This is a genomic window from uncultured Sphingomonas sp. (assembly GCF_964250165.1).
Taxonomy (GTDB): Bacteria; Pseudomonadota; Alphaproteobacteria; order Sphingomonadales; family Sphingomonadaceae; genus Sphingomonas.
The window spans coordinates 1-43256 of record NZ_CAXUEK010000001.1 but is presented as its reverse complement, the minus strand read 5'-3'; the positions used below and the strand labels follow the sequence as shown (position 1 = coordinate 43256).

General features: G+C 70.1%; 40 protein-coding genes and 2 pseudogenes (1 of these 42 running past the window's edge). 22 read left to right on the top strand and 20 right to left on the bottom strand.

Annotation, left to right across the window (positions count from 1 at the left end):
• The 7 genes and pseudogenes from ACFE64_RS00210 to mazG form a co-directional block, all read left to right on the top strand.
• Positions 1 to 308 (top strand): annotated as a pseudogene (locus ACFE64_RS00210) (D-alanyl-D-alanine carboxypeptidase family protein); it begins 861 nt to the left of the window's first position.
• A 19-nt stretch (positions 309 to 327) separates the two neighbouring features.
• On the top strand, positions 328 to 1305 hold the full coding sequence (locus tag ACFE64_RS00205) for a DNA polymerase III subunit delta' (protein ID WP_375390424.1): 978 nt from the start codon (positions 328 to 330) through the stop codon (positions 1303 to 1305).
• A gap of 42 nt (positions 1306 to 1347) precedes the next feature.
• Positions 1348 to 2898 (top strand): methionine--tRNA ligase, encoded by a 1551-nt coding sequence (gene metG, locus ACFE64_RS00200; RefSeq protein ID WP_375390423.1) that lies wholly within the window; start codon positions 1348 to 1350, stop codon positions 2896 to 2898.
• A complete protein-coding gene (locus ACFE64_RS00195; protein WP_375390422.1) occupies positions 2898 to 3674 on the top strand; it encodes a TatD family hydrolase in 777 nt (258 codons plus the stop codon). The genes metG and ACFE64_RS00195 overlap by 1 nt, the downstream gene beginning before the upstream one ends.
• On the top strand, positions 3671 to 4435 hold the full coding sequence (locus tag ACFE64_RS00190) for an MBL fold metallo-hydrolase (RefSeq protein ID WP_375390421.1): 765 nt from the start codon (positions 3671 to 3673) through the stop codon (positions 4433 to 4435). Before ACFE64_RS00195 ends, ACFE64_RS00190 begins: the two co-directional genes overlap by 4 nt.
• Entirely contained in the window at positions 4432 to 5046 is a 615-nt protein-coding gene (locus tag ACFE64_RS00185; RefSeq protein ID WP_375390420.1) for a TIGR02281 family clan AA aspartic protease, read from the top strand. Before ACFE64_RS00190 ends, ACFE64_RS00185 begins: the two co-directional genes overlap by 4 nt.
• A 21-nt stretch (positions 5047 to 5067) precedes the next feature.
• Positions 5068 to 5841 (top strand): nucleoside triphosphate pyrophosphohydrolase, encoded by a 774-nt coding sequence (gene mazG / locus ACFE64_RS00180; RefSeq protein WP_375390419.1) that lies wholly within the window; start codon positions 5068 to 5070, stop codon positions 5839 to 5841.
• Between the two features lie 57 nt (positions 5842 to 5898).
• On the opposite strand, the gene hflX is transcribed toward mazG, so the two are convergent.
• The 5 genes and pseudogenes from hflX to dusB all read right to left on the bottom strand — a co-directional run bounded on the left by hflX (position 5899) and on the right by dusB (position 12460).
• On the bottom strand, positions 5899 to 7224 hold the full coding sequence (gene hflX, locus ACFE64_RS00175; protein WP_375390418.1) for a GTPase HflX: 1326 nt from the start codon (positions 7222 to 7224) through the stop codon (positions 5899 to 5901).
• Positions 7221 to 7724, bottom strand: a pseudogene (gene hfq, locus ACFE64_RS00170) (RNA chaperone Hfq); the annotation flags it as partial. The gene hflX and the pseudogene hfq, both read right to left, overlap by 4 nt.
• Before the next feature lie 62 nt (positions 7725 to 7786).
• Positions 7787 to 9157, bottom strand: a complete 1371-nt coding sequence (locus ACFE64_RS00165; protein ID WP_375390417.1) for a sigma-54-dependent transcriptional regulator — start codon at positions 9155 to 9157, stop codon at positions 7787 to 7789.
• A gap of 4 nt (positions 9158 to 9161) precedes the next feature.
• Positions 9162 to 11366 (bottom strand): ATP-binding protein, encoded by a 2205-nt coding sequence (locus tag ACFE64_RS00160; protein ID WP_375390416.1) that lies wholly within the window; start codon positions 11364 to 11366, stop codon positions 9162 to 9164.
• A gap of 80 nt (positions 11367 to 11446) precedes the next feature.
• Positions 11447 to 12460 (bottom strand): tRNA dihydrouridine synthase DusB, encoded by a 1014-nt coding sequence (dusB, locus tag ACFE64_RS00155; RefSeq protein WP_375390415.1) that lies wholly within the window; start codon positions 12458 to 12460, stop codon positions 11447 to 11449.
• Positions 12461 to 12538: 78 nt separating this feature from the next.
• Here dusB and ACFE64_RS00150 point away from each other — a divergent pair, with 78 nt between their 5' ends.
• From ACFE64_RS00150 to ACFE64_RS00140, 3 genes are read left to right on the top strand one after another with little or no spacing between them, the layout of a single operon-like run.
• Complete coding sequence (locus ACFE64_RS00150; protein WP_375390414.1) at positions 12539 to 13672, top strand: bifunctional 2-C-methyl-D-erythritol 4-phosphate cytidylyltransferase/2-C-methyl-D-erythritol 2,4-cyclodiphosphate synthase; 1134 nt, start codon at positions 12539 to 12541, stop codon at positions 13670 to 13672.
• Complete coding sequence (locus tag ACFE64_RS00145; RefSeq protein ID WP_375390413.1) at positions 13669 to 14187, top strand: hypothetical protein; 519 nt, start codon at positions 13669 to 13671, stop codon at positions 14185 to 14187. Before ACFE64_RS00150 ends, ACFE64_RS00145 begins: the two co-directional genes overlap by 4 nt.
• The gene (locus ACFE64_RS00140) at positions 14187 to 14687 is read left to right on the top strand and encodes a CinA family protein (RefSeq protein WP_375390412.1); all 501 of its coding nucleotides are present in this window, start codon (positions 14187 to 14189) and stop codon (positions 14685 to 14687) included. The genes ACFE64_RS00145 and ACFE64_RS00140 overlap by 1 nt, the downstream gene beginning before the upstream one ends.
• Here ACFE64_RS00140 and ACFE64_RS00135 read toward each other — a convergent pair.
• Together ACFE64_RS00135 and lipA are read right to left on the bottom strand one after the other, a co-directional pair.
• Positions 14648 to 15106 (bottom strand): type II toxin-antitoxin system RatA family toxin, encoded by a 459-nt coding sequence (locus ACFE64_RS00135; RefSeq protein ID WP_375390411.1) that lies wholly within the window; start codon positions 15104 to 15106, stop codon positions 14648 to 14650. The genes ACFE64_RS00140 and ACFE64_RS00135 overlap by 40 nt on opposite strands.
• Before the next feature lie 154 nt (positions 15107 to 15260).
• Positions 15261 to 16178, bottom strand: a complete 918-nt coding sequence (gene lipA, locus ACFE64_RS00130) for a lipoyl synthase (RefSeq protein WP_375390410.1) — start codon at positions 16176 to 16178, stop codon at positions 15261 to 15263.
• Positions 16179 to 16228: 50 nt separating this feature from the next.
• Here lipA and ACFE64_RS00125 point away from each other — a divergent pair, with 50 nt between their 5' ends.
• Positions 16229 to 16858: a carbonic anhydrase gene (locus tag ACFE64_RS00125; protein WP_375390409.1), complete on the top strand. Its 630-nt coding sequence runs from the start codon at positions 16229 to 16231 to the stop codon at positions 16856 to 16858.
• Between the two features lie 3 nt (positions 16859 to 16861).
• On the opposite strand, the gene ACFE64_RS00120 is transcribed toward ACFE64_RS00125, so the two are convergent.
• Positions 16862 to 18235 (bottom strand): APC family permease, encoded by a 1374-nt coding sequence (locus ACFE64_RS00120; protein WP_375390408.1) that lies wholly within the window; start codon positions 18233 to 18235, stop codon positions 16862 to 16864.
• Positions 18236 to 18356: 121 nt separating this feature from the next.
• Entirely contained in the window at positions 18357 to 19082 is a 726-nt protein-coding gene (locus ACFE64_RS00115) for a PEPxxWA-CTERM sorting domain-containing protein (protein ID WP_375390407.1), read from the bottom strand.
• A gap of 234 nt (positions 19083 to 19316) precedes the next feature.
• Here ACFE64_RS00115 and ACFE64_RS00110 point away from each other — a divergent pair, with 234 nt between their 5' ends.
• Entirely contained in the window at positions 19317 to 20627 is a 1311-nt protein-coding gene (locus ACFE64_RS00110) for a tetratricopeptide repeat protein (RefSeq protein WP_375390406.1), read from the top strand.
• A 29-nt stretch (positions 20628 to 20656) separates the two neighbouring features.
• On the opposite strand, the gene aspS is transcribed toward ACFE64_RS00110, so the two are convergent.
• The 3 genes from aspS to ACFE64_RS00095 all read right to left on the bottom strand — a co-directional run bounded on the left by aspS (position 20657) and on the right by ACFE64_RS00095 (position 24559).
• The gene (aspS, locus tag ACFE64_RS00105; RefSeq protein ID WP_375390405.1) at positions 20657 to 22480 is read right to left on the bottom strand and encodes an aspartate--tRNA ligase; all 1824 of its coding nucleotides are present in this window, start codon (positions 22478 to 22480) and stop codon (positions 20657 to 20659) included.
• 324 nt (positions 22481 to 22804) lie between these two features.
• Positions 22805 to 23338 (bottom strand): FxDxF family PEP-CTERM protein, encoded by a 534-nt coding sequence (locus ACFE64_RS00100; RefSeq protein ID WP_375390404.1) that lies wholly within the window; start codon positions 23336 to 23338, stop codon positions 22805 to 22807.
• Between the two features lie 558 nt (positions 23339 to 23896).
• Complete coding sequence (locus ACFE64_RS00095; protein ID WP_375390403.1) at positions 23897 to 24559, bottom strand: PEPxxWA-CTERM sorting domain-containing protein; 663 nt, start codon at positions 24557 to 24559, stop codon at positions 23897 to 23899.
• Between the two features lie 292 nt (positions 24560 to 24851).
• On the opposite strand from ACFE64_RS00095, the gene rnd reads away from it, so the two are divergent.
• Both rnd and ACFE64_RS00085 read left to right on the top strand, forming a co-directional pair.
• Complete coding sequence (rnd, locus tag ACFE64_RS00090) at positions 24852 to 26039, top strand: ribonuclease D (RefSeq protein WP_375390402.1); 1188 nt, start codon at positions 24852 to 24854, stop codon at positions 26037 to 26039.
• Positions 26039 to 26293, top strand: a complete 255-nt coding sequence (locus ACFE64_RS00085; RefSeq protein ID WP_375390401.1) for an I78 family peptidase inhibitor — start codon at positions 26039 to 26041, stop codon at positions 26291 to 26293. The genes rnd and ACFE64_RS00085 overlap by 1 nt, the downstream gene beginning before the upstream one ends.
• 3 nt (positions 26294 to 26296) lie before the next feature.
• On the opposite strand, the gene ACFE64_RS00080 is transcribed toward ACFE64_RS00085, so the two are convergent.
• From ACFE64_RS00080 to ACFE64_RS00065, 4 genes are all read right to left on the bottom strand, one after another.
• Positions 26297 to 27802, bottom strand: coding sequence for a Ppx/GppA family phosphatase (locus ACFE64_RS00080; RefSeq protein WP_375390400.1), 1506 nt, complete (start codon positions 27800 to 27802; stop codon positions 26297 to 26299).
• 123 nt (positions 27803 to 27925) lie between these two features.
• Positions 27926 to 30091, bottom strand: coding sequence for an RNA degradosome polyphosphate kinase (locus tag ACFE64_RS00075; protein WP_375390399.1), 2166 nt, complete (start codon positions 30089 to 30091; stop codon positions 27926 to 27928).
• A complete protein-coding gene (locus ACFE64_RS00070; protein ID WP_375390398.1) occupies positions 30088 to 30714 on the bottom strand; it encodes a chromosomal replication initiator DnaA in 627 nt (208 codons plus the stop codon). The genes ACFE64_RS00075 and ACFE64_RS00070 overlap by 4 nt, the downstream gene beginning before the upstream one ends.
• A complete protein-coding gene (locus tag ACFE64_RS00065) occupies positions 30711 to 31943 on the bottom strand; it encodes a heavy-metal-associated domain-containing protein (protein WP_375390397.1) in 1233 nt (410 codons plus the stop codon). Before ACFE64_RS00065 ends, ACFE64_RS00070 begins: the two co-directional genes overlap by 4 nt.
• A gap of 61 nt (positions 31944 to 32004) precedes the next feature.
• On the opposite strand from ACFE64_RS00065, the gene purM reads away from it, so the two are divergent.
• Genes purM through ACFE64_RS00040 form a run of 5 tightly spaced genes read left to right on the top strand, consistent with a single transcriptional unit; the run spans position 32005 to position 35341 of the window.
• The gene (gene purM / locus ACFE64_RS00060; protein ID WP_375390396.1) at positions 32005 to 33096 is read left to right on the top strand and encodes a phosphoribosylformylglycinamidine cyclo-ligase; all 1092 of its coding nucleotides are present in this window, start codon (positions 32005 to 32007) and stop codon (positions 33094 to 33096) included.
• Positions 33086 to 33820 (top strand): hypothetical protein, encoded by a 735-nt coding sequence (locus ACFE64_RS00055; RefSeq protein ID WP_375390395.1) that lies wholly within the window; start codon positions 33086 to 33088, stop codon positions 33818 to 33820. Before purM ends, ACFE64_RS00055 begins: the two co-directional genes overlap by 11 nt.
• Positions 33821 to 33876: 56 nt before the next feature.
• The gene (purN, locus tag ACFE64_RS00050; protein WP_375390475.1) at positions 33877 to 34398 is read left to right on the top strand and encodes a phosphoribosylglycinamide formyltransferase; all 522 of its coding nucleotides are present in this window, start codon (positions 33877 to 33879) and stop codon (positions 34396 to 34398) included.
• Positions 34383 to 34760, top strand: coding sequence for an MmcQ/YjbR family DNA-binding protein (locus ACFE64_RS00045; protein WP_375390394.1), 378 nt, complete (start codon positions 34383 to 34385; stop codon positions 34758 to 34760). Before purN ends, ACFE64_RS00045 begins: the two co-directional genes overlap by 16 nt.
• Positions 34757 to 35341: a hypothetical protein gene (locus ACFE64_RS00040; RefSeq protein ID WP_375390393.1), complete on the top strand. Its 585-nt coding sequence runs from the start codon at positions 34757 to 34759 to the stop codon at positions 35339 to 35341. Before ACFE64_RS00045 ends, ACFE64_RS00040 begins: the two co-directional genes overlap by 4 nt.
• On the opposite strand, the gene ACFE64_RS00035 is transcribed toward ACFE64_RS00040, so the two are convergent.
• From ACFE64_RS00035 to ACFE64_RS00020, 4 genes are all read right to left on the bottom strand, one after another.
• On the bottom strand, positions 35342 to 35815 hold the full coding sequence (locus ACFE64_RS00035) for a GNAT family N-acetyltransferase (protein ID WP_375390392.1): 474 nt from the start codon (positions 35813 to 35815) through the stop codon (positions 35342 to 35344).
• Between the two features lie 44 nt (positions 35816 to 35859).
• On the bottom strand, positions 35860 to 36282 hold the full coding sequence (gene ndk, locus ACFE64_RS00030) for a nucleoside-diphosphate kinase (protein WP_375390474.1): 423 nt from the start codon (positions 36280 to 36282) through the stop codon (positions 35860 to 35862).
• 75 nt (positions 36283 to 36357) lie between these two features.
• Complete coding sequence (locus ACFE64_RS00025) at positions 36358 to 36798, bottom strand: DNA polymerase III subunit chi (protein WP_375390391.1); 441 nt, start codon at positions 36796 to 36798, stop codon at positions 36358 to 36360.
• A gap of 97 nt (positions 36799 to 36895) precedes the next feature.
• Positions 36896 to 38359 (bottom strand): leucyl aminopeptidase, encoded by a 1464-nt coding sequence (locus ACFE64_RS00020; protein ID WP_375390473.1) that lies wholly within the window; start codon positions 38357 to 38359, stop codon positions 36896 to 36898.
• Positions 38360 to 38497: 138 nt separating this feature from the next.
• On the opposite strand from ACFE64_RS00020, the gene ACFE64_RS00015 reads away from it, so the two are divergent.
• The 3 genes from ACFE64_RS00015 (at position 38498) to pdxA (ending at position 43189) form a co-directional block, all read left to right on the top strand.
• Positions 38498 to 40747 carry an LPS-assembly protein LptD gene (locus tag ACFE64_RS00015; RefSeq protein ID WP_375390390.1) on the top strand — a complete coding sequence of 750 codons (2250 nt, stop codon included), beginning with the start codon at positions 38498 to 38500 and terminating at the stop codon, positions 40745 to 40747.
• Positions 40748 to 40827: 80 nt separating this feature from the next.
• Positions 40828 to 42186 carry a peptidylprolyl isomerase gene (locus ACFE64_RS00010; protein ID WP_375390389.1) on the top strand — a complete coding sequence of 453 codons (1359 nt, stop codon included), beginning with the start codon at positions 40828 to 40830 and terminating at the stop codon, positions 42184 to 42186.
• Between the two features lie 34 nt (positions 42187 to 42220).
• Positions 42221 to 43189, top strand: coding sequence for a 4-hydroxythreonine-4-phosphate dehydrogenase PdxA (gene pdxA / locus ACFE64_RS00005; RefSeq protein WP_375390472.1), 969 nt, complete (start codon positions 42221 to 42223; stop codon positions 43187 to 43189).
• Positions 43190 to 43256: the final 67 nt, after the last annotated feature.

Below are 43256 nucleotides of genomic sequence, written 5' to 3'. Positions count from 1 at the left end.
CGGTGGTCGCTGCCGGCCGCCATGTCGCCGACGCCGAGGTGCAGCTGGGCGACGCGGGCAAGGTGGGGCTGACGACCGACAAGCCGCTGGCCGTTACGCTTCCCGCCGGCGCGGTGCCGGAGATGCACGCCAAGGTGGTGTATGACGGGCCGCTCAAGGCGCCGATCGCCAAAGGGCAGCATGTCGCCGACCTGGTGATCACCAGCCCCGATCTCCCCGAGCAGCACCTGCCGCTCGTCGCCGATCGGGCGGTCGGCAAGGCGGGGTTCTTCGGCCGCGCCTGGGCGGGGCTGACGGGGCTGCTGTGATGTCGACCGCTGCGGCGCCATGACGTCACTGGTCGGCAATGTTGCCGCGCGGGAGGCGTTCGCGGCGGCGCTGACGGGCGGCGCGTTGCATCATGCGTGGCTGCTGGCCGGTCCCGGGGGCGTCGGGAAGGCGACGTTCGCCCGCGCCGTCGCGCTGCGCCTGCTCGCGGAATCGCACCGGCGGGACGGGCTGCCGCCCGGCCTCGCGGTGCCCGACGCGCATCCTGCCGTGGCGCTGTTCGCGGCCGGCTCGCACCCCGACTTCCGGCTGCTCGCCCGCCTGCCGCGCGACGCCGACAAGCCCGAAGCAGGGCTGGCGCGCAGCATCAAGGTCGATCAGGTCCGCGCACTGCAGCCGTTCCTGGGGCTCGCCACCTCGCTGGGGCCTCGGCGCGTGATCCTGATCGACGCGATCGACGATCTGGAGCGGGAAGGCGCCAACGCGCTGCTCAAGAACCTGGAGGAGCCGCCGCCCGGCACGGTGTTCCTGCTCGTCAGCCACGCGCCCGGCCGGCTGCTGCCGACGATCCGCTCGCGCTGCCGGCTGCTGCGCTTCGCCGCGCTGCCTGACGACGGCATGGGTGAGGTGATCCGCCGCGCCGATCCGACGCTGTCGGCCGACGAGATCGCGGCGCTGGTCCGGGCGGGGGAGGGCTCGCCTGGACGCGCGCTCGGCTATGCGGGGCTGGACGTGGCGGGGCTCGACCGCGCGATCCGCGCCATCGCCGCCGATGGCGACGCCGACAATGCGCAGCGCGCCGCGCTCGGCCGGGCGCTCGCGCCCAAGGCAGCGCAGCCGCGTTACGAGGCTTTTCTGGAGCGCGCGCCCGCCTTCCTGGCGGAAGCGGCGAAGGTCTGCACCGGGCCGCCGCTCGCCGACGCGCTCGACCTTCACGCCCGCGCGCGCGACCTCGCCGGCGCAGCGCTCGGCCTGTCGCTCGATCCGCAGGCGACGGTGTGGGAAATGGCCGGGCTGGTGGCCTCGCTCGCGCGCTGAAAGCGGTTCAGCCGCGCGCGGCGACCTGTTAGGGCGGGGCGCATGGCCGAGCCCTTCTACATCACTACGGCAATCCACTATCCCAATGGCCGCCCGCATATCGGCCACGCCTATGAGATGATCGCCGCCGACGCGGTCGCGCGCTTCCAGCGACAGGCGGGGCGCGACGTGCGCTTCCAGACCGGCACCGACGAGCATGGCCTGAAGATGGTGCAGGCCGCGCGCGCCGCGGGGCAGGAGGTCGCGCCGTTCGCGGACGCGATGGCCGCGCACTTCAGCGACATGGCCGATCGGCTCGGCATCTCCTACGATCGCTTCTTCCGTACCACCGCGCCCGAGCACTATGCGGCGACACAGGAATTGTGGCGCCGGATGGCGGCGAATGGCGACCTGTATCTGGATCGCTACGAGGGCTGGTATTCGGTGCGCGACGAGGCCTTCTACGATGAGAAGGAGCTCACCGGGGAGGGCGACGACCGGCTCTCGCCGCAGGGCACGCCGGTCGAGTGGACCGCGGAGGAAACCTGGTTCTTTCGCCTGTCGCGCTACCAGCAGCCGTTGCTCGACCTGTATGCGGCCAATCCCGACTTCGTCCGGCCGGACAGCCGGCGCAACGAGGTGGTGCGGTTCGTCGAGGGTGGCCTGGCCGACCTGTCGGTCTCGCGCACCAGCTTCGACTGGGGAGTGCCGGTGCCGGACAGCCCGGGGCACGTGATGTATGTCTGGGTCGACGCGCTGACCAATTACCTGTCCGGCACCGGCTGGCCTGGCGAGACGGCGGAAGGCCGTTTCTGGCCCGCCGACCTGCACCTGATCGGCAAGGACATCGTCCGCTTCCACGCGGTCTACTGGCCCGCCTTCCTGCTGTCGGCGGGCATCGCCCTGCCGCGCAGTGTCTTCGGCCACGGCTTCCTGCTCCATCGCGGCGAGAAGATGTCCAAGTCGGTCGGGAACGTCGTCGACCCGATCCAGCTGGCGGATCTGTTCGGCGTCGATGCGCTGCGCTATTTCCTGCTGCGCGAGGTCAGCTTCGGGCAGGACGGCAGCTACTCGGCCGACGCGATCGTCACCCGCGTCAATGCCGAGCTGGCGAACAGCTTCGGCAACCTCGTCCAGCGCACCTTGTCGTTCATCGCCAAGAACCTCGACGGCGTCTTTCCCGACGCGGGCAAGATCGCTGACGCCGATGGCGTGCTGATCGAGGAAGTCGTGGTGGCCTGCGCCGGCTTTCGCACCGCGTTCGCCGATCTGATGCTGTCGCAGGGCGTCGAGGCGTGGCTGCGTGGGGTATTCGCCTGCAACGCCTATATCGATGCGGAGGCACCCTGGGCGCTGCGCAAGAGCGATCCCGAACGCATGCACGCCGTGCTCGGCACGCTGGTGCGCGCGATCCGGATGCTCGCCATCACCATCCTGCCGATCGTGCCCGAGGCGGCGGGGAGGGTGCTCGACCAGATCGGGGCGGCGGCGCGCGACCATGCGGCGGCGGACGACGACGGCTGGTACGCGCGGCAGGCGGCGAGCGGCTTCCGCATCGCCGCGCCGAGCCCCATCTTTCCCAGAATGGAGCTGACGGCGGAGGCGGCGGCCTGATGCTCGCGGACAGCCATTGCCACCTGAACTACAAGGGATTGGTCGAGGATCAGCAGGCCGTGCTGGAACGCGCCCGCGCCCGCGGCGTCACCGCCATGCTCAACATCGCGACGCGCGAGAGCGAGTGGGACGCGGTGCTCGCGACCGCCGAGTGCGAGCCGGACGTCTGGGCGACGGTGGGCATCCATCCGCACGAAGCCGACCAGCACCCGGACGTCGATACTGCGAGGCTGGTCGAGCGGGCGCGGCACCCGCGCGTCGCCGGGATCGGCGAGAGCGGGCTCGATTACCATTACGATCACAGCGACCGTGGGCGGCAACAGGCGAGCTTCCGCGCTCACATCGCCGCGGCGCGCGAGGCGGGCGTGCCGCTGGTGGTGCACACCCGCGACGCCGAGGACGACACCGCCGCGATCCTGGCGGACGAGATGGGGAAGGGCGACTATGCCGGCGTGATCCACTGCTTCACCGCCTCGGGAGCGTTCGCGGACAAGGCGTTGGAACTGGGCTTCTTCATCTCCATCTCGGGTATCGTGACCTTCAAGAATGCGCGTGACTTGCAGACGACCGCCGCCCGCATCCCGGCCGATCGCCTGCTGATCGAAACCGATGCGCCGTTCCTCGCGCCCGTGCCGCACCGGGGCAGGACCGGCGAGCCGGCGTTCGTCGCCGACACGGCGGCGTTCCTGGCGACGCTGCGCGGTGAGGATGTGCACGAGCTTCAGCACTATACGGCCGCGAACTTCCACCGGCTGTTCGCCAAGACGGCGGCGTGAAGCTGCGCATTCTGGGATCGGGAACGTCGTCGGGCGTGCCGCGGATCGGCCCGGACTGGGGCGCGTGCGATCCAGCCGAGCCGCGCAACCGACGCACCCGGGCGAGCATCCTGGTGGAGCACGACGGCGCCCGCGTGTTGATCGACACCAGCCCGGACCTGCGCGAGCAATTGCTGACGGCAGCGGTGGCGACGGTAGACGCGGTGATCTGGACGCACGATCATGCCGATCATTGTCACGGCATCGATGATCTTCGGCAGGTCTTCCACGCGCTCGGTCGGCCCGTGATCGGTTTTGCACGGCCGGACGTGCTCGCCGCGTTGCAGGCGCGATTCGCTTATATCTTTCAGGGTCGGCAAGATTATCCGGCGGTGGTGGACATCCGACCCCTACCGGAAACGCTGATGATCGGCGGGCTGGCGATCGCGACGGTGGATCAGCCGCACGGTCGGATCACCTCGGTCGGCCTGCGCTTCGAGGCCGGTGGCAAGGCGGCGGGCTATGCTACAGATTTCCATGAGCTTACGCCCGCCATGCGTCGGCTCTACACGGGGCTGGACGTATGGGTGCTCGATGCCCTGCGGCATGCGCCGCACCCGAGCCACCCCACGGTGAAGACGGCGCTGGGCTGGATCGAGGAGCTGCGCCCGACCCGGGCAGCGTTCATTCACATGGACCATTCGCTCGATTATCGGTGGCTCGCCCGGTCGCTCCCCGCCGGAGTCGAACCGGGTTTCGACGGGTTGGAGTTTGCGCTGTGACGTTCGCCCATGGCGACCTTCTGATCTATGCGCTGCTGCTGGTGCTGCCGATCTCGGCGCTCATCGCCCGGCGGGTGCCGCTGCTGCGCATCCTCACGATGCTGGTCAGCTGGGCCGGGCTGATGGCGCTGCTGCTGGTCATCATCGCGCAGCGTGGCAGGTTCGATCCGTACATGGCGCGGATCGCCAGCGCGCTGAAGCTCAACGATCAGCAGGTCGTCGGCCGCGAGGTGCGGATAGCGATGGATGCGGACGGACATTTCTGGGCCAAGGTCAGCATTGCCGGCGTCGAGCGGCGGATGTTGATCGACAGCGGCGCGACGATCACCGCGGTCTCGACCGAGACCGCGGCGGCCGCCGGGCTCAAGGTCGACAAGCCGATCTTTCCGCTGTTGATCCAGACCGCCAACGGGCAGATTTCCGCCGACACCTCGACCGTACCGGAGCTGCGGCTGGGCAACGTCGCCGCGCGCGATCTGCCGGTGCTGGTGTCGCCGGCCTTCGGCGACACCGACGTGCTCGGCATGAACTTCCTGTCGCGGCTGAAGAGCTGGCGGGTGGAGGGGCGGACGCTGGTGTTGACACCACACCATCCGCAGAGTTTTACATAATGCTTATTATCGGTCTGAGACATGGCTGACGGGGCGGGCTCCCCCACCGCGGCCATCGAGCGACTGGTCGAAATCATGGCGCGGTTGCGCGATCCCGAGCACGGTTGCGCATGGGACGTGGCGCAGACCTGGGCGACGATCGCGCCCTATACGATCGAGGAGGCCTATGAGGTCGCCGACGCGATCGCACGCGACGATCCGGTGGACCTCAAGGACGAACTCGGCGATCTGCTCCTGCAGGTCGTCTTCCACAGCCGCATCGCCGAGGAAGCGGGCGCCTTTGCGCTGGCTGACGTGGCCGCCGCGATCGGCGACAAGATGGAGCGGCGACACCCGCACATCTTCGCCGATCCCGGCATCGGCCACGCGGATTGGGAACGCGTCAAGGCGGAGGAACGCCGCGCCCGGGGTGTGACCGGCGCGCTGGACGGGGTGGCGATCGGCCTGCCCGCCCTGCAGCGCGCGGAGAAACTGCAGCGCCGGGCTGCGCGGATCGGTTTCGACTGGCCCGACGCGAGCGGGCCGCGCGCGAAGATCGATGAGGAATTACAAGAAGTCGCCGGCGCTCCAGAGGATGCCGTGCAAGAAGAGATTGGCGATCTCCTGTTCGCGGTCGTCAACTGGGCGCGACACCTGGGCGTGGATGCGGAAACCGCCCTGCGGGATGCGAGCGCCAAGTTCGAACGACGCTTCCGCGCCATGGAGGCTCAGGCCGGCGACGCGTTCGCTTCGCTCGATCTGGACGGCAAGGAGACCCTCTGGTCAGCGGTTAAGCGAAGCGAGCAGGCGCGGTAGAACGGCACGCGGGTGGCCATGTCGTGGCGGCTCTACCTCGAAGATGCTGACTGGAGGTTAACCCTCATCGTCAGGCGTTGCCGCCTGCTGGCGGAAGCGGGCGAAATCGCGTTCGGCGAGCCGCACCCGATAGACGAGCCGCCCTTCCTCCTCGTGCTGGTCCAGCACTTCGCCGTGTTCGTGAAGCCAGGCGGCGCCCGCGCCATCACCTGGATCGAGCGCGATGGTATAGCTGCGATGATCCGCCGTAAGCCGGGCGGCGATCTCCGCCATCAGGGCCGCGACACCCTCCCCCGTCAGCGCCGACATCGCGGCCACGTCCGGACGGCGCGCCGCCTCGGCCAGCATGTCCGTGCGTGCCTCAGGCTCCAGCAGGTCGAGCTTGTTCCAGGCCTCGATCCGCGGCGTTTCCGGCGCGACGCCGATCTCGGTCAGCACCGTCTCCACATCCGATCGCTGCGCATCCGAATCCGGGTGCGCGATGTCGCGGATGTGCAGCAGCAGGTCGGCCGAAACGACCTCCTCCAGCGTCGCCTTGAACGCGGCCACGAGCTGCGTGGGCAGGTCGGAGACGAAGCCGACCGTGTCGGACAGGATCGCCTTCTCGATGCCGGGCAGCGCGATCTGCCGCAAGGTCGGATCGAGCGTCGCGAAAAGCAGGTCCTCGGCCATGACGTCGGCCCCGGTCAGCCGGTTGAACAGCGTCGACTTGCCGGCATTGGTGTAGCCGACCAGCGCGATTACCGGCCAGGGCGCGCGCTGACGGCGGTCGCGATGCAGGCCGCGGGTGCGGCTGACCTGGTCGAGCTCGCGACGCAGCCGGGCCATGCGGTCGCGGATCAGGCGGCGGTCGGCCTCGATCTGCGTCTCGCCCGGACCGCCCAGGAAGCCGAAGCCGCCGCGCTGCCGCTCCAGGTGCGTCCAGCTGCGCACCAGCCGACCGGCCTGATAGTCGAGGTGCGCCAGCTCCACCTGCAGCCGCCCCTCGGCGGTGGCGGCGCGCTCGCCGAAGATTTCGAGGATCAGGCCGGTGCGGTCGATTACCTTGGCCGCGAGCCCGGTCTCCAGGTTGCGCTGCTGCACAGGCGTGAGGCCGGCGTCGAAAATGACCAGCGTCGCGTTCTCCTGCCGCACCCGATCGGCCAGCTGCTGCATCTGGCCGGTGCCGATCAGCGTCGCCGGACGCGGCGCGCGGACGCGCAGCGCGATCCGCTCGGCGACCACCAGCCCGATCGCATCGGCAAGCCCCGCCGTCTCCGCCAGCCGCGCTTCCGCATCGCGCCGGGTGTCGCCACGATCCGGCAGCACGACCAGCGCCCGCGCACCGCGGGCGAACTCGCCCCGATCCCGCTCGAAACCGCCGCGTTCGAGGCCCTGGCTCAAACCTCCTCCACCTCGTCCGGCTCGTCGGCGAGGCTGAGCGGCCGCGCCGGCTGGATGGTGGACACCGCGTGTTTATAGACCAGCTGCGCCATGCCGTCGCGGGTGAGCAGCATGCAGAACAGGTCGAAGCCGGCGATGTAGCCCTGGAGCATGACCCCGTTGATGAGGAACATCGTCACGCTGTCATCAGAGCGGAGCACCGCATTCAGGAAGATGTCCTGCAGCAGCGGCTTGCGCGTCGTTTCGGGGAGCGTGCCGGTCACGGCGTCGGCGTCGAACGTGCCGGCGGGCATGATGGTGGAGATCGCGTGCTTGTAGATCAGCTGCGATTGGCCATCGCGGCGCAGCAGCACCGAAAAATTGTCGAACCAGGTGACGATCCCCTGAAGCTTGACGCCCTTGACCAGAAACATGGTGATGGGGGTCTTGGACTTGCGCACGTGGTTCAGGAACAGGTCCTGCAGCGAGGTCTGCTTGTCGGCCATGGATTGCCCTTCTTGTTGGCGGGTCGTGCCCCGCGATGCGCCGGTTCCCGGCGTCGGATGGTTCCCAGCGGGAACGGCTAGTCGTCCCTACTATCGGCGATACCGAGCAGCTTCAATTTGCGATGCAGCGCCGAACGTTCCATGCCGATGAAACTCGCCGTGCGGGAAATGTTGCCGGAAAAGCGACGGATCTGGACGCGGAGATACTCGCGCTCGAAGCTCTCGCGCGCCTCGCGCAACGGCGCCCCCATGATCGCGCCGGCACCGCCCACATGGCCCTGCCCGCCCAGCACCTCGGCAGGCAGCAGATCCAGGTCGATGCGGCCGATGCGGTCGCCGGGCGCGAGGATGATGGTGCGCTCGACGACGTTGCGCAGCTGGCGGACGTTGCCGGGCCAGTCGTAGGACTGCAGCGCGACCATCGCGTCGGGCGCGATCTCCGGCGTCGGCACGCGGCGCTCGGAGGCATAATGGGCGGTGAAGTGCTGGACGAGCGCGGGGATGTCGTCCCGCCGATCAGCAAGCGATGGCACCGCCACGGGGACGACGTTGAGGCGATAATACAGGTCCTCCCGGAAGCGGCCCGCGGCGATCTCCGCCATGAGATCCCGCGACGTGGCGGAGACGACGCGGACGTCGACCTTGACGACGCGGGCGCCGCCGATGCGGGTGAAGCTCTGGTCGGTCAGCACGCGCAGGATGCGGGCCTGGGTGGCGATCGGCATGTCGGCGATCTCGTCCAGGAACAAGGTGCCGCCATGGGCCTGTTCGAGCAGGCCGGGGCGGACGAGATCGCCTGCCTCTTCCAGCCCGAACAGCTCCTCCTCGACGCGCTCGGGTGTCATTCGCGCCGCCGAAACGATGGTGAACGGGGCATCGGTGCGCTGGCTCCAGCCGTGTAGCAGGCGGGCGGCGACCTCCTTGCCGACGCCGGCCGGGCCAGTGACGAGCACGCGGCTGCCGGTGGCGGCGACCCGCTTCAGCGTCGCGCGCACGGCATTGATCGCCGCCGAGCTGCCGGTCAGATCGACATCGCGCCCCGCCGAGACGCGCAGTGACGCCACTTCGCGTCGCAGCCGCTCGGTCTCGGTCGCGCGCGCGACCATCAGCAGCAGGCGCTCGGCCTCGAACGGCTTCTCGATGAAGTCCGCGGCCCCGCGGCGGATCGCGGCGACGGCGGTGTCGAGGTTGCCGTGGCCGGAGATCACCAGCACCGGCAGCGACGGATCGCGCCGCTTGATCTCGTCGAGCAGCTCAAGCCCGTCGAGACGCGAGCCGGCGAGCCACACGTCGAGCAGCACCAGGCTGGGACGGCGGGCGGCAATGGCGTCGAGCGCGCCGTCGCTGTCGGCGGCGTCGCGGGTCTGATAACCCTCGTCCTCCAGCACACCGGCGACGAGCTCGCGGATGTCCTGCTCGTCGTCGACCACGAGGATGTCGAGCGCCATGCGGTCAGCTCCGGCTGCGGGCAAGCTGGGCGACCGCGCCCTCGCCTGCGTCGTCGTGATCTTCGCCGATCTCCAGCGTCGCGAGCGCGGCGACATCGAACGCCAGGGTCACCACCGCGCCACCACCCGGCCGATCGGAAAACGTCATCATGCCATGGTGTTCCTCGACGATCTTCTTGACGATGGCGAGCCCCAGACCGGTGCCGCGCGGGCGATGGGTAACATAGGGTTCGACGATGCGCTCGCGGTCGGCGGGTAGTCCAACGCCGGTGTCGCTGATCGCGATCACCATGCGGGCGCCTTGCCGCTCGACGGTGACGGCGACCTCGCCCTCCCCGCCCTTGGCCTCGATCGCCTCCACGGCGTTCTTGACGACGTTGCCCAGCGCCTGGCCGAGCAGGCGGCGATCGCAGACGAGGTGCACGGCGGGATCGGGCACGTCGAGCGTGAAGCGCACGCCCGGATGCGCGACTTCGAGCAGGAACAGCGTCTGGCGGACGATATCGACCAGCAGCTCGTCACGGAACATGGGTTTGGGCATCCGCGCGAAGGAGGAGAACTCGTCGACCATGCGACGAATGTCGCCAACCTGGCGTACGATCGTCTCGGTCAGCCGCGCGAAGGTGACGTCCCCCGCCTCCACCTTCGCCCCATAGCGGCGCTGGAGGCGCTCGGCGGCGAGCTGGATGGGGGTGAGCGGGTTCTTGATCTCGTGCGCGATGCGCCGGGCCACGTCCGCCCAGGCCGCGCGGCGCTGATCGAGCTGTTGCTGCGTGATGTCGTCGAAGGTCAGGATCGCGCCCGCCGCGGTGCGCTGGAGCCGGACCGCGAGCGTGCGGGTCTCGCCCTCCTGCCCCACCTCGACGATCGCCTCGCGGCTGTTCTCCAGCACCAGCCGGTCGAGCTCGGGCGCGACGTCGGCGAGCGCGCGGCCGACCGGCTCCGCGGACGCGAGCAGCCGCGCGGCGGGCGCGTTGGCGAGCGAGATGACCCGATCGGCGCTGGTGGCGACGACGCCGGCCGACACGCCGCCCACCACCGCCTCGATCAGCGCGCGGCGCTGCTCCAGCGCCTCCGTCTGGCCCTGCAGGCGACCGGTCATCTGGTTGAAGGTGCGCGACAGGGTTCCGACCTCGTCGCGCGCGCGGGTGTCCGGTACCCGCGCGGTCAGGTCGCCGCCCTCCACCCGCCGGGCGGCGCCGACCAGCTCCGCGACCGGCCGCACGAGGCGGTCAGCGACGGTGAGCGCGATCCACACCGCCAGCCCGACGATCAGCAGCGACAGCAGCAGCAGCGCGGCGTTGAAGCGCAGCTGGATGGAACGGCCCTTCGCCAGCAGGTTGCGATAGCTGTCCTGGATCGCCTGCCCGCGCCGGAGCTGATCGGTCACCGTCTGCATGTCGACGTCGGTGGCGGTGAACAGGTAAGTGTCGGTGAAACCGGGCAGCGCGGCGAGCGCGGTGATCTGGTTGCGCTTGACCGTGACGATGGTGGTCCGCCGCGTCCGCAGCCGCGCGAGGCGGGCCGGCGTCAGCTCGTGCGCGACATCGATCCCGTCGGGGTTGACCATCAGGTGCGTGCGTACGAGCCCCGCCGGCGAGACCGTGAACAGGATGCCGTCCGACAGGCCGCGGTAATAAACCTGCTGCTGCCCGAAGAACTGCAGCAGTCTCGGATCGTCGAGGTTGGTGCGGCGCAAGGCCTCGGCCATGTCGCCCGCCGCCAACGTCGCGGTCTCTCCCCAATGCGACACGGTACGTTGATAATTGTCGCGCGCGAGTGACGCGGCGCCGTCGAGCATGGCGCGCGACTGGTCCGAATACCAGAATTGTACGCCGTATTGGAACAGCAGCGACGCGACGATGCTGACCAGCAGCATCGGCACTGCCGCCATCACCGAAAACAGCAGCACCAGCCGGACGTGCAGCTGCCCCCCGCTCCCCACCGTCCGCGCTGCGCGCCGCCGCGCCAGCCAGCGGCCGACCAGCACCAGCAACGCCGAGCCGGCAAGCAGGTTCGCGACCAGCATCAGCGCGATCAGGAGCGGGTTGTAGAGGCTGGGTGTCGCGCTCTGCCGGCTGATGAGGATATAACTGCCGGTCGCGATCGCGACGATCACCGTCACCGCCAGCGCGCGTCCGACAGGTGTTAGCGCCAGCCGGGAGGCGTGCTCCTCCGGGCGGGCTTCCGCGAACGACACCGACGTCATTCCCGTCCCGCTACAGCGTCACCTGTTGCAGGGAAAGCACATAATGGTGGGCAGAGGGCAACGCGTTAACGATTGGCCGATCAGGCGGCGGCACGCTGTCGCCAGGGTGCGTAGAACTCCGCGAGCATCGCCTGCACACGGCGGTGATCCGGCTCCTGGTTGACCGCGTTGCGGAACTCGGCCGAGCCGGGCAGCCCCTTGGTGTACCAGCCGATATGCTTGCGCGCCATGTTGACGCCGGTCACCGTCCCATAATGCGACAGCATGGCATCATAATGGGCGGCGATCGTGCGATACTGCTCGTCCAGGCTCGGGTCCGGCACGCGGCGGCCGCTGCGGAACCACTCCATCACCTGGCCGAGCAGCCAGGGCCGGCCATAGCTGCCGCGGCCGATCATCACGCCGTCCGCGCCCGACTGGGCCAGCGCCGCCTCCGCGTCCTCGATCGAACAGATGTCGCCGTTGGCGATGACGGGAATGGCCACCGCCTCCTTCACCCGGCGGATAAAACCCCAGTCGGCCGAGCCCTTGTACATCTGGTTGCGGGTGCGGCCGTGGACGGTGACCATCGTCACGCCCAGACCCTCCGCCGCCCGGGCGAGCTCGGGCGCGTTGAGGCTGTCATGGCACCAGCCCTTCCGCATCTTGAGCGTGACGGGAACACGGACCGCCTTCACCACCGCGTCGACAATCCCGCCGGCGAGCGTCAGGTCGCGCATCAGCGCCGAGCCGGCGTCGCCGTTCGTCACCTTGCGGACCGGGCAGCCCATGTTGATGTCGACGATCGCCGCGCCGCGATCCTCCGCCAGGCGCGCCGCCTCGCCCATCTCGTAGGGCGTGCAGCCGACCAGCTGCATCGACACCGGCTCCTCGCTCGGGTCCCAGGCCAACTTCTGGAGCGACTGGCGCGTCTCGCGGAGCGCGGCCTGGCTGGCGATCATCTCCGTCACGTTCAGCCCGGAGCCGTAACGGCGGACCAGCCGGCGGAACGGCAGGTCCGTGACGCCCGTCATCGGCGCCAGGATCACCGGCGTCTCGATCCGGACGCCCTTGGCGCCGGCCGGGCCGATCTGGAGAGGGGCAAGCGTGGACATGACCGACGCGGCCTGTATCCACGCCTCGCCCGGGCAGCAAGGCTGGCGGCCAGGGCGGCGAGCGGGTAGCGGGCGCGGGTGAGCGTTGCCGCCATCATCGTCGCCGCCGGCTCGGGCAGCCGTGCGGGCGGAGCCGTGCCCAAGCAGTTCGCGCCGATTGCCGGGCTGCCGATGGTCGCGCACAGCTGGCGCGCATTCGCCGCGCATCCGGCGGTGGACGAGGTGGTGGTCGTCGTCGCTTCCGGCCAGGAGAAACGGGCGCGGGACGCGTGCGGGCCGGTGCGGCTGGCCACCGGCGGCGCGACGCGGCGCGAGTCGGTCGCGAACGGCCTCGCGGCGATCTCGGCCGAGCGCGTGCTGGTCCATGACGCAGCGCGGCCGTTCGTACCGGCGGCCGTGATCGACCGCGTGCTGGCAGCGCTGGATAGGGCGGCGGGCGTCACCCCCGCCCTGCCGCTCGCCGATACGCTGGTTCGCGGCGATGCGACGCTGGGCGAGATGGTGCGACGCGACGGGCTCTGGCGCGTTCAGACGCCGCAAGGCTTCGATGCCGCCGTCCTGCGCCGCGCTCACGCGGCCTGGGACGCGGCCGAGGAGGCGACCGACGACGCGCAGATGGTGCGCCGGCTTGGCGAGGTGGTGGCGTTGGTGCAGGGCGATCCGGTGCTGGAGAAGGTGACCAACCCCGCGGACTTCGCGGCTGCCGAAGCGCGCGCCGGCTGGGAGTGGCGCAGCGCCACGGGCTTCGACGTCCACCGGCTGGAGGCGGGCGAGGAGCTGTGGCTCGGCGGCGTGCTGATCCCGCACGATCGCGGGCTGTCCGGCCATTCCGACGCCGACGTAGCGCTCCATGCGCTCACCGACGCGCTGCTCGGCACCATCGCGGCGGGCGACATCGGGACGCATTTCCCGCCGAGCGACATGCAGTGGAAGGGCGCGGCCTCGCACCAGTTCCTCACTCATGCCGCCGGGCTGATCGCCGAACGCGGCGGCCGGATCGCCTTCGTCGACCTCACGCTGATCTGCGAGGCGCCCAAGATCGGGCCGCACCGCGCGGCGATGCAGGCGCGGATCGCGGCGCTGCTCGACCTCTCGCCCGACCGGGTCAGCATCAAGGCGACGACCACCGAGCGGCTCGGCTTCACCGGCCGCGGCGAAGGCATCGCCTGTCAGGCGTCGGCGACGGTGCGCCTGCCGGGAGCCTGGACGTGAGGACGCTGCTGCTCGCCGCCGCGCTGGCCTCCCCCGCCCAGCCGCCGCGGCCCTGCCTGACAGCGTCCGAGGCGGAGGCCGTGACGCTGGTCGCGCTGCCGGAGGTGCTGCGCCAGGCCGGCGTCGCGTGCGCGGCGGCGCTGCCCGCGACGGCGCTGCTCCGCCAAACCGCCGGGCCGCTGCTCGGGCGCTACGACGCCGAAGCCGATCGCGCCTGGCCGGCGGCGCGGGCGGCGATCGTCAAGCTGAGCGATCCGCAGGCGGATGCGCTGCTGGGCTCCGCCTTCGCGCGGCCGCTGCTGACCTCGCTGGTCGCGCCGCTGATCGTCGGGCGGATCGCGACCAAGGACTGCCCGACCGTCGACCGGCTGGTGACGCTCCTCGCGCCGCTGCCGCCGCGCAACACGGCAGGCGTGATCGTCACCACGCTCGGCTACCTCGCCGCGCAGCAGCCCGCGCCCGGCGGCAAGGGCCCGATCGCCGGCCTGCCGCTCTGCCCCGCGGAGGCGCCGTGATGGACACGATCCTGCCGTCCGAGCTGGTCGAGGCCGCGCGCCGCACCCTGGCGGCGAACCGCGCCGCGGGCCGCCGCATCGCGGTGGCGGAGAGCTGCACGGGCGGGCTGGTCTCGGCGGCGCTGACCGAATTGCCGGGCTCGTCGGACGTGTTCGAGGCGGGGTTCGTCACTTATTCGGACGAGGCGAAGGCGGGGATGCTGAAGGTCAGCTCCGACGTCATCGAGACGTTCGGCGCAGTCTCGATCGCAACCGCCTGGAGCATGGCGCAGCAGACGCTCGCCAAGACCAACGCCGACGTGGTGGTGGCGATCACCGGCGTCGCCGGGCCGGGCGGCGGCAGCGAGCGCAAGCCGGTCGGCACGGTCGTCTTCGCGAGAGCGGTCCGTAGCGGCGACCCGGCGGACGTGCATGCCGATCGCAAGGACTTCGGCGACCTGGGCCGCGGCGGCGTGCGGCTTCAGGCGGCGCTGTGCGCGCTGGAACTGCTGCTGCCGTAAAGCTGCGCGGCGCGCGTCTCGAACGCGCCGATCATCCGGCGCAACGCCTGGCCGAAGACCTGGCCGGCGAGCAGCTCGAACACCCGGTTCTTGAACGCGAAGTCGACGGTGAAATCGACTGCGCACCCTGCCCCTTCCGGCCGGAACCGCCAATCGTTGCGCAGGTGCCTGAGCGGGCCGTCGACATAATCGACATGGACGCTGCCGGGACGCGCCTTGGCGACGCGGCTGGTGAACGTCTCGCGCAACCCCTTGAAGCCGACGATCATGTCGGCCAGCGTTTCCGTCGGCCCATCCTGGCGGACGCGCATCGCGATCACCCAGGGCAGGAACTCGGGGTAGCGACGCACATCGGCGACGAGGTCGAACATCTGCTCCGCCGTATAGGGCAGATGCCGCGTTTCGCTGTGCTGGGGCACTAGCCCGCCCGCCCCATGCAATCCTCCCCGGCACGGCGAGGGGGACCATGCGAAGCATGGTGGAGCGGGGCCCGTGCCGGGTGATCCGCTCTCTCCGGAGCCCCCTCCACCACTCGCCGTCTGCGAGCGGTCCCCCTCCCCGTCCCGGGGAGGATCATAAGGCCAGCTGCGCCTCGCGCGCGGCCTTCATCCGGGCGAAATCGTCGCCGGCATGGTAGCTGGACCGGGTCAGCGGCGAGGCGGCCACGAGCAGGAACCCCTTGGCGCGCGCGATCGCGGCATAGGCGTCGAACGCCTTGGGGCTGACGAACTCGGCGACCTTCGCGTGGCGCGGCGTCGGCTGAAGATACTGGCCCATGGTGAGGAAATCGATGTCGGCCGAGCGCATGTCGTCCATGACCTGATGGACCTCCAGCCGCTCCTCACCCAGGCCCATCATCACGCCGGACTTGGTGAAGATCGACGGATCATGCCGCTTCACCGATTCGAGCAGCCGCAGCGAGGCGTAGTAGCGCGCACCCGGCCGGATGGTCGGGTAGAGCCGCGGCACGGTCTCCAGATTGTGGTTGTACACGTCCGGCCGCGCCGCGACGATGCGCTCGACCGCGCTCTGCGCCTTGTTGCGAAAATCCGGGGTGAGGATCTCGATCGTCGTCATGGGCGTGTTCCGGCGCAGCGCCTCGATGACCTTGACGAACTGGCTCGCGCCCCCGTCGGGCAGGTCGTCGCGATCGACCGAGGTGACGACGATGTGCTGCAGGCCGAGCTCGGCGGCCGCGACCGCGACATGCTCGGGCTCGAGCGGATCGACCGCGCGCGGCATCCCCGTCTTGACGTTGCAGAAGGCGCAGGCGCGCGTGCAGGTGTCGCCGAGGATCATCACCGTCGCGTGCTTCTTGGTCCAGCACTCGCCGATATTCGGGCAGGCCGCCTCCTCGCAGACGGTGGCCAGGCCCAGGCGGCGCATCAGCTGCCGCGTCTCGGCGACGCCCTGGCCGGTCGGCGCCTTGACGCGGATCCAATCGGGCTTGCGCGCCCGGGCCGGAGCCGCCAGCGGGGTCATGTCGTTCATGCCCCGCAGATAGCGACCGCCCCTTCCCGAAACAACGAGGCTTTCTCCCGATGACGCCCTTCGCAGACCTGATCGAAGGCTATTATCGCTTCCGCGGCACCGACTGGCTGGCGGAGCGCGACCGCTGGCAGGAGCTGGCGGGCGGGCAATCGCCCAAGGTGATGGTCATCGCCTGCTCCGACAGCCGGGTGGACCCGGCGACGATCTTCGGCACACGGCCGGGCGAGGTGTTCGTAGTCCGCAACGTCGCCGCGCTGGTGCCGCCGTTCGAGACGGGCGGCGGACGGCACGGCGTGTCGGCGGCGCTGGAGTTTGCGGTCACCAAGCTGGGCGTCGAGGAGATCGTCGTCCTGGGCCATGGCGCCTGCGGCGGCGTGCAGGCGGCGCTCAGCCGCAGCCTGGAGGATGCGCCACCGGGCGAAGGCGGGTTCGTGGCGGGCTGGATCGCCATGCTCGACGCAGCGCGGGACCGCGTGGCGGCCGAGCACGGCACCGGCGCTGAGGGTCAGCAGGCCTTGGAGCAGGAAGCGGTGAAGGTCTCGATCGCCAATCTGATGACCTTTCCGTTCGTGCGCGAGCGGGTGGACGCGGGCCGGCTGACGATCCACGGCGCGGTATTCGCGATCGCCGACGGCAAGCTCAGGGTGCTGGACGGGTCGGGGGGGTTCACGCCGGCGTGACGATCATGTCGGGATGGTCACCGTCCAGCCTCGGGGACGCAGCGCCCACCAATAATAAGCGGCGGACAGCGCGATCTGCGCGGCAGTGGCGATCAGCGCCGGGCGGCCCTCGTCCGGATCGAGCCAGGTCGCCCAGGTGACGAGCGCCAATGCGATCAGCGTGACCACCGGCGCGAGCGGGTAGAGCGGCATGCGATACCCGGCCGCGCCCGTCCTGCCGGTGCGGCGGCCGATCACCACCGCGACCGCGATACCGGCATAGATCGCGATCAGCCCCGCCCCGCTCCACACCTCCAGCAGCCGGAGCGGCAGCAGGCAGAGCGCCATGCCGACCCCGCCGACCAGCAGTGTGCCGAGCCAGGGCGATCCCCAGCGCGGGTGAATCGCCGTCATCCAGCGGTCGAGCGGCCGCCCCCAGCTGCCGTCACGCGCCGTGCCGTAGAAGAAGCGCGCGCAGGCCAGCACCCAGGCGATCAGCGCGTTGACGACAGCGAGTGCGACGCCGAGCGCGACCACCTGCCCGGCGCGCTCGCCCGCCAGCGCGGTCACGACGTCGCCGAACGGGTTGGCCGAGGCGAACAGGGGCTTCAGGTCGACGGCCCCGATCAGCGCGGCGACCAGCGGCACGCCCTCCAGCAGCAGCGTGTAGAGGAGCGCGAGCAGGATCGAGCGCGCGATCCACCGCGGCGCCTCGCGCATCTCCTCGCCGAAATAGATCGCCGCGCCATAGCCGTTGAACGCGAAGATCGCGATCGACGCGGCGACGCCGATCGCGGCGAGCGAGACATGCCTTCCCCCCGGACCGACCGGCGCGGCGAGGAAGGCGAGCGGGCTGCGCTGCGCGTGCACCAGCCCCAGCGCCGACACTGCGGCGAGCAGCACCACTTCCAGCATCAGAAAGGCGCCGGTGACGACGGCGTTGACGCGGATGTCGAGCAGCCCGAAGAACGTCGCCAGTCCGACCACCGCGATCGCGGTCGGCACCTGCGGCAGGCCGGGAATGACGCTCGCCAGCACCGCGCGGACGCCGAGCCCCGCGACGGGCAGGAAGATCAGGTTGTTGAAGACGTTGACGCCGAGCATCACGAAGCCGGCGAGCGGCCCCAGCGTCTGCGCGACCATGACATACTCGCCGCCCGCCACCGGCCAGGCGGACGCCAGCTCGGCATAGATATAGGCGGTGGCGATGCAGACGACGCCGGCGATGATCGTCGCCCACACCGCGCCCGTTCCCGCCTCCTGCAGCATGCCGGGGACGATGACGAACACCGACGAGGCCGGCGTAGTGACGGAGAGCGTGAGGAACAGAACGCCGAGCACGCCCAGGCTGCGGGTGAGCGGCGTGGGCGACGCGGGGGCGAGCTGATCTTCGAGCATGCCCCTTCCTCCGGCGCCATGCGGCTGATGGCATGGCAGGAGAAAGAGACCAACCGCTTTGGACCGCCTTGGCCGGCCTGAGCTGAGGTTCAGCCGGCCAGGCGGTCCAGGACGATAAATTTCAGCTATAACGCAGCTTCGTCCCGCGCTGCCGGTGACGCAGCCCGACGCTTATCATCCCGAAGCCCATGATCATCATCGCCCAGCTCGCCGGCTCGGGAACGGCGCCAGGCGAGACGACCTCGCCGGAGATCGACACATTGTCCAGCCCGATGAAATCCTGCCCGGAGTTGTTGCCGATGATCGACACGGTCGTATTGATCGACGTCGCGACGAAGCTGAAGGTCTGCTGGGTCCACAGCGTGGACCCGGCCGCGATCCCGTTGGTGATCGGATCGCTGATCGTTGCGAATTGCGATCCGGCATAGACGTTCGCCGAGATCGGGCCATAGCCCTGCATGCCGCCCAGATAGAAGCTCAGCGTGTAGGCTCCGCCCACGACTGTGGCGATCGTCTGCGACACCCCGCTGTCGCCGGTGCTGCCGCTATAGCCTGTCAAGTCAAGATAGTCGGTGCCGAAAGGTGTGTTGAAACCATAGGCGCCATCGCCCAGCCAGGCGATCTCCTTGCCGCCACCGGTCGTGCTGTTGCTCCCGTTGACGATCGTCCAACCGGGAATGGCCGTGCTGCCCACCCCGACGGATTGATTGTCAAATCGTCCCGGCCCACCCTCAAAGCCGCCGTTGCTGATCGTCTGAGCCTGGGCTTGAGCCGCGCCAAGGCCCGTCGCGAGCGTAAGCGCCGCTCCGAGCCAATATGAAGTTGCTTTCACTGGTTGATCCCTCATCGCTGGAGTGATTTGGGCTTAACGGCGGGTTTACCGGCTCGTCATCTGACAAGTCCCGACACCGATCCGACATCCCCATGTCGGTTCCAGAACGGGACAGACCCGGGCCGATGGTCGATCGGGGATTGACGATCCGGCGAGGAGTTGGATGCTGCCGTAGAAATGGACCAGGTCGGCGGCGATGGCCACGCCAGCCCGGCACGTGCGTCCTCAAGCGGGTCGAAGGCGTAGCTGATGCTGAACGGCTGGAAGGCGATCGCCGCCTATCTGCGGCGCGAGGAGCGCACCGCGATGCGCTGGGCGGCGGCGCGCGGGCTGCCAGTCCACCGCGCGCCGGGGCCGGGGCGCGGAACGGTCTATGCGCTGCCCGACGAGATCGACGCCTGGCTCGCCGCCGACCGCGCGCGCGCGGCGGCGACCCCTGCCGCGCCGGTCGCGATCATCCCGGCGATCCCGCCGCTCGCGCGGCTGTCACCGCCTCGGCTGTGGCACAGCCGCTGGATCGCTTCGGGGCTGGTCGTCGGCGGCGCGCTGCTGATCGCGCTCGGCGCGCTGACGCTGCCGCGCCCTGCCGCCAGCGGCCCGGCCGAGCCGGTGTTCACCGATCCGGCCGGAAAGGCCCTGTTTCTTCAGGCCAGTTACGACTGGAACCTGCGCACCCGCGAGAGCCTCACGCGCGCCGTCCGCGAATATAGCGACGCGATCGGCCACGATCCGCGCGTGCCCACCGCCTATGTCGGTCTGGCGAACAGCTTCCTGCTGCTGCGCGAATATGGCTCGATGCTGGACGCGGACGCCTATCCCCGCGCCGAGGCGGCGGCGCGGGCGGCGGTCGCCTTGTCGCCCCAGTCGGCCGAGGCGCACCGCGCGCTCGCGTTCATCGCCTTCTGGTGGCGGCAGGACCGCACCGAGGCGCGCCGCGAGTTCGCGCGCTCGATCGCGCTCAGGCCGGAGGACGCGCTCACCCATCACTGGTATGCGACCGCGCTGCTCGCCAATGGCGAGGCGCCGGCGGCGGTGCGCGAGATCGGCATCGCGCGCGACCTCGATCCGACCGCGACCGCCGTGCTCGCGGACCGGGGCTTGATCCTGTACGTCGCCGGACGGCGGGCTGAGGGACTGGCGGCGTTGCACGGCCTGACGCGTGAACAGCCCGACGCGGTCAGCCCGCATCGCTCGCTCGCGGAAATCGCCCTATTCGAAGACCGCGCGGACGAGTTCCTGCGGGAATCGGCGACCGTGGCGCGGCTGCGCGGCGATGCCGCCGGGCTGGCGCAGATCGCCCGGTGGCGCGCGGCCCCGTCCCGCGCGGCGATGGAAGCGGCGATGCTTCGCGATGCTGACCAAGAGTACGCCGGGTGGTTCCGTGTCGCCCAGATCGCCGCGCTGGCGGGGCGCGGCGACGAAGCGAAGGCTGCGCTCGCCCGCGCCTGTCGGGCGCGCGAGCCGGCGACCGTCAGCGCAGCGAGCAGCCTGTGGCTCTCCCGCGCGCTGTCGCGCGCCGACATCGCACAGCGGTGCGGGCGCGTGGCGTCGCTCTCCTGACCGCGCAGGCAGTCTGGCGACCATGAAACTCAACCCGCGCCGGGCGCAACGGCCTTGTCGGGATCCTTCTTCGCCTCGGCCGTCGAGCGCAGGTTGAGCTCGCGCAGCTGCTTGGGCGAGACGAAACCGGGCGCGCCCATCATCAGGTCCTCCGCCTTCTGCGTCATCGGGAAGGTGATGACCTCGCGGATATTGGGCTCGTCGGCGAGCAGCATGACCATCCGGTCCACCCCCGGCGCCGAGCCGCCGTGCGGCGGCGCGCCGAACTTGAACGCGTTGATCATGCCCGCGAAATCGCGGTCGACGTCCTCGCGGCTGTATCCGGCGATCTCGAACGCCTTGTACATGATCTCGGGCCGGTGATTCCGGATCGCGCCGCTGGACAGCTCCACCCCGTTGCAGACGATGTCATACTGATAGGCGAGCACGTCGAGCGGGTCCTTGGTCTCCAGCGCCGCCAGCTCGCCCTGCGGCATCGAAAAGGGATTGTGGCTGAAATCGACTTTCCTGTTATCCTCGTCATATTCGAACATCGGGAAATCGACGATCCAGCAAAACTCGAAGCGCTTGGGGTCGATGAGCCCGAGCTGCTCGGCGACGCGGGTGCGGGCGAGGCCGGCGAGTCTTGTCGCTTGCGCGACCGGGCCGGCGGCGAAGAACAGGCCGTCGTCGGGGCCGAGGCCGAGCGCGTCGGCCATCACCGTCATCTTGTCCTCGCCATGGTTCTTGGCGATCGGGCCGCCCCATTCGCCGCGCTTGCGCGTCGCATAACCCAGACCGGCGAACCCTTCCGACTGCGCCCAGGCGTTCATATCGTCGAAGAACCTGCGGCTGCGCTCCGCGGTGCCGGGAGCCGGGATGGCGCGGACCACGTCGCCCCCCGCGACGACCGATGCAAAACGGCCGAAGCCGGAGCCCTGGAAGTGGTCGCTCACATCCGCGATGAGGATCGGGTTGCGCAGGTCGGGCTTGTCGTTGCCGTATCGGAGCATCGACTCCCGATAGGGGACGCGGCGGAACGGCAGCGCCGAGACCTGGCGGCTCTTGCCCTGCCAGTCAGCGAACTCCTCGAACAGGCCATGCAGCACCGGCTCGATCGCGGCGAACACGTCGTCCTGCGTGACGAAGCTCATCTCGAAATCGAGCTGGTAGAACTCGCCCGGCGAACGGTCGGCGCGCGCATCCTCGTCGCGGAAGCACGGAGCGATCTGGAAATACCGGTCGAAGCCCGCGACCATCAGCAGCTGCTTGAACATCTGCGGCGCCTGGGGAAGCGCGTAGAACTTGCCCGGGTGGACGCGGCTGGGGACGAGATAGTCGCGCGCGCCCTCGGGGGACGAGGCGGTGAGGATCGGCGTCGAAAACTCGGTGAAGCCCTGCGCGATCATGCGCCGGCGGATCGAGGCGATCACTTCGGCGCGCAGCATGATGTTGGCGTGGAGGCGCTCGCGGCGCAGATCGAGGAAGCGGTAGCGTAGGCGGATGTCCTCGGGATACTCCGCCTCGCCGGCGACCGGCAGCGGCAGCTCCTGCGCCGTCGACTGGATCGTGACCGCCTGCGCGAAGACCTCGATCGCACCGGTGGCGAGGTTCGCGTTCACCGTCGCCTCGGCCCTCGCCTTGACCGTGCCGTCGACGGTGATGACCGACTCGACCCGGATGTCTTCGAGCGCGCCGAGTGCCGGGCTGTCGGCGTCGGCGACGATCTGGGTGATGCCGTAATGGTCGCGCAGGTCGACGAACAGCACGCCGCCGTGATCGCGCTTGCGATGCACCCAGCCGGACAGGCGCACGGTCGTGCCGACGGCGGCGGCGTCGAGCGCGGCGCAAGTGTGGGTGCGATAGGCGTGCATGGATCGAACTCTGGTACATCGTTCCAGCAACGGCCGGAATCCGGATATCCCCGACCACGCGGCCCCGATTGATCCTGGGAGACAGCCGACGGAAGGTGACGAGGGCCAGTCCCCGCCCCCTGGCGCTTTGTCAACCCGCGGCTGCGTGGCTCAAGCGCCGCCGAGCCTGACAGACGCCGGTGACCAAGACGGTCTCCGGCGGTCCCTTGTCAGCCTGAGGTTCGCTCCGCCCTCGTAATTCATTATCGCGAGCGGCGATGTCCTCACCCGGACACGCAAAAGGCGCCGGCCTTGCGACCGGCGCCTCGATTGCATGGGTTTCGTTCAGGCGACGGCGATCATCGCCTTGCGCCGGCGGATGACGACGCCAACTGCGCCGAGACCGCCGATCATCATCGCCCAAGTCGCAGCCTCCGGCACCGCCGGGGTCGTCGCGCCGAACGACACCGAACCGCCGTACGAGCCGTTCGTGCCGGTCAGCCCGCTGACGACCAGGGTGTTGGTGGCACCCGCCACGAGCGTCTGGTTCAGCAGATTGCGGAACTCGGTCGCCCCGGTCAGGATGGTATTGAACGCGATCCCGTTCAGGGTGACGCTCCCGAAGTTTACGTCCGTCGAGGCGTCATTGCCGACGATGGACGAGCTGATGGTCAGCGAAGCGAGGTTGAACCCGACCGGAGTCGTGAAGGTGAGCGTGTCCGAAAAGGCGCAGGGCGTTGCGGCCGTCGTGCAGCTGAGTTGCGGATTGCCGAAGGAGCCGCTGCCCGTGTCGATATTGATGAAGGGTGCCGCGGCAGCCGGAGCAGCTACGGCGATCGCCAGGCCAGAAGCCAGCGCAGTGTAAGCGATACGTGTCATGGTCGTCCCCTAGACAGAGCGAGAACGGCAGGAAGTATGGGGAAGCTGCCGTTCATGCCCGTGTACGACCGAATAGCAGCAGACCGCCCGCTACCTACTTGGCCGCATCTCCTTAAGTAAACAGGAGGTAAAGGGTTCCGCAGCTCGTCGAATAAATTGTGCGGTGCCGCAAATCTTTACAGGCCGCTGTTAAATCTGTCGATCAGTCCGACAGGATTGCGACGACGACACCGTGGCGGACGAACCGCGCTGCGCGCGCTGCCTTGGATGAAACATGAACGGCAAGCGACTGCGGTCCAGGCGCAAGCCGATGCCGCACGCAGGGGTTCCTCTGCTCGACCGATGATCTTGCACTGCAACAATTCGTTGCAGTCTACTTCACGTCCGTAGTCATCCAGAACATGCAACAAAGAGCCGCTGAAAAGGTGTTCGCAATCGGCGTGAGCCTTTGAGAACAGCGGGGCAAACCACTGCACGCGACTGCCGTGCCCGCGCAAGCTGACGCAAAAAGGGCGCCGGCCTCGCGGCCGGCGCCCCTCTTGTCCACTGATCTTAGAATTAGGCGAAGGCGACCGTGGTCTTCCGGCGGCGCATCACGCCACCCATCACACCAAAGCCCAGGATCATCATGCCCCAGGTCGCCGCCTCGGGAACAGCGGCGAGGTTGGCAGTCCCGTTGAAGTTCGAACCGGTGCCGCCCGAAAAGTTCAGAGTGTAACGGACGGTTTCCGAGAACAGACCAGTCGCAGTCAAGGGGTTGCTGCCCTGAAAGGTCGACGGCCCCGACGTGAAGTTCGCCGACTGCAGCTGGGTACCACCAAACAGAATGTCCGACGCGCTGAAATAGGATCGCAGCTGAGCCGTGGCGCCAGAGATGGTGTTGGTCGTGAACGTGCTCAGCAGCCCGCCGCCCAGCGAGGTCAGATCGTTCTGCGTGATGTAGACGTCGATCGTCGATGCGACGCCGCCGGTGGACATGATGTTGACTGACTGAGTCAGCAGCTGCGGCGAGATCAGGAGCGGAACGCCGGTCGCGCTGACGTTGTAAAAGAAGCCACCAGCCGTGGTGTTGTAGTTAGCCGACCCAGAGCCGCCATCCGTCGCCACCTGGTTGATGGCGCCGCCGTTAACAGACACGCCAATAAAAAGGGTAGCGCTGGCCGGCGCCGCGGCCGCCAGAGCCGTGCCGGCGGCAAGAACCGCAAGAGCAAAACGCTTCATGATATGTCCCCTATTCGAACTGATACGCAGACGAAGGAAGCCCGCTTCGCCCCGGGTAATCTAAACGGACCGATGGAAGTCCACCTGCCCTGCCACCGATTCCTCGATGTCGGGACATCCACTACGTTAAACGGAGGTAAATGTCTCCCCCCGCCCCGAAAAAAAGCCCGATCGGGCCTGTCCCGTATCGGGACCACGCCTCGCGGCTGCATCAGGGTCTCTATAGCCCTAGAACGGCGTGGTAAATCGACCGTTAGCTTGTTCGTCGCATTTTCGGCGTTAAGGCCGGCCCATGCACATCCTGCCGCTGATCACGGATACGGCCACGCTCTCCGCCCTGTGCGCCCGACTCGCCCAAGCCCCTTTCGTCACGGTCGATACCGAGTTCATGCGCGAATCGACCTATTGGCCCGAGCTATGCCTGATCCAGGTGTCGGACGGGCAGGAGGCGGCGGCGGTCGATCCGCTGGCGCCCGGCCTCGACCTCCGGCCGCTGCTCGACCTCATGGTCGACGACGAGGAGGTGCTCAAGGTCTTCCACGCCGGCGGGCAGGACATTGAGATCGTCTACAATCTGACGGGCAAGACGCCGCACCCGCTGTTCGATACGCAGGTGGCCGCGATGGCGCTCGGCCAGGGCGAGCAGATCGGCTATTCAAACCTGGTCGACAGCTGGCTCGGCATCCAGATCGACAAGGGCGCGCGCTTCACCGACTGGGCCAGGCGGCCGCTCGACGAACGCCAGATCGACTATGCCATCGGCGACGTCACGCATCTCGCGCGCATCTTCCCGAAGATGCTGGAGCGCTTGCGCAAGACCGGGCGCGGTGCCTGGCTGGACCAGGAGATGGAGCGCCTCGCTGATCCGGCCAACTACGCCAACGAGCCCGACCTCGCCTGGAAACGCGTGCGCGTGCCCAGCCGCAAGCCGGACGTGCTGGGCCGGCTGAAGGCAATCGCGAAATGGCGCGAGCTGGAGGCGCAGGGCAAGAACCTGCCGCGCGGGCGCATCGCCAAGGACGAGACGCTGGCCGATCTCGCCAGCCACCCGCCGCGCCGCCAGGCCGATCTCGCCAAGGTGCGCGGGCTGTCCGCCACCTGGGCGGGCAACGACATCGGCGCGCGGCTGATGGCCGCGATCACCGGCGCGGAGCCGCTGGCGGACGACGAGCTGCCACCGCGCGAGGATCGCAAGCCGGGGTTGGGGCGCGACGGCGCACTGGTGGCGGACCTGCTCAAGCTGCTGCTCAAGATCAGGGCGCGCGACGTCGACGTCGCGTCCCGCCTGCTGGCGCGGTCCGAAGAGCTGGAGGCGCTGGCGGCCGGGATGCGGGACGGCCTGCCCATGCTGCAGGGCTGGCGCTACGACCAGTTCGGGCACGACGCGCTGGACCTGGTGGAGGGCCGGCTGGCGTTTGCCGTCAGGAACGGCAAGCTGACGATGACGCGCCAGGGTGACGAGGCGGAGGAGGCGGTCTGATGCTGGTGGCGCTGTTGATGCTGGCCCAGGCACCGGCGCAGGACGAGGTGGCCCCGTGCGACGCGACGCCCGCCGAGGCGTTGGTCGGCGAGCGGTATCGCCGGCATGTGCCGACGCGTGCCAAGAAACTGTCGGGCGCGCGGACCATCCGCGTCGCCTGGCCGGGACAGCTGATGACGGACGACTTCCGCGAGGACCGGCTGACGATCCGGGTCGACCACCAGCGGACGATCACGGACGTGAGCTGCGGCTGACCGTCAGCGGGGCGACACGTCGAGCGCCGGCCTGAGCCCCAGCGCCTGCGCCAGCGCCTCGTGGCGCTTCTGCACCGTCTCCCCATAGAGCGCGGCGTCGTCCAGCGACAGGACCAGGGCGCCGGCCGCCAGCGCGAGTCGCGAGCCCTCCAGCGGCGCCGCCAGGCCCCCTGACAGGCGCTGGCCGAGGCGGATGGCGGAGCCCCAGGCGGCGGCGACACGCAGCGCCGCAGGTGTGGCAAGTCGCGGCAACGGGTCGGGCGAGCCCTGCCCGCCCAGCGCCACGAAGAGCGCTTGCCCCAGCTGCCCGCGCCCGGCGGCGTCGATCGCCACCCAATTTCCGTGCAGCGCGACCTCCAGCCCGCGCTCGGCGCGGAACTCCGGATTGGCACGCCAGCCGACATCAGCGAGCAGGCATGCCGCATGACGCAGACGCGCCGTCGCCGGCGGCTCGTCGGCGAAGAGCGGCGCGATCCAGCGATGGAGCAGGTCCCCATGTTCAGGGAAGCGACCGAGTACCCGACCTTCCTCGCGGGCCGCGACGATCAGCGGGTCCTGCGCGCGCGTCTCACGGTCAAGTTTGGCATGTAGCAGACCCTCGCGCAGGCCGAAGGCGGAGGCGGTCGCACCACTGCTGTCGAGCTGGCGGAGCAGCACGGCGAGCAGCGCCGTCGCAGGGCCCAGCGTCGCGGCGCGGGCGGCGGCAAGCCCGGGCACGGCGCGCAGCCGCTGCTTGCCCATCTGCGGTACCGCGCGCGTCAGGCGCAGGACCGCATCGGTGCTGAGCACATAGCCATGGATGATCGGCAGCGGATAATCCGACAGGTCCATGTCGAGCCGCGCCAGCGCGCGCCACGATCCACCGACGAGATAGAAGGGCAATCCCCTGCCCCGCCCGGTCCAGCCCGCCGCCTCCAGCCGCCCGGCGACGTGGCGCTCGAAGGGCTTGCCGCCCTTGGCCCGGAGCGCGGGGATGCGCAGGACGCCGAACGGAAAGGACGCGCGGTCGGTGACCGTTCCCGCGACCACGCGGACCAGCTCGAGGCTGCCGCCGCCGAGATCGCCGACCACCCCGTCCGCGTCGGGAAAGGCGGAGAGCACGCCCTCGCCCGCGGCCACCGCCTCCTGCTCACCGGTCAGCAGCTCGACCGAGAGGCCGAGCGCGTGCGCGTCGGCGAGCAGCGTCGCGCCGTTCGCGGCGTCGCGCACGGCGGCGGTGGCGACGGTGCGCACCGTCGTCGCGGCCATCGCGCGCGCCACCGCGGCGAAGCGGGCGAGCGCACCGCGCGCGGTGGCGAGCGCCGCCGCGTCGATTGCACCGGTCGCGGCGAGGCTGCGGCCGAGGCCGGCCATCACCTTCTCGTTGAACAGGATCGCAGGCAGCCGCGGCGGCCCCTGATAGACCACCAGGCGGATGGAATTGGAGCCGATGTCGATGATCGCGGTGCGCGGTTGATCGGCCGCGGACGGCGGCGCGACGACGGACTTGCGGAAGAGCAGCGAGGCCATGCTATACCGTCATGCCGGCCTTGTGCCGGCATCCACGCCATGCCCACGCGCGCCGAGCCGTCATCAAGCGCATTGTTCGCACCTTGGTAGATGCCGGCACAAGGCCGGCATGACGTGTCGGGCTCATCGCCGCCGTCTCAGCGAGAGCGTCGGCACCTCATGGCCCTCCACCGCCGCACCGCGGCCGGACAGGCTGGGGTTGGTCATGAAGTAGCGGTGGAGGTTGAACGGGCGCTCGCCGGGCGTCACCCGCGTGTACTCGCCGTCCGGGCCGAGTTCCCAGCTCTGCTCGTTGTCGATCAGGTTGGCGACCATCACCTGATCGAGGATCTGATCGTGGACGGTCGGATTGTCGATCGGCAGCATGTATTCCACGCGCCGGTCGAAGTTGCGCGGCATCCAGTCCGCCGACGAGATGAACAGTAGCGCTGCGTCATTCGGCAAGGCGCCACCGTTGCCGAACGCCCAGATGCGGCTGTGCTCCAGGAAGCGCCCGACCACCGACTTCACCCGGATGCGCTCGGACAGGCCGGGCATGCCGGGGCGCAGGCAGCAGATACCGCGGATCACCAGCTCCACCTCGACACCCGCGCCGCTCGCCTCGTACAGCTTCTCGATGACGGCGGGATCGACCAGGCTGTTGAGCTTGCACCAGATCGCGGCCGGGCGGCCGGCGCGGGCGTGCGCGATCTCGGCGTCGATCAGCGCGGTCAGGCGCGGGCGCAGGTCGCGCGGGCTGATCGCGACCTTCATCATCGCGGTCGGCTCGACATAGCCGGTGATGTAGTTGAACATCTGCGCCGCATCGCGCCCGACGACGGGGTCGGCAGTGAAGAAGCTCAGGTCCGTGTAGATGCGCGCCGTCACCGGGTGGTAATTGCCCGTGCCGAAGTGGCAATAGGTGCGGAATTGCCCGCCCTCGCGCCGCACCACCATCGCGACCTTCGCGTGCGTCTTCCAGTCGATGAAACCGTAGACGACCTGGACGCCCGCGCGCTCCAGCGCCGAGGCCCAGCGCAGGTTCTGCTCTTCGTCGAAGCGCGCCTTGAGCTCCACCACCGCCGTCACCGACTTGCCCGCCTCGGCGGCGGCGATCAGCGCGTTGATCACGGCGGGCTGGTTGCCCGCGCGGTAGAGCGTCTGCTTGATGGCGACCACATCCGGGTCCGCCGCCGCCTGCTTCAGGAAGGCGAGCACGACCTCGAATGTCTCGTACGGGTGGTGGACGACGATGTCCTTGGCGCTGATCGCCGCGAAGCAGTCGCCGTCGAATTCGCGGATGCGCTCGGGAAAGCGGGGAGTGAAGGGCGGGAACTTCAGGTCCGGCCGGTCTTCCTCGACCAGGCTCTCCAGGTCCGCCAGCCCGAGCAGCTGGCCCGATTCGGTGATGATCGCCGCCGCCCCACCCAGCTCCTCCTTCAACGCCGCAGCAAGCGCGTCGGCGGTGCCGGTCTCCAGCTCCAGCCGGATGACGCGACCGCGCCGGCGGCGCTTGATGGCGTTGGCGAAATAGCGGACCAGGTCCTCCGCCTCCTCCTCGATCTCGATGTCGCTGTCGCGCAGGACGCGGAAGGTGGCGCAGCCGTGCACGTCGTAGCCGGGGAACAGCACCGGCGCGAACCGCTTCACCACCGCCTCGGCCGAGACGAACCGCGCCGGCTCGCCCGGCAGCCGCACGAAGCGCGGCGTCGCGGCCGGCAGCATCACCAGCTCGCGGATCGGCTCGCCGTCCGACCGGCGCACCAGATCGAAGATCAGCGACAGGCCCTTGTTGGGGATGAACGGAAACGGGTGCGCGGGATCGAGCGCCTGGGGCGTGAGCGTCGGGAAGACCTGCTCGCGGAAATAGGTCTCCAGCCACCCGGCGGTCGCGCTGTCGACCGCGTCGCGGCGGAGCACGAACAGCCCCGCTTCGTCGAGCCGCTCGCGCAGATCCGCCCACACCCGCTGCTGGTCCGCCATCAGCGCGTCGGCGGCGGCGATGACGGCGGCGAGCTGCTGGCTGACGGTGAGCCCGTCGGCGGAGCGGCGATCGACGTCCTGCAGCTGCTGGCCTTTCAGCCCGGCGACGCGGACCATGAAGAACTCGTCCAGGTTGGAGCCGGAGATCGACAGGAAGCGCAGCCGCTCCAGCAGCGGATGCGCGGGGTTGGACGCCTCCTCCAGCACGCGACGGTTGAAGGCGAGCCAGCTCAGCTCGCGGTTGAAATAGCGCTCGCCGGCGGCCGCGCTCTCGAACGCGTCGTCGTCGGGGTCGGTAAGCCGGGCGAGGTAGGAACGGCGGGTCATGCATCCTCCGAACGCGCAGGGGGGGCGATCAGCCCCGCCGCCGCCAGCGTGGTGCGGGCGAGCGGAACGGAAAGGCGTTTGCGCGTCTCCAGCACCTCCTGGTCCAGCGCGTCCACCGCCCGGATGACGGCCAGATGACTGCGCTCCAGCCGCGGCGCAAGCCAGTCGATCAGCTCGGGCCGCGCATCCAGGCCACGGCGCCCGAACAGCTCGACCAGCAGCGCGCGGACCAGCGCGTCATCGGGCGGCTCGATCGCGGCGACCACGCCCGCGCCGAGGCGGGAGCGCAGGTCGGGGAGCGCAACCGGCCACGCAGGCGGAGCCAGATCGGCGACGAGCAGCAGCGGGCGACGGACGGCCTGGGCCTGGTTCCAGGCGTGGAAGAGGTGTTCTTCGGGCGCGCGCTCGGCATCGTCGATCACCGCGCCGCCGCTCTTCGCTGCGAAAATGCGGGCGAGCAGGCTGCGGCCGGACTTGCGCGGGCCGACCAGCAGCGCCGTCATGACCGGCCACGCGCCCCAGTGATCGAGCAGATGTGCGGCGCGCGCATTGCACGGTGTGACGATGAACGCGTCCTCGCGCGGCCGGGGCGGCCAGCCGAGCGGCAGCGCGATCTGGCTCATCCCGCCGTGCCGCCGTCCGGCGGCAGGTCGGGCGGGGGCAGCTGGCTGCGGCGGATGCGCAGCGTCTGGCCCTGGCCGAACACCTGGAAGCCGCGCGATTCCAGTGCCGTGCGCAACGCGATCGGGTCGCCGTCGAGCTCGACGCGCATCAGCGACACGCCGCCGAGCGCCAGGCTGGTCGTCGCGGCGGAGCGCACGCCGGGCAGCCCGCGCACCAGCCCCTCGGTATTGGCGACGGCGGCGGCGCTGGGCGAATCGAACTGGAGCGTGACGGCGATGCCCTGCAACCCGCCCGCGTCGACCGCGGGCGTGTCGGTCGCGTCGATCAGGTCGCCGACATCGTCGGTCGAAAGCGGCTGCGGCTGCGGCGGCGGGCTGAGCGTCGGATCGCGGGTGAGCGCTCCCGCGGCGAGCGCACGCGTGTAGGTCGCGTCCATCCGCGTGACGCCGGCGTCGAGCAGCTGCGCCACGCCGTCGGTGCTGCCGACGCGCAGCGTGAAGCTGTCGATCAGGTCGTTGTCCGGCCCGTGCCGCGCCTCGAAGACGCCGATCACCGGCCCGCCGGGCCATTGCCGATAGAGCCGGACGGTCGGCACCAGCACGTCGGACGCGCCATATTGGTCGAGCAGCGTGCGCCACCAGCCGCGCCCGCGCCGTCCCGCCTGACCATGGTCGAGCAGCAGCGGATCGGCGCCGGTGCCGGCCGGCCGGATATAATCGATGCTGCTGTCGCCCGAGCGGAAGCGCGCCCAGGCGGCCTGCCAGTCGGTGCGCTGTTCGAAGACGCGCGAGACGCCGCCCGTCACCTCGATCGGCAATACCAGCATCGGCGCGGACTGCGCGGCATAGTCGGTGACCCCGAGCTGCGCCGCGGCGCGCGCGCGATTGAAGAGAACGCCGAGCCGGGCGATATAGCGGGTCGGCCCGATCTGCTCGTTCTCGACGACGATGCCGGCGACGAGCTGGTCGAGCATGGCGTCGCCGACCCCCGCGCCGTCGCCGCCGAGCCGCTTCGCCAGCTGGCCCCAGGCCTTGCGCTCCGCCAGTCGCCAGCCGCCGTAGCGCGCCTCGTCGGCGGTCTTGGCCGCGACGTCGACGGCAATGCCGGAGACCTCGTAGACGCCGGTGCTCGCGACCGGCGCGACGCCGCGATCGCCGCCCTCGATCTGCGCGATCGCGGCGGCGGCCAGGGCGGCCCCGATAAACGCGATGAGCAGGCGCATGCGCATGGCCGCTGCTTTTGGCGAAGGGGGCGTGGAAATGGAAGCGGCTTGCGGGTAGCGGGACGCCATGGCCGAGGAACCCTACAGCTACGCCCGCGCCGGCGTCTCGATCGCGGCGGGAAACGCGCTGGTGCGCGCGATCGCGCCGCTCGCCCGCGCGACGCGCCGGCCGGGGGCGAACGCGGACCTGGGCGGGTTCGGCGGGTTGTTCGACCTCAAGGCGGCGGGGTTCGCGGACCCGCTGCTGGTCGCGGCGAACGACGGCGTCGGCACCAAGCTGAAGCTGGCGATCGAATGGGACCGGCATGCTGGCGTCGGCGTCGACCTGGTCGCGATGTGCGTCAACGACCTGATCGTGCAGGGCGCGGAGCCGCTGTTCTTCCTCGATTATTTCGCATGCGGACGGCTCGACGGCGTTATCGCGGAGCGGGTGATCGCCTCGATCGCGGAAGGCTGCCGGCAGGCCGGCTGCGCGCTGATCGGCGGCGAGACCGCGGAGATGCCCGGCATGTATGCCGAGGGCGATTACGACCTGGCGGGCTTCGCGGTCGGCGCGGTCGAGCGAACGCGGCTGCTGACCGGGGCGACGATCGCGGCGGGCGACGTGGTGCTGGGGTTGGCGTCATCCGGCGTCCACTCCAACGGCTTCTCGCTGGTGCGGCGGCTGGCGGCGGACAAGGGCTGGCGGCTCGACCGGCCGGCGCCGTTCGACCGCGACCGGCTGCTGATCGACGTGCTGATGGCGCCGACGCGCATCTATGTCGCGAGCCTGCTGCCGCTGCTGCGCGCCGGTCGGGTGAAGGGGTTGGCGCACATCACCGGCGGCGGGCTGCTGGAGAATGTGCCGCGCGTGCTGCCGGCGGGGTGTCACGCGAACATCGACGCGGACGCATGGGAACAGCCGCGGCTGATGGCATGGCTGCAGGCGCAGGGCGCGATCGAGCCGGAGGAGATGGCGCGGACCTTTAACGCCGGGATCGGCATGGTCGTCGTGACCGGGGCGGAAGACGCGGACGCGGTGACGGCCGCGCTGACCGGCGCGGGCGAGACGGTGTTCGTGATCGGGCGGATCGACGCGGGCGAGCGCGGCTGCACGGTCGGCGGCGCGCGCGGAACGTGGTCGGCGCGCGAGGACTGGCGGGCGACCCATGCTGCCTAGGATGGTGACGCTGGCCGCGCTCTGCGGCGTGATCGCGGCTGGTGGCGGCAACGGAGCACCCCCGAATCCCGCCTACCAGCATTACATCGCTGGCCAGCGTGGCTATCTGGCGGTGGTCAAGCGCAGTGCGAATTTGGCCGGGGACATCGCGCCGGCGGAGGCGATCGTCGCCTCGATGCCGCCCGATGCGATCGGTCGCATCGACGCGCTGGGCATCCCGCTGCTCGTCGCGGCGGACGATGAACGGCGAAACCGTTCGCAGTGGACGACGGTCGGCACCGACTGGACCCGCTATGCGCTCCCGGACAGCTGCTGCCGGACATCCGACCGATCGAAGGCGCGGCTGCGCGCGTCGGCACGACGGCGCTGTGCCGAGACGGCCTTCCAGACCGTCGATGGCGCGATCGCGCGGACGGCGCGCGCGACGCAGCGGGGCATCCCGGATGCCGTCGGGATCGTTCCAATCGGAGTCGATGAATATCGCGGCGTCCTGCTGGCCTCGACGGGGACGCGGTTGCCGGTGGTTTGGGAACGGCAATGGGTCGGCCAGCGTGGCGATCCGCAGGCGAGCGACCCGATCGATACGCACCGCCATCGCTTCTCGCTCCGCCGGCTGGTGGGCGCGCGCTATTGGTCGATCGCGGCCTGGTCGGGCGCTGACCGAGCCAATACCTGGACCGACCGGGCCGGGTGCGTCGCCGCTCTCACTCCGGCCGGTGCGTGAGCGTGGTGGCAGGTGCCCGACGCGTCGGCGTGCTCCTATCCGGGCGCGGCTCCAACATGCGGGCGCTGGTGGAGCAAGCGGACGGATACGAGGTCGCGATCGTCGCGTCCGACCGGCCCGACGCCGCCGGCCTCGCCTGGGCGCACGAGGCCGGCCTGGCGACCTTCGCGTCGTCGCCCAGGGGGATCGGCAAGGCCGCGTTCGAGGCGGCGCTGGATGCGGCGCTACGTGCCGCAGGCGTCGAGGTGATCGCGCTGGCGGGCTACATGCGGCTGCTCTCGCCCGCCTTCGTCGCCGCCTGGCAGGGCCGCATCCTCAACATCCACCCGTCGCTGCTGCCGCTCTACAGGGGCCTCGACACGCACCGGCGGGCGCTGGTGGCGGGCGATCGGGAGGCCGGGTGCTCCGTCCACCTCGTCACCGACGAGCTGGACGCGGGCGATGTGCTGGGACAGGCGCGGGTGCCGGTGCTGCCCGGCGACGACGCCGACACGCTCGCGGCGCGTGTGCTGGCGGCCGAACACGCGCTATATCCGCGTGTCCTGGCGGAGTTCGTGAGCCGATGCCCGATCCCATAAGCGATCCCCTCGCCCGCGTTCGCGCGATCGCCCTCAAGCTGCCTGAAGCGGCGGAACGGCCGAGTCACGGCGCGCCGGGCTTCCATATCGAGGGCGGCAGGTTCTTCGCCCATGTCTGGAACGATCACCATGGCGACGGCGAGCACGCGGTGATGGTGAAGACCTCCGGCCAGGAGGAGCAGGCGATGCTGATCGAGATGGACCCGGACTGCTATTACCAGCCAGCCTATCTCGGCCCGTCGGGCTGGGTGGGGATGCGGATCGATCGGCCGGACACGGACTGGGATCGCATCGCCGACCGGATCGCGACGAGCTGGGAGCTGGTCGCGCCGCCGCGGCTGCTGGAGGCGGGCGGGCGATGAGCGAAACGCGCGAGCAGCAGGCGACCCGGCGGCGCTGGATCAACCTGGCGGAGCTGGTGGCGGTGGCGGGCGTGGTGATCGCCGCGCTGTCGCTCTACGTCACCTATGCCGACCGGCGCGAGGCGGCGGCGGACCGCGCGGCGACCGCGGCGAGCCGGGCGCAGGCCGAGGCGCGCGTCGATCTCAGCGCGACGGTGACCGGAGGCGGCCGATCGCTGCTGCTGGCCGATCCCAGGCATGCGCTGAGCGACGTGACGATCGCCTACCCCAAGGCGCTGGCCGTTGCCGCCCAGCACCCCGCGGGCGATCCCGTGATCGACTCCTCGCCCTTTGCCGGGACGCTCCTGAAGCTGACCGATCACGGGGCGGACGCCCGCACCGGCCGGCTGCCGGTGCTCGTCACCGCCAGCTATGTCGAAGGCGACACGACCCGCACCGCGCGCGGCCTCTACGATGTCGTGTGGCGCACGGAGGCGCGGCTGCTGCGCGGGCGCGCGCTGAGGCTGACGGGCCTGCGCCTGCGTCGGCACGGTGGGGATCAGGCCGCGCTCGACGCAGCCTGGGCGCGCGAGAAGCCCTAGTTACAGGTCGAGCGCGTAGACCGGGTCGTGCATCACCAGGCTGCCGACCTGGAACATGCGCTCGCCGATCACGCGGAAGCCCTCCCGCTCGTAGAAGCGGCGAGCGCGGAGGTTGCCGGGATGGACGCCGAGCAGCATGCGCGTGCGGCCGAGCGCGCGCGCGTCGGCCAGCGACCGCGCCATCAGCGCCGGGCCGAGCCCCGTCCCATGCGTCCCCGCCAGCGTGTAGATGCGCTTGAGCTCGATATCCTCAGGGCCGGTCGGCATCGGGAAGTCCGGGGCGGTGAGCAGCGAATACCCAACCGGCGCGCCGCCGTCCGGATGCTCGGCGAGCGTCACCATGCTCTCGCCATCGGCAGCCCAGGCGGCGAAGTTGGCGGGCGCGTTGTTCGCCGAGCAATGCGCGATGATGTCGGCGCCGGGCAGGATGCCGGCGAACGCTTCGAGGAACGCCGCCGAGGCAACCAGCGACACGGCCGCGGCGTCCCCGGGCGAGGCTCGCCGCAGCCGCCAGTCCATCAGCCGACGATCTCTTCCGGCCGGAAGAAATACGCGATCTCGATCGCCGCGTTTTCGTCGCTGTCGGAACCGTGGACGGTGTTCGCCTCGATCGATTCCGCCAGCTCCTTGCGGATCGTGCCGGGCGCGGCGTTGGCCGGGTTGGTCGCACCCATCACGTCGCGGTTGCGCTGCACGGCGTCCTCGCCCTCCAGCACCTGCACCACGACGGGACCGGAGGTCATGAAGCTCACCAGATCGGCGAAGAAGGGCCGCTCCTGGTGAACCGCGTAGAACCCCTCGGCCTGCTCGGTGGTCAGCTGCAGGCGCTTGGACGCGACGACGCGCAGCCCCGCTTCCTCCAGCATCTTGGTGACCGCGCCGGTCAGGTTGCGGCGCGTGGCGTCGGGCTTGATGATCGAAAACGTCCGGTTCGCGGCCATGGCGGTCACGCGGCTCCTGTTCTTGATGATGGGGAAAGTGGCGGCGGCCGTAGTCGGGCCCTTCCCGCATTGCAACTACGCCGCCTGCTCCCACCGTCCCGCGTCATTCTGCTTCCAGTAGCGGCGCTCCACGCCGTCGCGGTCGCCGAGCGCCTTCCAGGCGGCACGGGCGGGGCGGATGCACGCCTCGTCGAAGAAGTGGAAGGCGCGGTCGAAGTCGAGCGCCGCGTCGCGCCACTCGCCGTCGGCGAGCGCGATGTGGCGGGCGCGGTTGGCGGCGTTCACGTCGGGCGCGAGCAGGATCGGCTGGTCGGCGTCCTCGCCCGCGCCGAGCAGCGCGTGGGGAAGGAAGCTGTCGGGCGCGTAGCTCCAGAGCAGGCGGTCAAGACCGGCGCGCTGATCGTCGTCGGCGGCGACGATCAGCAGGCGGCCGCCGCTAGCGAGGACTAGCTCGCAGATGCGGGGCAGCACCTGCTCCAGCGGGCGCACGGTAAGGTGGTAGAAGTCGACCTGCATCGCAACTCCCTCCCGCTTGCGTGACTGGGGGAGGGCTTGCAAACCTGCTCCCGACACGCCCTCCCCCGACCCCTCCCGCAAGCGGGAGGGGAGAGTTTCACCCCTCGAAATTGTCCCGCACGAACCGGTCGAGCAGGCGGACGCCATAGCCGGTCGCGCCCTTGTCGTGGTGCGTGCCCGGCTTGTCCGACCAGACCATGCCGGCGATGTCGAGATGCGCCCATGTCACGCCGTCGTCGACGAAGCGCTGGAGGAACTGCGCCGCGGTGATCGAGCCGGCGCCGCGCGGGCCGATATTCTTCATGTCGGCGATCGGGCTCTCCAGCAGCTTGTCGTAGGTGGCCGACAGCGGGAAGCGCCACAGCTTGTCGTCGGTCGCCAGCCCCACGGCGAGCAGCTGCTCCGCCAGCGCGTCGTCGTTCGAGAACAGGCCGCCATATTCGTTGCCGAGGCTGACGATCATCGCCCCGGTCAGCGTCGCCAGGTCGACGATCGCCTTCACCCGATGCGTGCGCTGGACCCAAGTGATGCAGTCGCACAGCACCAGCCGCCCTTCCGCGTCGGTGTTGAGCACCTCGATGGTCTGGCCGGACATCGACGTCAGCACGTCCGCCGGCCGGATGGCGTTGCCGTCGGGCATGTTCTCGACCAGCCCCATCACGCCGATCACGTTCGCCCTGGCCTTGCGCGCGGCGAGCGCCTTCATCGCGCCGGCGACCGCGCCCGCGCCGCCCATGTCCCACTTCATGTCCTCCATGCCGGCGGCCGGCTTGATCGAGATGCCGCCGGTGTCGAACGTCACGCCCTTGCCGACCAGTGCCAGCGCGGGATCGCCCTCCCCCGCCCCGTTCCACTTCAGCGCGAGGAGCCGGGCGTCGCGCGCGGAACCCTGACTGACGCCGAGCAGCGCGCCCATGCCGAGCGCGTGCATCGCGGGCTCGTCCAGCACCGTGATTTCGAGGCCGAGCCCCTCGACCGATGTCGTCACCTGCTCGACGAAGGTTTCCGGATAGAGCAGGTTGGGCGGCTCGGTGACGAGCTGGCGGGTCAGCGCCATGCCGTCGGTCACGGCGGACTGCCCGCTCCATGCCTGCTCGGCGCCCTCCGGCGCGTGGACCAGCGCGATCGTCGCCAGCGTCGGCTTGGCGCTCTCGGGCAGCTTGGTGCGGTAGGCATCGTGGCGCCAGCTGCGCTGCGCGGCGGCGGCGGCGAAGCGCGCCACGGCGGCCGGCGTCGCCGACGCGCCGGCGAGGTCGACGGCGGCCGCGGTGGCGCTGGTCAGCAGCCGGGCGGTGAGTGCGCCGCCCGCCTTGCCCCAATCCGCCTCGCCACCGTCACCGACGCCGAGCAGCAGGATGCGCCGCGGCGAGCCGTCGGTCGGCACGAACAGCTCGACGATCGCACCGGCCTCGCCGTCGAACCGGTGCGCTGCGGCCGCCGCCTCCGCCAGCGGGCGCGCGCCGGGCGCCGTCTCCCACCCGACCTGCACGAGACCGCCCTTCTCGACCGGCAGGGCGAGGACGGCCGCAGCGTCGGCGGCGGGCGCGAAGGTGATCTGCATGTGCGGAAACGTCCCGAAGAATGGCAATCGGCGTCCTCTACTCCCCGTCGCCGCGCTGGCAAGGCGCGCGTGTTGCGGCCGGGGGGCGGCTGCGATAGGCCGGCGCCGCCTCGCCGCCGAAAGGGTCGCCCGCTTTCCATGTTGCGTTCCTGCCTGTCGGCGAGCTGCCTCCTGACCACGGTGGCGGCGCTCGCGTCGCCCGCATGCGCGCAGGACCTGCAGGCGCATCCCGTCGCGGCGCCGCCGGTGTCTGCGACCGATGCGCCGCCGCCCGCCGACCCGAAACAGGTGCAGTTCTCCGCCGACGCGCTCGATTACGACAGCGACGCCGACGTGGTGACCGCGACCGGCGAGGTGCGGATGACGCGCGAAGGCCAGCGATTGCGCGCCGACAAGGTCGTCTGGAACCGCAAGACGGGCAAGGTGGTGGCGACCGGCGACGTCGCGGTCGCCAACCCTCAGGGCGACATCGCCTATGGCGACTCCATCGCGTTGACCGACAGCCTGAAGGACGGCGTCGTCGACAACATGCTGGTCGTGCTCGATCGCGGCGGCCGCTTCGCCGCGGCGCGCGGGCGGCGCGAAGAGGACGGGACGCTAAACCTCGATCATGCCGCCTACACGCCGTGTGCAGTGGCCGACAGCGCCGGCTGTCCCAAGCAGCCGAGCTGGCAGATCACGGCGCTGCGCGTCACCTACCGTCCCGAGCGCGAGCGCATCTACTTCGTCAGCGGCCATTTCCACCTGTTCGGCCTGCCGGCGGTGCCGCTCCCGAAGCTCAGCGTGCCGGTCGGCGGCCATAGCGACAGCGGCCTGCTGACGCCGATCATCCGCCTCAGCCGCACCAACGGGCTGGAGGTCGCGCCTGCCTATTACCTGTCGCTCGGCCCCAATCGCGGGCTGACGCTGACCCCGCATCTGTTCACCGCCGTGCTGCCGATGATGCAGGCGCAATATGACGCGCTCGGGACGTCGGGCGCGTTCCGGATCACCGGCTATGCCACCGCCAGCCGGCGCAGCGACGACCTGAACACCATCACGCCGAGCGATACCGAGCAGGCGTTCCGCGGCTATCTGGACGGCGTCGCCCGCTACCAGCTGACGCCGGAATGGACCGCCAGCGGCTCGCTGCGCCTCACGACGGACCGCACCTTCCTGCGCCGTTACGATATCTCGTTCGACGATCGCCTGCGCTCGACCGCGAGCCTGGAGCATATCGACGCCGACAGCTATTTCTCGATCGACGGCTGGGCGGTGCAGACGCTGCGGGTCGCCGACCCCCAGGGCATGCAGCCGATCGCGCTGCCGGAGATCGACTATCGCCGGCTCGTCACGCCCGGGCTGATCGGGGGCCGGCTGGAATTGCAGCTCAACTCGCTCGCGCTCAGCCGCACCGACGGGCAGGACACGCAGCGCGCCTTCGCCAGCGTGCGCTGGGACCTGCGGCGGCTGACCGCGGCGGGTCAGGAGATCACGCTCACCGCCTTCGCGCGCGGCGACCTCTACAATACGCATGACGTGCTGGACACGACGGTCGCCAGCTATCGCGGGCTGGAGGGTTTCCACACCCGCGCGATCGGCGCGCTGGCGGTGGACGTGCGCTGGCCGCTGATCGGGCCGTTGGGCGCAGGCACGCAGCGCTTCACGCCGCGGCTGCAGGTGGTCGCCTCGCCGCGGATCGCCAACCTGTCGCTGCCCAACGAGGACAGCCGCGCCGTCGATCTGGACGACAGCAACCTGTTCGCGCTCAACCGCTTTCCCGGCTACGACCGCTGGGAGGATTCGACGCGCGTCACCTATGGTGCGGAATGGGCGCTCGACCTGCCGGGCATCCGCATCGACGCCATCGCCGGCCAGAGCTACCGTCTGGACGACCGCCCGACCATCCTGCCCGACGGCACCGGCCTGTCCGGCCGCTTTTCGGACATCACCGGGCGCACCGAGTTTCGCTTCCGCGACCTGGTCTCGATCGTCCATCGCTACCGGCTCGACAAGGACACCCTTGCCTTTCGCCGCAACGAGGTGGACGCGACGGTGGGATCGCGCAGCACTTACGCGCTGGTCGGCTACCTGCGGCTGGACCGCAACATCTTCCCCGCGATCGAGGACCTGCAGGATCGCGAGGAGGTCAGGCTGGCCGGGCGCGTGCAGATCCGGCGCTTCTGGTCGGTGTTCGGCTCGACCGTGATCGATCTCACCGATCGCGAGGAAGACCCGCTCTCGCTCGCCGACGGCTTCGATCCCATTCGCCATCGCCTCGGCGTGCAATATGAGGACGATTGCATCCGGCTGGGGCTGACGTGGCGGCGCGATTACCAGGACACCGGCGACGCCAAGCGCGGCAACAGCTTCCTGTTGACGCTGGCCTTCACCAGCCTCGGCCGCTAAGCGCCGGTTCAGGGTGCTCCCGACAGAGCGCGGACCCTGATGTAGAGCGCGCGCGGGGCGTGCGGGAGTGGTAGCGGGTGATGAAGAGCTTTGGACGGCGAGCCGGCCGCGCGCTGGCGCTGGCGGCGTTGGCCACCACGACGGCGGCGCAGGCGCAGGCGGTGCAGGACCAGAGCGTGCCGGAATCCTCGCTCGACATCCCGGCGAATCTGCAGATCTTCGGCAAGCTCGACCCCAATGTGCGCAAGCCGACCGCGATCGTCAACGACACGGTCGTCACCGGCACGGACGTCGACCAGCGGCTCGCGCTGATCGCCTTCTACAACAACGTGCCCGTGGCGAAGGTCACCGGCGACGAGCGCGACCGCCTGCGCCTGCAGATCCTGCGGCAGCTGATCGACGAGACGTTGCAGATCCAGGAAGCGAAGGCCTCCGACATCACCGTCACGGAGGCCGAGATCAACCAGGCGGTCGCGCGCACGGCGCAGAGCAGTTTCCACACCACGGCGGCGCAGTTGCCCGACTTCCTGCGCAAGGTCGGCGCGTCCGACCGCACCCTGAAGCGCGAGATCGAGGCGGAGCTGGCCTGGCAGCGCTATCTCCGCCGCAAGATCGAGCCGACCACCAACGTCGGCGACGCCGAGGTGAAGGGCATCCTTGATCGGCTCAAGGCGGCGCAGGGCACGCAGGAGTTCAACATCCAGGAGATTTTCCTGCGCGCGGACGCCAGCAACGAGCAGCAGGTCTTCGCCAATGCGCGCGCGATGCTGGCCGAGATTCAGAAGGGGCAGCGGCCGTTCGGCGATTTCGCGCGCCAGTATAGCGAGGCATCCACCAAGGGCACCGGCGGCGATCTCGGCTGGGTACGGGCGAACACCCTGCCCGACGAGCTCGCCCAGGCAGCGCAGGGAATGCAGGTCGGCCAGGTCGCCGGGCCGATCGAGAACTCGGGCGGCTTCTCGATCCTCTACCTCACCGACAAGCGCCAGGTGCTCACCGCCGATCCGCGCAACGCCAAGCTCAGCCTGAAGCAGCTGACGATCAAGTTCCCGCCCAACACGACGCAGGCCGACGCCACCGCCCGCGCCAGCGCCTTTGCCACCGGGCTGAGAGCGATCCACGGCTGCGGCACGGTCGAAAAGAGCGCCGGCGCGCTCGGCGCGGAAGTGGTGGACAATGACGCCGTGCTCGTGCGTCAATTGCCGGCGCAGTTGCAGGAGATCGTGCTAAAGATGCAGATCGGCGAGGCGACCCCGCCGTTCGGCAACCCGCAGGAGGGCGTGCGCGCGCTGGTGCTGTGCGGGCGCGACGACACGCAGGCGGCGCAGCTCCCGCGCGCCGACCAGGTGCAGGATCAGCTCGAGCAGACCCGCGTCAATCTGCGCGCGCAGCAGAAGCTGCGCGACCTGCGCCGCGATGCGGTGATCGAGTATCGCTGAGCAGGCGCGCCGGGTGACGCCTCTCGCCATCTCGATGGGCGATCCGGCCGGCATCGGGCCGGAGGTGATCGCCAAGGCTTGGATGATGCGCGACGCGCATGGTCTGCCGCCGTTCGTGGTGCTGGGCGATCCGCACGCGGTCGAGGCGGTCTGGACCGGCCCCGTCGCTCGGGTGCGCGGCATCGACGAGGCGGTGGCCACCTTCGCCCGCGCAATGCCGATCATGCCGATCGACGGTGCCGGACAGATCACGCCCGGTGAGCCCGGCCGGGACGGCGCACGCTGCGCACTGCAGGCGCTGGAGGCGGCGGTCGGCCTGGTGCGCTCGGGCGCGGCGCGGGCGCTGGTGACGGGACCGGTCTCGAAGGCGCAGCTCTATGCCGCCGGCTTCAACCATCCGGGGCAGACCGAGTTCGTGGCCGAGAGCTGCGGCGTGCCGCCCGCGCGCGCGGTGATGATGCTGGCCGGGCCGGACCTGCGGGTCGTGCCGCTGACGGTGCATGTGCCGCTCGCCGCCGTGTCGGGGCTGCTGACGGCCGAGCTGATTCTCGCCAAGGCCCGGGTCACCGCGCGCGCGCTGGTCCGCGATTTCGGCGTGGCGGCGCCGCGGCTCGCCTTTGCCGGGCTCAATCCGCACGCCGGCGAGGACGGCGCGCTGGGGCGGGAGGAGATTGAGGTGATGGCGCCCGCACTGGCGCAGCTGCGCGCCGACGGCATCGACGCGCGCGGGCCGTTCGCGGCGGACACGCTGTTCCACCCGCGCGCGCGGGTCGGCTACGATGCGGTGCTCTGCCCCTATCACGATCAGGCGCTGATCCCGCTGAAGACGCTCAGCTTCGACGAGGGCGTCAACGTCACGCTGGGGCTGCCGATCGTGCGGACGTCGCCCGATCACGGCACGGCCTTCACGATCGCCGGGCAGGACCGGGCCGAGCCGGGGGCGACGATTGCCGCGATCCGGATGGCGGCGGCGATGGCGGACCGGCGCGCCGAAGGACGATGACCCCGGCGCTGCCGCCGCTGCGGCCACTTCCCCCGCTGCGGGAGGTGATCGCGCGCTACGGCCTGTC

Excerpts from the sequence above, each read along its gene's own strand:
- mazG (WP_375390419.1), top strand. The coding sequence starts at position 5,068 with ATGGCTGACGGGGCGGGCTCCCCCACCGCGGCCATCGAGCGACTGGTC.
- ACFE64_RS00110 (WP_375390406.1), top strand. The coding sequence starts at position 19,317 with ATGCTGAACGGCTGGAAGGCGATCGCCGCCTATCTGCGGCGCGAGGAG.
- ACFE64_RS00025 (WP_375390391.1), bottom strand. The coding sequence starts at position 36,798 with ATGCAGGTCGACTTCTACCACCTTACCGTGCGCCCGCTGGAGCAGGTG.
- ACFE64_RS00020 (WP_375390473.1), bottom strand. The coding sequence starts at position 38,359 with ATGCAGATCACCTTCGCGCCCGCCGCCGACGCTGCGGCCGTCCTCGCC.
- ACFE64_RS00195 (WP_375390422.1), top strand. The coding sequence starts at position 2,898 with ATGCTCGCGGACAGCCATTGCCACCTGAACTACAAGGGATTGGTCGAG.
- metG (WP_375390423.1), top strand. The coding sequence starts at position 1,348 with ATGGCCGAGCCCTTCTACATCACTACGGCAATCCACTATCCCAATGGC.
- ACFE64_RS00015 (WP_375390390.1), top strand. The coding sequence starts at position 38,498 with ATGTTGCGTTCCTGCCTGTCGGCGAGCTGCCTCCTGACCACGGTGGCG.
- ACFE64_RS00045 (WP_375390394.1), top strand. The coding sequence starts at position 34,383 with ATGCCCGATCCCATAAGCGATCCCCTCGCCCGCGTTCGCGCGATCGCC.
- pdxA (WP_375390472.1), top strand. The coding sequence starts at position 42,221 with ATGGGCGATCCGGCCGGCATCGGGCCGGAGGTGATCGCCAAGGCTTGG.
- ACFE64_RS00100 (WP_375390404.1), bottom strand. The coding sequence starts at position 23,338 with ATGACACGTATCGCTTACACTGCGCTGGCTTCTGGCCTGGCGATCGCC.
- ACFE64_RS00055 (WP_375390395.1), top strand. The coding sequence starts at position 33,086 with ATGCTGCCTAGGATGGTGACGCTGGCCGCGCTCTGCGGCGTGATCGCG.
- ACFE64_RS00115 (WP_375390407.1), bottom strand. The coding sequence starts at position 19,082 with ATGAGGGATCAACCAGTGAAAGCAACTTCATATTGGCTCGGAGCGGCG.
- ACFE64_RS00140 (WP_375390412.1), top strand. The coding sequence starts at position 14,187 with ATGGACACGATCCTGCCGTCCGAGCTGGTCGAGGCCGCGCGCCGCACC.
- rnd (WP_375390402.1), top strand. The coding sequence starts at position 24,852 with ATGCACATCCTGCCGCTGATCACGGATACGGCCACGCTCTCCGCCCTG.
- ACFE64_RS00085 (WP_375390401.1), top strand. The coding sequence starts at position 26,039 with ATGCTGGTGGCGCTGTTGATGCTGGCCCAGGCACCGGCGCAGGACGAG.
- ACFE64_RS00065 (WP_375390397.1), bottom strand. The coding sequence starts at position 31,943 with ATGCGCATGCGCCTGCTCATCGCGTTTATCGGGGCCGCCCTGGCCGCC.
- ACFE64_RS00040 (WP_375390393.1), top strand. The coding sequence starts at position 34,757 with ATGAGCGAAACGCGCGAGCAGCAGGCGACCCGGCGGCGCTGGATCAAC.
- purM (WP_375390396.1), top strand. The coding sequence starts at position 32,005 with ATGGCCGAGGAACCCTACAGCTACGCCCGCGCCGGCGTCTCGATCGCG.
- ACFE64_RS00075 (WP_375390399.1), bottom strand. The coding sequence starts at position 30,091 with ATGACCCGCCGTTCCTACCTCGCCCGGCTTACCGACCCCGACGACGAC.
- ACFE64_RS00120 (WP_375390408.1), bottom strand. The coding sequence starts at position 18,235 with ATGCTCGAAGATCAGCTCGCCCCCGCGTCGCCCACGCCGCTCACCCGC.
- aspS (WP_375390405.1), bottom strand. The coding sequence starts at position 22,480 with ATGCACGCCTATCGCACCCACACTTGCGCCGCGCTCGACGCCGCCGCC.
- ACFE64_RS00070 (WP_375390398.1), bottom strand. The coding sequence starts at position 30,714 with ATGAGCCAGATCGCGCTGCCGCTCGGCTGGCCGCCCCGGCCGCGCGAG.
- ndk (WP_375390474.1), bottom strand. The coding sequence starts at position 36,282 with ATGGCCGCGAACCGGACGTTTTCGATCATCAAGCCCGACGCCACGCGC.
- dusB (WP_375390415.1), bottom strand. The coding sequence starts at position 12,460 with ATGTCCACGCTTGCCCCTCTCCAGATCGGCCCGGCCGGCGCCAAGGGC.
- ACFE64_RS00125 (WP_375390409.1), top strand. The coding sequence starts at position 16,229 with ATGACGCCCTTCGCAGACCTGATCGAAGGCTATTATCGCTTCCGCGGC.
- ACFE64_RS00205 (WP_375390424.1), top strand. The coding sequence starts at position 328 with ATGACGTCACTGGTCGGCAATGTTGCCGCGCGGGAGGCGTTCGCGGCG.
- lipA (WP_375390410.1), bottom strand. The coding sequence starts at position 16,178 with ATGAACGACATGACCCCGCTGGCGGCTCCGGCCCGGGCGCGCAAGCCC.
- ACFE64_RS00010 (WP_375390389.1), top strand. The coding sequence starts at position 40,828 with ATGAAGAGCTTTGGACGGCGAGCCGGCCGCGCGCTGGCGCTGGCGGCG.
- ACFE64_RS00080 (WP_375390400.1), bottom strand. The coding sequence starts at position 27,802 with ATGGCCTCGCTGCTCTTCCGCAAGTCCGTCGTCGCGCCGCCGTCCGCG.
- ACFE64_RS00165 (WP_375390417.1), bottom strand. The coding sequence starts at position 9,157 with ATGGCGCTCGACATCCTCGTGGTCGACGACGAGCAGGACATCCGCGAG.
- ACFE64_RS00095 (WP_375390403.1), bottom strand. The coding sequence starts at position 24,559 with ATGAAGCGTTTTGCTCTTGCGGTTCTTGCCGCCGGCACGGCTCTGGCG.
- purN (WP_375390475.1), top strand. The coding sequence starts at position 33,877 with ATGCGGGCGCTGGTGGAGCAAGCGGACGGATACGAGGTCGCGATCGTC.
- ACFE64_RS00160 (WP_375390416.1), bottom strand. The coding sequence starts at position 11,366 with ATGACGTCGGTGTCGTTCGCGGAAGCCCGCCCGGAGGAGCACGCCTCC.